This is a genomic window from Leclercia sp. 1548, assembly GCF_050435045.1.
Lineage (GTDB): Bacteria > Pseudomonadota > Gammaproteobacteria > Enterobacterales > Enterobacteriaceae > Enterobacter > Enterobacter adecarboxylatus.
Genome location: NZ_JBNDJP010000008.1, coordinates 169,965 through 227,635, shown reverse-complemented (window position 1 = coordinate 227,635; position 57,671 = coordinate 169,965). Strand labels below are relative to the sequence as shown.

At 56.4% G+C, this 57,671-nt stretch carries 47 protein-coding genes, 1 tRNA gene and 4 other RNA genes (1 of these 52 only partly in view); 20 read left to right on the top strand and 32 right to left on the bottom strand.

The window, feature by feature from the left end; translation table 11 throughout:
- From dppF to ABIE02_RS19985, 13 genes are all read right to left on the bottom strand, one after another.
- Positions 1–661, bottom strand: the 5' portion of a protein-coding gene (gene dppF / locus ABIE02_RS20045) for a dipeptide ABC transporter ATP-binding subunit DppF (protein WP_059308972.1). It extends 353 nt beyond the left edge of the window; only the first 661 of its 1,014 coding nucleotides appear in the window; its start codon is at positions 659–661; its stop codon lies off the left edge, out of view.
- A complete protein-coding gene (dppD, locus tag ABIE02_RS20040) occupies positions 658–1,641 on the bottom strand; it encodes a dipeptide ABC transporter ATP-binding protein (protein ID WP_032615870.1) in 984 nt (327 codons plus the stop codon). The genes dppF and dppD overlap by 4 nt, the downstream gene beginning before the upstream one ends.
- 10 nt (positions 1,642–1,651) lie before the next feature.
- Positions 1,652–2,554, bottom strand: coding sequence for a dipeptide ABC transporter permease DppC (gene dppC, locus ABIE02_RS20035; RefSeq protein WP_032615868.1), 903 nt, complete (start codon positions 2,552–2,554; stop codon positions 1,652–1,654).
- A 9-nt stretch (positions 2,555–2,563) separates the two neighbouring features.
- A complete protein-coding gene (gene dppB / locus ABIE02_RS20030; RefSeq protein WP_032615866.1) occupies positions 2,564–3,583 on the bottom strand; it encodes a dipeptide ABC transporter permease DppB in 1,020 nt (339 codons plus the stop codon).
- A gap of 161 nt (positions 3,584–3,744) precedes the next feature.
- On the bottom strand, positions 3,745–5,352 hold the full coding sequence (gene dppA, locus ABIE02_RS20025; RefSeq protein WP_032615864.1) for a dipeptide ABC transporter periplasmic-binding protein DppA: 1,608 nt from the start codon (positions 5,350–5,352) through the stop codon (positions 3,745–3,747).
- Between the two features lie 644 nt (positions 5,353–5,996).
- Positions 5,997–6,128: non-coding RNA, RtT sRNA (locus ABIE02_RS20020), on the bottom strand.
- Positions 6,129–6,161: 33 nt separating this feature from the next.
- A non-coding RNA gene (locus tag ABIE02_RS20015) (RtT sRNA) lies at positions 6,162–6,293 on the bottom strand.
- Between the two features lie 35 nt (positions 6,294–6,328).
- Positions 6,329–6,460, bottom strand: a non-coding RNA gene (locus tag ABIE02_RS20010) — RtT sRNA.
- Positions 6,461–6,494: 34 nt separating this feature from the next.
- Positions 6,495–6,626: non-coding RNA, RtT sRNA (locus tag ABIE02_RS20005), on the bottom strand.
- Positions 6,627–6,661: 35 nt separating this feature from the next.
- A tRNA-Pro gene (locus tag ABIE02_RS20000) sits at positions 6,662–6,738 on the bottom strand.
- Positions 6,739–6,829: 91 nt separating this feature from the next.
- Positions 6,830–8,521 carry a kdo(2)-lipid A phosphoethanolamine 7''-transferase gene (gene eptB / locus ABIE02_RS19995; protein WP_077226495.1) on the bottom strand — a complete coding sequence of 564 codons (1,692 nt, stop codon included), beginning with the start codon at positions 8,519–8,521 and terminating at the stop codon, positions 6,830–6,832.
- 265 nt (positions 8,522–8,786) lie between these two features.
- Positions 8,787–9,989 (bottom strand): L-lactate MFS transporter, encoded by a 1,203-nt coding sequence (locus ABIE02_RS19990; RefSeq protein WP_336995095.1) that lies wholly within the window; start codon positions 9,987–9,989, stop codon positions 8,787–8,789.
- Positions 9,990–10,183: 194 nt separating this feature from the next.
- Positions 10,184–10,885: an autotransporter domain-containing protein gene (locus ABIE02_RS19985; RefSeq protein WP_032615858.1), complete on the bottom strand. Its 702-nt coding sequence runs from the start codon at positions 10,883–10,885 to the stop codon at positions 10,184–10,186.
- 180 nt (positions 10,886–11,065) lie between these two features.
- Between ABIE02_RS19985 and tag the strand changes: the two genes are divergently transcribed.
- Positions 11,066–11,647 carry a DNA-3-methyladenine glycosylase I gene (gene tag, locus ABIE02_RS19980; RefSeq protein ID WP_059308973.1) on the top strand — a complete coding sequence of 194 codons (582 nt, stop codon included), beginning with the start codon at positions 11,066–11,068 and terminating at the stop codon, positions 11,645–11,647.
- Positions 11,625–12,071 (top strand): N-acetyltransferase, encoded by a 447-nt coding sequence (locus ABIE02_RS19975; RefSeq protein ID WP_059308974.1) that lies wholly within the window; start codon positions 11,625–11,627, stop codon positions 12,069–12,071. The genes tag and ABIE02_RS19975 overlap by 23 nt, the downstream gene beginning before the upstream one ends.
- Here the strand turns inward: ABIE02_RS19975 and ABIE02_RS19970 are convergent.
- Complete coding sequence (locus ABIE02_RS19970; RefSeq protein WP_204231477.1) at positions 12,034–14,361, bottom strand: molybdopterin guanine dinucleotide-containing S/N-oxide reductase; 2,328 nt, start codon at positions 14,359–14,361, stop codon at positions 12,034–12,036. The genes ABIE02_RS19975 and ABIE02_RS19970 overlap by 38 nt on opposite strands.
- A 168-nt stretch (positions 14,362–14,529) precedes the next feature.
- Between ABIE02_RS19970 and ABIE02_RS19965 the strand changes: the two genes are divergently transcribed.
- From ABIE02_RS19965 to ghrB, 6 genes are all read left to right on the top strand, one after another.
- On the top strand, positions 14,530–15,192 hold the full coding sequence (locus ABIE02_RS19965) for an OmpA family lipoprotein (protein ID WP_059308975.1): 663 nt from the start codon (positions 14,530–14,532) through the stop codon (positions 15,190–15,192).
- Positions 15,193–15,687: 495 nt separating this feature from the next.
- Entirely contained in the window at positions 15,688–16,704 is a 1,017-nt protein-coding gene (locus ABIE02_RS19960; protein ID WP_059308976.1) for a LacI family DNA-binding transcriptional regulator, read from the top strand.
- 101 nt (positions 16,705–16,805) lie between these two features.
- Positions 16,806–17,555 carry a sugar phosphate isomerase/epimerase family protein gene (locus ABIE02_RS19955; RefSeq protein ID WP_103793562.1) on the top strand — a complete coding sequence of 250 codons (750 nt, stop codon included), beginning with the start codon at positions 16,806–16,808 and terminating at the stop codon, positions 17,553–17,555.
- A gap of 4 nt (positions 17,556–17,559) precedes the next feature.
- Positions 17,560–18,498, top strand: coding sequence for a sugar kinase (locus tag ABIE02_RS19950; protein ID WP_077226491.1), 939 nt, complete (start codon positions 17,560–17,562; stop codon positions 18,496–18,498).
- 108 nt (positions 18,499–18,606) lie between these two features.
- The gene (locus tag ABIE02_RS19945) at positions 18,607–19,887 is read left to right on the top strand and encodes an MFS transporter (protein ID WP_032615826.1); all 1,281 of its coding nucleotides are present in this window, start codon (positions 18,607–18,609) and stop codon (positions 19,885–19,887) included.
- Positions 19,888–19,914: 27 nt separating this feature from the next.
- The gene (gene ghrB / locus ABIE02_RS19940) at positions 19,915–20,889 is read left to right on the top strand and encodes a glyoxylate/hydroxypyruvate reductase GhrB (protein WP_032615824.1); all 975 of its coding nucleotides are present in this window, start codon (positions 19,915–19,917) and stop codon (positions 20,887–20,889) included.
- Between the two features lie 55 nt (positions 20,890–20,944).
- Here the strand turns inward: ghrB and cspE are convergent, their stop codons facing one another.
- Positions 20,945–21,157 carry a transcription antiterminator/RNA stability regulator CspE gene (gene cspE / locus ABIE02_RS19935; RefSeq protein WP_032615822.1) on the bottom strand — a complete coding sequence of 71 codons (213 nt, stop codon included), beginning with the start codon at positions 21,155–21,157 and terminating at the stop codon, positions 20,945–20,947.
- 337 nt (positions 21,158–21,494) lie between these two features.
- Entirely contained in the window at positions 21,495–22,205 is a 711-nt protein-coding gene (locus ABIE02_RS19930; protein WP_032615819.1) for a DUF3053 domain-containing protein, read from the bottom strand.
- A 332-nt stretch (positions 22,206–22,537) separates the two neighbouring features.
- On the opposite strand from ABIE02_RS19930, the gene ABIE02_RS19925 reads away from it, so the two are divergent.
- Complete coding sequence (locus ABIE02_RS19925) at positions 22,538–22,828, top strand: HTH-type transcriptional regulator (protein ID WP_032615816.1); 291 nt, start codon at positions 22,538–22,540, stop codon at positions 22,826–22,828.
- Between the two features lie 41 nt (positions 22,829–22,869).
- Here ABIE02_RS19925 and ABIE02_RS19920 read toward each other — a convergent pair whose 3' ends face one another.
- The 4 genes from ABIE02_RS19920 to ABIE02_RS19905 all read right to left on the bottom strand — a co-directional run bounded on the left by ABIE02_RS19920 (position 22,870) and on the right by ABIE02_RS19905 (position 28,198).
- Positions 22,870–24,489, bottom strand: a complete 1,620-nt coding sequence (locus tag ABIE02_RS19920) for an ATP-binding cassette domain-containing protein (protein ID WP_336995096.1) — start codon at positions 24,487–24,489, stop codon at positions 22,870–22,872.
- Positions 24,490–24,745: 256 nt separating this feature from the next.
- Positions 24,746–26,815, bottom strand: a complete 2,070-nt coding sequence (gene glyS, locus ABIE02_RS19915; RefSeq protein ID WP_032615812.1) for a glycine--tRNA ligase subunit beta — start codon at positions 26,813–26,815, stop codon at positions 24,746–24,748.
- A 9-nt stretch (positions 26,816–26,824) separates the two neighbouring features.
- Positions 26,825–27,736: a glycine--tRNA ligase subunit alpha gene (glyQ, locus tag ABIE02_RS19910; protein WP_003860141.1), complete on the bottom strand. Its 912-nt coding sequence runs from the start codon at positions 27,734–27,736 to the stop codon at positions 26,825–26,827.
- Between the two features lie 159 nt (positions 27,737–27,895).
- Positions 27,896–28,198 carry a YsaB family lipoprotein gene (locus ABIE02_RS19905; RefSeq protein WP_032615810.1) on the bottom strand — a complete coding sequence of 101 codons (303 nt, stop codon included), beginning with the start codon at positions 28,196–28,198 and terminating at the stop codon, positions 27,896–27,898.
- A gap of 183 nt (positions 28,199–28,381) precedes the next feature.
- Here ABIE02_RS19905 and ABIE02_RS19900 point away from each other — a divergent pair, with 183 nt between their 5' ends.
- A complete protein-coding gene (locus tag ABIE02_RS19900; RefSeq protein WP_336995097.1) occupies positions 28,382–29,377 on the top strand; it encodes an acyltransferase in 996 nt (331 codons plus the stop codon).
- A gap of 68 nt (positions 29,378–29,445) precedes the next feature.
- On the opposite strand, the gene xylB is transcribed toward ABIE02_RS19900, so the two are convergent.
- Together xylB and xylA are read right to left on the bottom strand one after the other, a co-directional pair.
- Positions 29,446–30,900 (bottom strand): xylulokinase, encoded by a 1,455-nt coding sequence (xylB, locus tag ABIE02_RS19895; RefSeq protein ID WP_262658475.1) that lies wholly within the window; start codon positions 30,898–30,900, stop codon positions 29,446–29,448.
- A 59-nt stretch (positions 30,901–30,959) separates the two neighbouring features.
- On the bottom strand, positions 30,960–32,282 hold the full coding sequence (gene xylA / locus ABIE02_RS19890; protein ID WP_156424716.1) for a xylose isomerase: 1,323 nt from the start codon (positions 32,280–32,282) through the stop codon (positions 30,960–30,962).
- Positions 32,283–32,652: 370 nt separating this feature from the next.
- Between xylA and xylF the strand changes: the two genes are divergently transcribed.
- From xylF to xylR, 4 genes are all read left to right on the top strand, one after another.
- Positions 32,653–33,645, top strand: coding sequence for a D-xylose ABC transporter substrate-binding protein (gene xylF, locus ABIE02_RS19885; protein ID WP_032615802.1), 993 nt, complete (start codon positions 32,653–32,655; stop codon positions 33,643–33,645).
- Between the two features lie 71 nt (positions 33,646–33,716).
- Complete coding sequence (locus ABIE02_RS19880; RefSeq protein WP_032615800.1) at positions 33,717–35,258, top strand: xylose ABC transporter ATP-binding protein; 1,542 nt, start codon at positions 33,717–33,719, stop codon at positions 35,256–35,258.
- Positions 35,236–36,417, top strand: a complete 1,182-nt coding sequence (gene xylH, locus ABIE02_RS19875) for a xylose ABC transporter permease XylH (RefSeq protein WP_032615798.1) — start codon at positions 35,236–35,238, stop codon at positions 36,415–36,417. Before ABIE02_RS19880 ends, xylH begins: the two co-directional genes overlap by 23 nt.
- A gap of 42 nt (positions 36,418–36,459) precedes the next feature.
- Entirely contained in the window at positions 36,460–37,638 is a 1,179-nt protein-coding gene (gene xylR / locus ABIE02_RS19870; RefSeq protein ID WP_032615796.1) for a D-xylose utilization transcriptional activator XylR, read from the top strand.
- Between the two features lie 39 nt (positions 37,639–37,677).
- Here xylR and ABIE02_RS19865 read toward each other — a convergent pair whose 3' ends face one another.
- Positions 37,678–38,502: a protein bax gene (locus tag ABIE02_RS19865; protein ID WP_032615794.1), complete on the bottom strand. Its 825-nt coding sequence runs from the start codon at positions 38,500–38,502 to the stop codon at positions 37,678–37,680.
- 313 nt (positions 38,503–38,815) lie between these two features.
- On the opposite strand from ABIE02_RS19865, the gene ABIE02_RS19860 reads away from it, so the two are divergent.
- Together ABIE02_RS19860 and avtA are read left to right on the top strand one after the other, a co-directional pair.
- Positions 38,816–40,846 carry an alpha-amylase gene (locus ABIE02_RS19860; protein WP_336995098.1) on the top strand — a complete coding sequence of 677 codons (2,031 nt, stop codon included), beginning with the start codon at positions 38,816–38,818 and terminating at the stop codon, positions 40,844–40,846.
- A gap of 225 nt (positions 40,847–41,071) precedes the next feature.
- Complete coding sequence (gene avtA, locus ABIE02_RS19855) at positions 41,072–42,328, top strand: valine--pyruvate transaminase (protein ID WP_059308989.1); 1,257 nt, start codon at positions 41,072–41,074, stop codon at positions 42,326–42,328.
- Positions 42,329–42,332: 4 nt separating this feature from the next.
- On the opposite strand, the gene ABIE02_RS19850 is transcribed toward avtA, so the two are convergent.
- Complete coding sequence (locus ABIE02_RS19850; protein WP_144883633.1) at positions 42,333–42,803, bottom strand: 4Fe-4S binding protein; 471 nt, start codon at positions 42,801–42,803, stop codon at positions 42,333–42,335.
- 125 nt (positions 42,804–42,928) lie between these two features.
- Positions 42,929–43,747: an AraC family transcriptional regulator gene (locus ABIE02_RS19845; protein ID WP_032615786.1), complete on the bottom strand. Its 819-nt coding sequence runs from the start codon at positions 43,745–43,747 to the stop codon at positions 42,929–42,931.
- Between the two features lie 225 nt (positions 43,748–43,972).
- Between ABIE02_RS19845 and ABIE02_RS19840 the strand changes: the two genes are divergently transcribed.
- Together ABIE02_RS19840 and ABIE02_RS19835 are read left to right on the top strand one after the other, a co-directional pair.
- Entirely contained in the window at positions 43,973–45,373 is a 1,401-nt protein-coding gene (locus ABIE02_RS19840; protein WP_032615784.1) for an MFS transporter, read from the top strand.
- Positions 45,374–45,383: 10 nt separating this feature from the next.
- Complete coding sequence (locus tag ABIE02_RS19835) at positions 45,384–47,342, top strand: glycoside hydrolase family 127 protein (protein WP_336995099.1); 1,959 nt, start codon at positions 45,384–45,386, stop codon at positions 47,340–47,342.
- 108 nt (positions 47,343–47,450) lie between these two features.
- Here the strand turns inward: ABIE02_RS19835 and ABIE02_RS19830 are convergent, their stop codons facing one another.
- A complete protein-coding gene (locus ABIE02_RS19830; RefSeq protein WP_336995100.1) occupies positions 47,451–48,191 on the bottom strand; it encodes a MipA/OmpV family protein in 741 nt (246 codons plus the stop codon).
- A gap of 119 nt (positions 48,192–48,310) precedes the next feature.
- Here ABIE02_RS19830 and ABIE02_RS19825 point away from each other — a divergent pair, with 119 nt between their 5' ends.
- Complete coding sequence (locus tag ABIE02_RS19825) at positions 48,311–49,273, top strand: LysR family transcriptional regulator (protein ID WP_032615780.1); 963 nt, start codon at positions 48,311–48,313, stop codon at positions 49,271–49,273.
- Here the strand turns inward: ABIE02_RS19825 and aldB are convergent.
- Entirely contained in the window at positions 49,270–50,808 is a 1,539-nt protein-coding gene (gene aldB, locus ABIE02_RS19820) for an aldehyde dehydrogenase AldB (RefSeq protein WP_032615779.1), read from the bottom strand. The two genes, ABIE02_RS19825 and aldB, sit on opposite strands and share 4 nt — an antisense overlap.
- 166 nt (positions 50,809–50,974) lie before the next feature.
- On the opposite strand from aldB, the gene ABIE02_RS19815 reads away from it, so the two are divergent.
- Positions 50,975–51,862, top strand: a complete 888-nt coding sequence (locus ABIE02_RS19815; protein ID WP_059308994.1) for an ROK family protein — start codon at positions 50,975–50,977, stop codon at positions 51,860–51,862.
- On the opposite strand, the gene selB is transcribed toward ABIE02_RS19815, so the two are convergent.
- From selB to ABIE02_RS19790, 5 genes are all read right to left on the bottom strand, one after another.
- Complete coding sequence (selB, locus tag ABIE02_RS19810) at positions 51,859–53,715, bottom strand: selenocysteine-specific translation elongation factor (protein WP_336995101.1); 1,857 nt, start codon at positions 53,713–53,715, stop codon at positions 51,859–51,861. The two genes, ABIE02_RS19815 and selB, sit on opposite strands and share 4 nt — an antisense overlap.
- Entirely contained in the window at positions 53,712–55,097 is a 1,386-nt protein-coding gene (gene selA, locus ABIE02_RS19805; protein WP_144839419.1) for an L-seryl-tRNA(Sec) selenium transferase, read from the bottom strand. The genes selB and selA overlap by 4 nt, the downstream gene beginning before the upstream one ends.
- A 102-nt stretch (positions 55,098–55,199) precedes the next feature.
- On the bottom strand, positions 55,200–55,808 hold the full coding sequence (locus tag ABIE02_RS19800) for a glutathione S-transferase (RefSeq protein ID WP_032615771.1): 609 nt from the start codon (positions 55,806–55,808) through the stop codon (positions 55,200–55,202).
- 92 nt (positions 55,809–55,900) lie between these two features.
- Positions 55,901–57,037 (bottom strand): HlyD family secretion protein, encoded by a 1,137-nt coding sequence (locus ABIE02_RS19795; RefSeq protein WP_130588010.1) that lies wholly within the window; start codon positions 57,035–57,037, stop codon positions 55,901–55,903.
- A 2-nt stretch (positions 57,038–57,039) separates the two neighbouring features.
- Positions 57,040–57,396, bottom strand: a complete 357-nt coding sequence (locus tag ABIE02_RS19790; protein WP_150870048.1) for a DUF3302 domain-containing protein — start codon at positions 57,394–57,396, stop codon at positions 57,040–57,042.
- Positions 57,397–57,671 lie beyond the last annotated feature (275 nt).

The window sequence follows — 57,671 nt, the reverse complement described above, 5'->3', positions numbered from 1 at the left end:
CATGAGAGATGAAGACATACGACAGGCCTAAATCCTGCTGCAGATCCATCATCAGGTTCAGCACCTGCGCACGGACGGACACGTCCAGCGCGGAGACCGGTTCATCGGCAATCACAACATCCGGGTCGAGCATCAGACCACGGGCGATAGCAATACGCTGACGCTGGCCGCCGGAGAACATATGCGGGTAACGATCGTAGTGCTCGGTCTTAAGCCCTACTTTCGCCATCATCGCCAGCGCCTTCTCACGACGCTGCTCTTTGCTCAGCGTAGAGTTGATTTGCAGCGGCTCTTCCAGAATCTGCCCCACTTTCTTGCGCGGGTTCAGCGAGCCATACGGGTTCTGGAAGACAATCTGGATTTTCTGGCGACGCAGTTTCTGCGCGTCGGGATCGTGCTTCAGCAGATCCTGGCCCTGATAATACAGCTCGCCACCGGTCGGGGTTTCAATCATGGTCAGCAGGCGGCCCAATGTGGATTTCCCACACCCGGACTCACCCACCACCGCTAATGTCTTACCGCGCTCAAGGGTAAAGGAGACGCCATCCAGTGCTTTGACCAGACGTTCCGGGGCAAACAGCCCTTTCTTCACCGGGTAGTGTTTTTTCAGATCGATAGCATGCAGCAGTGGCTGTTGCATGGTGGCCTCTTGCGTACTCATAGTGTGGGCCTCCCGGCGTCATCGAGTGGGTAGTGACATTTAGACTGACGGCCGTCGCTGAGGGTATAGAGTTCCGGCTCATCGATGCGGCATTTGTCCGTGGCATACGGGCAACGCGGGTTCAGCAGACAGCCGGTCGGACGGTCATATTTACCCGGCACCACGCCCGGCAGTGACGCCAGACGCGCTTTGTCCTGGGCAAACTCCGGCAGGGCGCGCAGCAGTGCCTGGGTATAGGGGTGACGCGGCGCACGGAAGATATCGTGCGAGTTGCCGGTTTCAACAACCTGTCCGGCGTACATCACGATAATTTTGTGCGCGGCTTCGGCCACTAACGCCAGGTCATGGGTGATCAGGATCAGCGCCATATTCTCTTTCTGCTGCAACTCCAGCAGCAGCTCGATGATCTGCGCCTGAATGGTCACGTCCAGCGCGGTTGTCGGTTCGTCGGCAATCAGCAACTTCGGACGACAGGCAATCGCCATGGCGATCATCACGCGCTGGCTCATCCCGCCGGAGAGCTGGTGCGGATAAACATCCAGACGCGAGGCCGGGTCAGGAATACCGACCTGGTTCAGCAGATCGATTGCCCGCTGACGACGGGTTTGCTTATTCCCACCCTGGTGCACCTTAATCGCTTCCATAATCTGGAAACCGACGGTGTAACACGGGTTGAGGCTGGTCATCGGATCCTGGAAGATCATCGCCACTTCGGCACCGACCAGGTTGCGGCGCTCTTTTTCTGAAATGCGCTTCAGATCCTGACCGTTGAACTCCAGGCTTTCCGCCATTACGCGGCCCGGGTAATCAATCAGACCCATGATCGCCAGTGAGCTGACCGATTTACCGGAACCTGACTCACCCACGATGCCAACGACTTCACCCTGATTTACGCTGTAGCTAACCCGATCTACGGCGCGAAACTCGGAGCCTACGTCACCGAAGTGCACCGATAATTTATCTACATTTAATAACGCCATCTCGTGCCTCTTACTGCTTCAGTTTGGGATCAAGTGCATCACGCAGACCATCACCCATCAGGTTAAATGCCAGCACCGTCAGCAGGATCGCCAGACCCGGGAAGGTCACGACCCACCAGGCGCTCTGCGCGAACTGCAACACGTCGGAGAGCATGGTGCCCCACTCCGGTGTTGGCGGTTGCGCACCCATGCCAAGGAAGCCAAGAGCAGCCATATCGAGAATGGCGTTTGAGAAACCGAGCGACGCCTGAACAATCAGCGGCGCAAGGCAGTTTGGAAGAATGTTGACGAACATCTGACGCATCGCGCCCGCACCCGCCACGCGAGACGCGGTGACATAGTCGCGGTTCACTTCCACCAGCACTGCCGCGCGCGTTAATCGCACATAGTGAGGGAGCGCCACGAACGTCAGGGCCAGGGCGGCGTTGCCGATCGACGGACCGAAGATGGCCACCAGCACCAGCGCCAGCAGCAGGCTCGGCAGGGCAAGCATGATGTCGACAACACGCATAATAATGTTATCAACCAGCCCGCCGAAGTAACCTGCAATCAGGCCGAGGACAACCCCGAGGATCAGCGAAAGCACGACCACCAGACAGCCGACCAGCAGGGACAGACGCGCACCGTACATCAGACGGGACAGCACATCGCGACCGACATCGTCGGTACCCAGCAGGTGAGCGAATGTTCCGCCTTCTTGCCAGGCTGGCGGTGCCAGCAGCATGTCGCGGAACTGATCCGCCGGGTTATGAGGTGCAAGAAAGTTCGCAAACACCGCGATAATGATCATGATGGTAACGTACACCAATCCCACTACCGCGCCTTTATTGCGTTTGAAGTAGTGCCAGAACTCCTGCAGCGGCGTCATTGGCACCGGTGCTGCGACCACTTTATTTTCAGAAACTTGTGACATGATGGCCCCTTACTTCTTATGACGAATACGCGGGTTCACCACGCCGTACAGCAAATCGACCAGCAGGTTGACGAGGATAATCATCGTCGCCACCAGCAGTACACCGCCCTGCACCACCGGGTAATCACGGCGTTGCAGCGCGTCAATCAGCCAGCGGCCCAGTCCCGGCCAGGAGAAGATAGTTTCGGTCAGGATCGCCCCTGCCAGCAGCGTCCCCACCTGCAGACCAATAACGGTCACCACCGGCAGCATGGCGTTACGCAGGGCATGAACGATGATCACCCGCATGCGGGTCAGGCCTTTCGCACGGGCGGTACGGATGTAATCCTCGCCCAGCACTTCAAGCATTGACGAACGGGTCATACGCACGATAACCGCCAGCGGGATCGTACCGAGCACCATGGCAGGCAGGATCATGTGCGCCAGCGCATCAATAAAGTTGCCCTCTTCGCCCCAGATAGCCGTGTCGATCAGCATAAAGCCGGTCAGCGGGTTAGTATCATCGAGGAAGACCATATCGCTGACGCGTCCCGAGACGGGCGTCAGGTTAAGCTGCACCGATACCAGCATGATCAGCATCATGCCCCACCAGAAGATAGGCATGGAGTAGCCGGTCAGCGCCAGGCCAACGGCAGTATGATCAAAGATGGAGCCGCGTTTCACCGCAGCCAGCACGCCCACCGGAATACCCACGGCGACGGCAAAAATCATGGCGCAGACACCAAGCTCAAGCGTTGCCTGGAAGCGCGGCACGAACTCTTCCCACACCGGCAGACGGCTTTTCAGCGAAATACCCAAATCACCGTGCATCACACCCCAGATATAGTGGAGATACTGCTGCCACATAGGCTGATCCAGCCCCAGTTCGGCCAACAGTTGTGCATGACGTTCAGGAGAAATTCCACGCTCGCCCGCCATAATCATTACCGGGTCACCGGGGATCATATGGACAAAGGCAAAGGTGAGAAGGGTGATACCGATAAACGTGGGGATAACTAGTCCCAGACGTCGGAGGATGAACTGCAACATAACCCGGATTCTCTCTAATGACGTACGCGGGAGGGCGCGACGTCTGTATTGCTCACAAATGTAAATTCCCTCTCCGTGACGGAGAGGATTAGGGTGAGGGGGTGCATGCACGCCCCTCACCCCTGCCCTCTCCCAAAAGGAGAGGGAGAACACCCTACTTATTATTCAACAGAAACGTTTTCGAAGTGGTGTTTGCCCAGTGGATCAACCACATAGCCTTTCACTTCTTTGCGTACTGGTTCGTATACGGTTGAGTGAGCGACGATCAGTGCTGGTGCCTGGTCATGCATAACAACCTGAGCCTGCTTGTACAGTTCGATACGCTTGTTGTGATCTTCTGCAGCACGCGCTGGCTGAATCAGGTCTTCAAACGGCTTGTAGCACCAGCGAGAGTAGTTAGAACCGTCTTTCGCCGCTGCGCAGCTGAACAGGGTCGCGAAGAAGTTATCTGGATCCCCATTGTCGCCGGTCCAGCCCATCATAACGGCCTGGTGCTCACCTGCTTTAGCACGTTTCAGGTACTCGCCCCACTCGTAAGTGACGATCTTGGCCTGAACGCCGATTTTCGCCCAGTCAGCCTGAACCATCTCGGCCATACGGCGCGCGTTCGGGTTGTAAGGACGCTGTACTGGCATTGCCCACAGTTCAACGGTAAAGCCTTTATCCTGGCCCGCTTCTTTCAGCAGTGCTTTCGCTTTCTCAACGTCGTAGGTGTAATCCTTAACGTCGTCGTTGTAGCCCCACATTGTTGGTGGGATCAGGTTCTTCGCGGCAACGCCTGCGCCCTGATAAACCGCCTTGATGATCGCTTCTTTGTTCACCGCGTAAGTCAGCGCCTGACGCACTTTCACGTCATCAAACGGTTTCTTCTCGGTATTGAAGGAGAGATAGCCCACGTTCAGGCCCGCCTGCTCCATCAGATTGATGTTTTTGTCCTGCTTCATGCGCGCGATGTCAGCCGGGTTCGGGTACGGCATCACCTGGCATTCGTTCTTCTGCAGCTTAGCGTAACGTACGGAGGCGTCAGGCGTGATGGAGAAGACCAGACGGTCGATCTGCGGCTTGGTGCCCCAGTAACCTTCGAACGCTTTGTACAGAATACGGGAGTCTTTCTGGTACTGCAGCAGCTGGAACGGACCGGTACCGACCGGGTTCAGGTCCACTTTCTCCGGCGTGCCGGCTTTCAGCATGTTGTCGGCATATTCTTTTGACAGAATAGAGGCGAAGTCCATGGCCAGGTCAGCCAGGAACGGTGCTTCTGGACGCGTCAGTACGAACTGAACGGTATTGTCGTCCACTTTTTTGATTTCGCTGATCAGGTCTGGCAGGCCCATCCCTTCGAAGTACTCATAGCTGCCGCCAGAGACTTTATGGTATGGGTTCTGAGCATTCTTCTGACGATCGAAGGAGAACACCACGTCGTCTGCATTCAGATCGCGCGTAGGTTTGAAGTCTTTGCTGTCCTGCCACTTCACGCCCTGGCGCAGGTGGAAGGTATAGGTCTTACCATCTTCGCTGACTTCCCATTTCTCTGCCAGACCCGGAATAACTTCCGTGGTACCGGTTTTGAATTCAACCAGACGGTTATAGATTGGTACAGAGCTTGCGTCGTACGTCGTACCAGAGGTAAAGAGCTGTGGGTTAAAGCCTTCCGGCGAGCCTTCAGAACAGTAGACCAGGGTTTTTGCCTGTACGCCTGCTGCGACGGTCATAGCCACCAGGCTCAGACCAAGCTTCAGCATCCCTGACTTCTTCAAGGAAATACTCATTGTTATTCTGCTCCAATGTGATGTTTTTGTTGTGTTACTCCGCCTGACCTTTAATTTGTTTTTTACCCGGTCCGGTCGGTGTTGCCCTGAGGCGTAATAAGGGATGGAGATTCCTTTCAGAATAGCGACTGAGTTGCAGCGCAGATCCTCCCTGAATTGCCCCTCGTGCCCTACAATCTGTCAACAGAATGTGAAAACGTCAATACAGGTGACGGGGATTTACGCTAAGTGTGAGAATTGGCAAACAAAGATTAAAAAAACTACCGGGGCGTATTTTCAGCAGGGAAATTTATGCTACCCGCCATGATGCAGCACAACTCTCTATGCAATCTGCTACAACCAGTGATTAACATTTATTCAACCAGGGTAAATTTTCTTTCAGAATGGCGATTATCTGCGCACTAAATGCCATGAACGTTAAAACGCACAGGGGAAAATGCTGAGGTTATCCATAAGCAACGCGAAAAAAGATCAATCCAAAGATAAAAAAATACAATGGAATATGTCACAAATACGTTAACAGGCAGGGCTAAACAGAGGTAAGGCGTATTTTGTGGAATTATGCGGAGTAAGTCTTGCGAAGCATTCATTTCTGCGGGCGATAAATGCAAAGAATCCTGCTCAAATGAGCGGGTTTTTGAATGTGGTCGGCGAGAGAGGATTACTCGTCACTTCGTGACTCGCCCTGCGGGCCGTTGCTGAAGCAACGTTCTCTCGCTTCGCTCGAGTCGAACCTCCTTCTCCGGAGGTTCTCATCCTTATAACCTTCAGATGCAAAAAACCCCGCTCAAAGAGCGGGGTTTCGAATGTGGTCGGCGAGAGAGGATTACTCGTCACTTCGTGACTCGCCCTGCGGGCCGTTGCTGAAGCAACGTTCTCTCGCTTTGCTCGAGTCGAATCTCCTTCCCCGGAGGTTCTCATCCTCATAACCTTCAGATGCAAAAAAACCCGCTCAAATGAGCGGGGTTTTCGAATGTGGTCGGCGAGAGAGGACTACTCGTCACTTCGTGACTCGCCCTGCGGGCCGTTGCTGAAGCAACGTTCTCTCGCTTCGCTCGAGTCGAACCTCCTTCCCCGGAGGCTCTCATCCTTATAACCTTCAGATGCAAAAAACCCCGCTCAAAGAGCGGGGTTTTCGAATGTGGTCGGCGAGAGAGGATTACTCGTCACTTCGTGACTCGCCCTGCGGGCCGTTGCTGAAGCAACGTTCTCTCGCTTTGCTCGAGTCGAATCTCCTTCCCCGGAGGTTCTCATCCTCATAACCTTCAGATGCAAAAAACCCCGCTCAAATGAGCGGGGTTTTCGAATGTGGTCGGCGAGAGAGGATTCGAACCTCCGACCCACTGGTCCCAAACCAGTTGCGCTACCAAGCTGCGCTACTCGCCGAATGCGGAGCGCATCTTACTGCTACGCTCTGCCTCCGTCAATCCCTTATTTAGCAAAAGCCTTTCGATCGGCTATAAAGTCGCCAGACCAGTTATTTTGCGGCTTTTGCAGCGCCGTCAGGCACTTTACACCAGTTGTTATTCTCGTTAATCCCGCCGTCTGGCGAGGTATAACCGAGGCAACCGAGAATAGTGTCGTACAGCTCTACATGACGATGCGCCACTTTCATATCCGCCTGCTCTTTAAGATGAGCGAACATTTTGGCTTTATCCGGGTTCTCCAGATACTTGTCGGACATCCACACCATCATTGGCACACGGAACTGCTCCGGTGGTGCCATCTTGCGCGGCGTGCCGTGCAGGTGCTCTTTCTCGTTAATCGACTCACCGTGGTCGGCAGCGTAGAAGACGATGGCTTTTTTATCGCGCACCTGATCAATCACGCTGTCGATAAAGTGATCTACATAGGTCACCGTGTTGTCATAAGAGTTGATCAGCTGCGCTTTGCTGCAGTCTTTATCCACGCCCTTACACTCCGGCGTCCATTTAGCAAAGCTGCGTGGATAACGCTGGGTGTAGTTAAAGTGCGACCCTTTAGTATGCAGGATGATCAGGTGCTTACCGTTCTCATTGTTCTGCAGAGAGCGCTGCATCTCGTCGATCAGCAGCATGTCGTCCACGCTCTTACCGCGGTTACGCGGCTCGGCGCCAATCTGCTCGCGGTAGGCGATATTGTTGGCCATGGTGTTGCTGTAGAACCACATCTCGCTCTGCATCGCGTAGAGGTCAGAGCTAAAGCCAAGCTGACGCAGTACCGAGAAGACGTTCTGCTCTTTCAGGGTCCGCTGTGGGTTATCGCTTGCCCCACCTTCACGCACGAACATGCAGCGCAACGAGAGCTTAGTGGCGGTATCACAGGAAGTACCGCGGAAGGCGACGAGGTTTTTCTCCTGCGCCAGCTTCGGTGTGGTATCCCGCTCATAGCCCAGCATACCCATATGATCCCAGCGCGTGGTTTCACCAATAATGAAGACTACATAGGTATCATCGATGTCAGACGGCGCCTGATAGGTGAATTTCTTCGCCGGGTTCATCAGCGATTTATTATCGGAGGACTCATCCACCTGCGCCCAGGCGTATAACCCCAGCGCAGAGATCCAGTTGGATGGCAGATACGAGTTCGCCACCACGCCGCCGTAGCTCGGCATATCCACGCCGGAGGTACGCTCAACGTTTTTCTGTTGCAGGTCAAGCAGGCGAATTGGCCCCCAGACCATTAATCCTGCCAGCACCACCACCGCGGCGCTTCGGATGCGCTGCCCTGGCGTACGCAGTTGGCGCAATAACGTATAGCGGCAGCGGTTGTTCCAGATAAGCAGCAGCGGCAGAACGCTGACGCAAACCAGCCAGAGAATAAAGTGCAAACCGACCACCTCTTTCGAGAGGTCGATATCCGTGGTCATGACCGAGGCAATAATGCCGTAGCCAATCACCACGTTCATAAATGTCATGTAATAGCTGGCACCCGCCGAGCACAACACCACCAGCGTGGCGAGTACGCGCCAGATACGCCGTCCAAACAACGACAGCAGACGCAGCAAAAAGAAGGTAACCAGTACAGTGGCAACCAGTTCAACGACCGCAGCGATTCCTTTCCAGGCGGTAAAGTCTTGCGCATAACCATCAAACCGACGGAAAAAAACCGCGCCATTCATAAACAGACCGATGTACAACGCGAGCAAAAAGCTGAGCTTTTGTTGCGTCATCGCTTTGATATATTTCATTAATGCAACCTGGAAAAAGGTAAAGTAAAACCGTTTCACTTTTGGTTAAAAAGTAAACAAGATAATTGACTGCTCAGGGACAGTTATCGGAAACGTCTTTAAGCGCGGTAAGTAGACCACAGGGAAAAGGAAAAGTGGCAACAGAGAATGTGATCCCTGCAAATATTTACAAAAAAACAAGTCCGATGACATACTCATGACGTGTTCGTAACGTCTTGCAGAAACAAAAAAGGCCGGAATATCCGGCCCTTAGGGTGAGATTTAATCAGGCATGCGCTTGTTTAAATACTTCGCGCTGCGGCTGGCGAATAGTGGTGGAAAGCGCCAGGGAAAGGATAAGTAAGGCGAATATAACGCAGAAGGTGACATAAAAGCCGCCAAACAGCGAAGCGATAAGCGAACCGCAAATACTGCCGATACCAAAGCCTAAATAAATAACGCCGTAGTTTTTTGCCAGGTTATTCAGGCCGAAGAATTCACTGACCAGTGATGGGAAGACAGTAATAGTCCCGCCGAAGTTAAAGGCAACACAGGCGATGGCGGCGAAGAAGGTCACTTCATTAAGCGGCGCGAATAACAGCGCTGCCATCCCTACCAGCGACACCACCTGGCCGATAGTGATCACGCGGATGCGGGCGATTTTATCAGACAGGATCCCCAGCACCAGGCGGCCAGAGAGGTTGGCGATAGAGATAATGGTCACTGCGTTAGCCGCCGTTGCGGCATCCAGTTTCACCATTCCCTGGGCAATATCTTTCGCCACGCCAATAACATACAGGCCACTCATACAGGCAGTCAGGAACATTACCGCCAGCATCCAGTACTGTGGCTTACGCATTGACTGAGCCAGCGTAAAGTCGTTCTCCACAACACCGTTGACCGTCTGTACCTGCTGCTGCGGCGCATCTTTCATCAGTGTGGCCCCAAACAGGATCATCACCAGCACGATAGCGCCCCAGATCATGAAGGTTTTTTCCAGACCGACGGTGGCCAACAGGTGGCTGTCGATAAATTTAAAGCCCAGGCTGCCGAGACCATAAGAGCCAATGGCAAAGGCGGAGATTAACCCTTTACGTTCCGGGAACCATTTCACGCAGTTCGACAGGGTTAACAGATAGCCCGCGCCATCCGCCAGCCCCACCAGCACCCCGGCGCTTAGCCACAGCATCATCAGGTTGTTGGAGTGTGCAGTCAGGAAGAAGCCGACCCCCAGCAAAATCCCGGAGGCCATAGTGACGCGCTTCACGCCGAAGCGTTCCTGCAATTTACCGGCCACGGAGGAAGAGAGCGCCAGACCCAGGCTCAGCAAACCAAAGGAGAATGCCACCTGGCTGACCGAAGCATTGAGTTTGTCGGAGAGCGCGCTATTAAACAGGCTCCAGGTATAGACTGAACCCAGCGCAAACTGGGTTACGATGGTACCGATAAGGGTCAGCCAACGGGTGCGATTATAAGAGGGTGTATTCATGGCAGTTGTCCTGCAGCAGAAAAAAGGGAAATTCACTGCTGACAACGATAACCAAAACCCTACATGAGCAGGGGTAAAACGGCATGAAGTGCAGAGAGGCGGGAATGAAATGCCTAAAATCAGGAATGAATGACCTGGACGACTGCCTGTACCCGCCCCAGAGAAGAGGAAACCAGGTCATTCATGCGCTGTATTCAGAACCTGGCGCTGACACCAAGCGTATAGAGATAATCTTCCCCGGTGGACATATTCTCGGCCTGCGACATTGACGCATAGGCGGCCATATGGGGGTTAATCAGCATATCGGCCCCAACGGTAACATCCATCCAGTTGCCGTACTGCGTTGACGGCGTCAGTCGCCCCAGCCCGGATTGCGTCTTCCATTGATTATCACCGAACTGCTGGTTATAGCTAATCTGCGCCCAAGGCCGCACATCGCCCAGCCGCGTATCGACGCGCCAGCCCAACGTGCTGACGCTGGCATGCCACAGCGGGTCGGTCAGCGATTGGGTATTCACGCTATCACCAAACTCGTTATACATATTGGGCGTGGAGCCGTCGTAATGCCAGGCGGCAACCGGTCCGGTGGTGACACGGCGGATAATGGGAATACTCCAGCCCACGCTCATCGTGCTGGTGGCGTCCGTCGGTGACGTATCGGGCAACGTCAGCGCCAGTCCGGGCATATTTTGTGAAGAGAGGATCCGCTCTTTTAAAATATCTTCATAACGCGGTGGGTGATCGTCATCCCATGTATAACGCTCAGTGGTATTACTTTTCGTATCTGAAACGATATATTCCTGTTGCCAGGCATTTGCTGTGTTGCCTGTCAGCAGACAGGCCACGAAACTCACCAGGCCTACGGCATGGCGGCCACTTATTTTTTTTATAATCATCAAAGCGACTCCAGAGAAGAGCCGAATTCGGCGATATTTGTGATTGTTTATAGTGAGGCTACGCGGTTACATGAAGAATGTTGCGTATCAGCCTGTATTAACTATTGTCTCTTTAGATGACACGTCAAGCCGGGCCGATTGAAATTTTTGAAATTTCAGGAGCAACAAGGGAGACAACCGATGCAACGTTGTGGCTGGGTTAGCCAGGATCCACTCTACATCGCCTATCACGATACAGAGTGGGGCGTGCCGGAAACTGACGGAAAGAATTTGTTTGAGATGATCTGCCTTGAGGGCCAGCAGGCCGGGTTATCCTGGATCACCGTGCTTAAAAAACGGGAAAACTACCGCCGCGCCTTCCACCAGTTCGATCCGGTCCTTGTCGCCGGGATGACCACCGCCGACGTCGACAGGTTAGTGCTGGATGCGGGGATCATTCGCCATCGCGGCAAAATCGAAGCCATTATTGGCAACGCCCGGGCCTATTTAGCGATGGAGGAGAATGGCGAGCGGTTCTGCGATTTCGTCTGGTCCTTTGTCGATAACACTCCACAGGTGACCCAGGCGGCGACACTCGCCGGGATCCCCACCTCTACGCCCGCGTCAGATGCCCTGTCGAAGGCGCTGAAAAAGCGTGGCTTTAAGTTCGTCGGCACCACCATCTGTTACTCCTTTATGCAGGCCTGCGGGCTGGTTAACGATCACGTCACGTCCTGCCACTGTCATCCAGGAGGTCAAGATGATCCGCAAATGGCTCAATGACGATGTCGAACCACTGCTGGCTCTCTGGCTGGAGAGCACCACCGTGGCCCATCCATTTATTGATGCGCAGTACTGGCAGGAGAGCGAGCCGGTGGTACGGGAGGTCTACCTGCCGTCGGCAGAGACCTGGGTGTGGGAAGAGAAAGGCCAGCTTCGCGGCTTTATCAGCGTGATGCAGTCAGCCTATGTCGGCGCGCTGTTTGTCGACCCGGCTTATGCCGGACAGGGGATCGGGCATGCGCTGATCCACCATGTGCAGCAGCGCTACCCGTCGTTAAGCCTGGAGGTTTACCAGAAGAACAGTCGGGCGGTGAATTTCTACCATGCTCAGGGCTTTCGTATTGAAGACAGCGCCTGGCAGGAAGATACCCAACACCCGACCTGGCTTATGAGCTGGCAGGCGGATCAAACGCCGTCAGCGTAAGCGTCGGCCCTTGATATTTTTCCAGCCACGCCAGCGCGGTATTCCCTGCACAGCCATTCCCCAGCTTCGAGCTGGGGAGATCTTTGGTCAGCACGTTGACCGCCCCGTTCTTACAAATTCCGCCATTCTCAGCATCCAGATCCGGCCATGCCCCCTGATGAATACAGATCACTCCCGGCTTGATGCCGTCGCTCACCACCGCTCCGGCCAGCACCTGGCCGCGATGGTTCCAGACGCGCACCACGTCGCCATCGGCAATGCCGCGCGCTTTCGCATCATCCGGGTGTAATGTCACCGGCTCGCGCCCGGCCACCGCATACTGATCGCGCAGAGAGGAGTAGTTCAGCTGGCTGTGCAGACGGTGCGCCGGATGAGCAGAGAGCACCTGCAGCTGTTCCGGCTCGGCATTACCCTGCCACTCGTCCGGCTCCAGCCACATCGGGTGCGGTGGACAGTCGGCATAGTTGAAGCTGGCGATGCGCTCAGAATGAATGACAATTTTACCGCTCTCGGTTTTCAACGGATGATTCTCGGGATCGCGACGGAAATCGGCGAAACGCACAAACTTCGCGTTCTCGTCGGACGCCGGCATCTCGACGATGGCGTTGGCCTCCCAGAACTCGGCAAAGGGCGCTAACGTCACCCCCTGTGCCGCGCCACGCTGCCCGGCGATCTGATAGAAGGTCTCCAGCCACTCCAGATCGGTTTTGCCTTCGGTAAAGCGCTCGCCCCCGCCCTGCTCCCAGCGCTCGCTCAGCTCGGCAAACACCTCCAGGTCATCACGCGCTTCATCGCGCGGCGGCACGACGCGCTTCATCGGCACCATATGCTGGTTGCTGTAATCGCCGGTCATGGTCATGTCGTTACGTTCAAACGAGGTGGTCGCCGGCAGTACAATATCGGCATGCTTCGCCGCTGCGGTCCAGAAGCACTCGGAGATCACCACCAGCTCCGGCTTTTGCCAGGCGCGGATCAGGCGATTAGTGTCCTGGTGATGGGTAAAGTTAGCTCCGCCCGCCCACCAGACGAAGCGAATATCCGGGAAATGGCGATCCAGACCGTTGTGCTGATAGAAGCCCCCCGGATTTTCCAGCGCCTCGACAATACGGGCGACCGGGATTTTATCCACCGCATCCGTACCGCCTTTGACTGACCCCTGCATGGAGGCCAGCACCGCTGCGCGCCGGGTCGGGTTACCGCCGTTGGCAAAGTGGTATGAAAGACCAAAGCCGCCGCCCGGAGTACCGATCTGGCCAAGCATCGCCGCGAGAGTGACCAGCATCCAGTGCTTCTGCTCGCCAAACTGCTGGCGCTGCATACCCCAGCCGGACATCAGCATGGTGGTGTTGTTATGGAATAATGCCGCCAGTTCGCGGATCTTCTCTGCCGGAACGCCGCAAATCTCAGCAGCCCACTCTGCGGTTTTGGCGATGCCGTCCGTCGCGCCCAGAAGGTAGTCGGCAAATGTCTCGTAGCCGCTGGTGCAACGCGCAAGGAAGGCTTCATCCTGCCAGCCATTCTCCACCAGAGTATGGGCAATACCCAGCATCATCGCCACATCGGTGCCCATATGCGGGGCGATCCACTCGGCACTCTCGCCAAAGAAATCCATGGTTTCGGAGCGCATCGGATCGATACAGATCAGGCGTTTGCCACTTTTACGCAACGCATCAAAATAGGGGATGCCCTGCTCGTCGCTGGCGTTCCAGGCAATTTTCAGGGTGTTGAGCGGGTTAGCGCTCCACAGCACCACCACCTCGCTGTGCTCCAGCACCAGTGGCCAGCTGGTCTGCTGCTGGTACACCTCGTTGCCACCCACCACATAGGGCATGATGGCCTGCGCCGCCCCGGTAGAGTAGTCCCCCAGATGGCCGGTGTAGCCCCCCGCCAGGCTCATATAGCGCTGAAGCAGGGTCGCCGCCTTGTGCAGCACGCCGTTCGAGCGCCAGCCGTACGAACCGGCAAATATCGACGACGGGCCATAACTCTCGCGTATACGTTTATGCTGCGCATCGATGAGATCCAGCGCCTGATCCCAGCTGACGCGCACAAATTCATCCTGCCCACGCACCCCCTGTGGATTTTCGGGTGACGCCAGAAAGCCCTTACGCACCATCGGCCAGCGCACACGAGTTTTACTGTGCACCTGGTCGCGCACCGCGGTTTGCAAGGAGTTAGGGTGTTGCGTCGGCAACGCGCCACGGGATGACAACACCTTGTCGCCGTCGGTTTCGACCAGCATGGGCCCCCAGTGGGCTGCCGTCAGAATGGTTTTTGTAGAAGTGGTCACAGCGTGTGCTCCTGGATTGCCGGTTGCAGGTTTTTTCAGCCTTCATTGAGGCTGTTTATGGTTTGACACAAATTTAAGAGTTATCCCCGGAATTTTCTCCGTAACTGCACGTCATAATCAACCGCCACGCCCGTCGTGGCAAAGAATAAAAAAGCTTAAGGAAAGAAGATGAAAAAAAGCGCACTTATGATTGCCGCCGTAGTCAGCGGCGCACTGGTTGTTTCAGGCTGCACCACCAACCCTTACACCGGCGAACGCGAAGCGGGTAAATCAGGCATTGGCGCTGGTATCGGCTCCCTGGTAGGGGCAGGCGTTGGCGTCCTCTCCTCCTCGAAAAAAGATCGCGGCAAAGGTGCCCTGATTGGTGCCGCAGCAGGCGCAGCGCTGGGTGGCGGTGCCGGTTATTATATGGACGTGCAGGAAGCGAAGCTGCGCGACAAAATGAAAGGGACTGGCGTAAGCGTCACCCGCAGTGGCGATAACATCATTCTGAACATGCCGAACAACGTGACCTTCGACAGCAATAGCGCGACGCTGAAACCTGAGGGTGCCAACACCTTGACCGGCGTGGCGATGGTGCTGAAAGAGTATGAAAAAACCGCGGTGAACGTGCTGGGTTATACCGACAGCACCGGCAGCAAGGACCTGAACATGCGTCTCTCCCAGCAGCGTGCCGACGCGGTAGCCAGCGCGCTGATCACTCAGAGCGTTGCGGCAAATCGCATTCGCACCAGCGGCATGGGTCCGGCCAATCCGATCGCCAGCAACAGCACGGCAGAAGGCAAAGCGCAGAACCGTCGCGTTGAGATCACCTTAAGCCCGGTGCAGTAAGTAAAAGCAAAACGGCAACCTGGTTGCCGTTTTTAGTGTTTGCACCCTCTCCTCGTGGGAGAGGGCCGGGGTGAGGGCATCAGGCCGTAGCGATTTCCCCTCACCCTAACCCTCTCCCCAAAGGGGAGAGGGGACAGACCGTGCGTGGTGTGGTTTTCTCATTCTCCCCAAAGGAGGAGGGAGCAGACCGTGCTCGGGATGGTTTTCTCCCTCTCCCTGTGGGAGAGGGCCGGGGTGAGGGCATCAGGCCGCAGAGATGTCCCCTCACCCTAACCCTCTCCCCAAAAGGGAGAGGGGACAGACCGTGCGCGGTGTGGTTTTCTCATTCTCCCCAAAGGAGGAGGGAGCAGACCGTGCTCGGGATGGTTTTCTCTCTCCCTATGGGAGAGAGCCGAGGTGAGGGCATCAGGCCGCACACTCCCCAGGCCCGGTAAGCGTAGCGCCACCGGGCATTTTCGCGTTAAGGTATGCTCACCCTAAGCAAGGACATCAGCGATGAGCAAATCAACACGGCCCACCATCAGCGACGTGGCGAAAGCCGCAAAAACCGGTAAAACCAGCATTTCCCGTTATCTCAACGGCGAAAAACACCTGCTGTCCGACGCGCTGCTGGCCCGTATTGAACAGGCTATCGCCGAACTCGATTACCGCCCAAGCCTGATGGCCCGGGGCCTGAAGCATGGCCGCACGCGCCTGATCGGCCTGATCATCGCCGATATCACCAATCCCTACTCCGTAAATGTCCTCAGCGGCATCGAAGCCGCCTGCCGGGAAAAAGGCTTTACCCCGCTGGTGTGTAACACCAACAACGAAGTCGACCAGGAGCTGCACTATCTCGATCTGCTGCGCAGTTATCAGGTGGAAGGCATTGTGGTTAACGCCGTCGGGATGCGCGAAGAGGGACTGAACCGCCTGCAACAGTCTGCCCTGCCGATGGTGCTGATTGACCGTAAAATTCCCGATTTTGCCTGCGATGTGGTGGGACTGGATAACACCCAGGCCGCCACCACCGCCACCGAACACCTTATTGAACAAGGGTTTGAAGCGATCCTGTTCCTGAGCGAACCCCTGGGGATGGTCAACACCCGCCGCGAACGCCTGACCGCCTTTCGCACCACCCTCGCCCGCTATACTGGCGTGGTGGCTGAAAACGTCGAAATTCCCCTTCACGAGTCTGAGCAGCTGGACAACGCCCTGCGCCAGTTTCATACCCGCCATCGCGGGATGCGTAAAGCCGTTATTTCCGCTAACGGCGCGTTAACGCTGCAGGTCGCCCGGTCGCTGAAGCGCATTGGTCTGCACTGGGGGAGCGACATCGGCCTGCTGGGCTTTGACGAGCTGGAGTGGGCCGAACTGGCGGGCGTGGGCATTACCACTCTTAAGCAGCCCACCTGGCAGATTGGTTTCGCCGCTGTCGAGCAGGTGGTCCGCCGGATCAATGGCGCCGATGATGCGGTGCGCGAGCAGGTCTTCTCCGGCGAGCTGATCGTCCGCGGTTCCACGGCCCGATAACCCCCTTCGTGATGGCGATCATAAATCCAGCATCCTGAACTTTTCTTTGGAACCGGTTCCATCTAGCGTAAAGAGTATCAGCTACGTGATGGAGTCCACCAATGGGCAGAAAAATTATTGTTGTCACCGCCGCGTATGGCGCTGACAAAGTCCGTGAAGCCGGGGGGCAACGCGCCATCCTGCACGTGATCGCCGGTGCGGGTGCCGACGGGGTCGAGATCCGCCGGGAGTTATTTAACGAAGCCGAACTGGCGTCGTTATCCACTCTGGCTGGCTCCATTGAACTGCTCGGCCTGCTGGCCTGCTACTCCGCACCCGATGCCCTGTTTACCCCGGATGGCATCCTCAACCCCATGCTGCCCCGCTATCTTGAAGAAGCCGCGACGCTCAATGCCCTGTGGCTGAAAGTCTCCCTCGGTCATTTCAGCGATAGGCAGCAGCTCGATGCGCTGCGCGCCCTGCTGGATGAAACCGGCATGACGCTGGTGGTGGAAAATGACCAGACGAACTATGGCCAGCTGGCCCCTATGCAGCGTTTCAAAGCTGCCTGCCGGGTGATGAATCTCCCGGTGACCCTGACCTTTGATATGGGCAACTGGTTGTGGGTGGGAGAATCACCGGAAGAGGCGGCGAAGCATCTGGCACCTGCGGTCAGCTATATTCATGTAAAAGCCGCCGTTCCCCATCAGCAACAGTATCGCGCCGTGCCGCCGGATCATGACAGCACCCGCTGGCAGGCGCTGCTGGATCAGCTACCTGCCGACGCCCCACGCGGAATTGAGTTTCCTCTGGAAGGCCCAGACCTGACGGCTGTCACCCGTCATTACGTCAATTTACTGCGCGAGGAGTAACGCCATGCCGCATGCTCTGGATGTCATCACCATCGGCGAAGCCATGGCCATGTTTGTCGCCACGAAGACCGGCGAACTTAGCGCCGTCGATCAGTTTATGAAGCGCGTCGCCGGTGCAGAACTCAACGTCGCCACCGGCCTGGCGCGTCTCGGCCTGAAGGTGGGCTGGGTGAGCCGCGTCGGCAATGACAGCTTCGGCCAGTTTGTGCTCGACACCCTGAAAAAAGAGGGGATCGAGACCGCAGGCGTGACCCTGGATGGCCGTTATCCAACGGGCTTTCAGCTTAAATCGAAGGTCACCGATGGAACCGATCCCATCGTGGAGTATTTCCGTAAAGGCTCGGCAGCCAGCCACCTGTCGGTAGAGGATTTCAACCCGGTCTGGTTTACCGCAGCAAGGCATCTCCATTTGAGCGGCGTGGCGGCAGCGTTGTCCCACAGCTCTTACGCCCTGCTCGATCACGCTGCCGGCGCAATGAAAGCGGCGGGCAAGACGATCTCTTTCGATCCGAACCTGCGCCCGGTGCTGTGGAAAAGCGAAGCGGAGATGGTGGAGAAGCTGAACCACCTCGCCTTCCAGGCCGACTGGGTATTACCCGGCGTGAAAGAGGGCCAGATCCTGACCGGGGAAAAGACGCCGGAAGGGATCGCTGATTTTTATCTGAACCGGGGCGTGAAAGCCGTGATCCTGAAAACCGGGGCCGACGGCGCCTGGTTTAAAACCGCCGACGGCGAGCAAGGTGCCGTGGCAGCGGTGAAGGTCGAGAACGTTGTCGATACCGTCGGCGCTGGAGACGGTTTTGCCGTGGGCGTGGTCAGTGCTCTGCTGGAAGGTAAAACGCTTCATCAGGCCATCACCCGCGGCAATATCATCGGCTCGCTGGCGATTCAGGTTCAGGGCGACAGCGAAGGATTACCGACGCGAGAACAACTGGAAGCATAAGTCCTCTCGCTCTGGCTCTCTCCCTACAGGGGAGAGGAAATAAACAAACAGACCACCCTGTACCCTACAGACAGCGGCGGTTACCCCCTCCATCACAGAGGCAAGCCTATGAACAGTGCAACAAATGCAGTAAAACGCTGGTGGTACATCATGCCTGTCGTGTTCATCACGTACAGCCTGGCGTATCTCGACCGCGCCAACTTCAGCTTCGCATCCGCCGCAGGCATCACCGAAGATCTGGGGATCACCAAAGGCGTCTCCTCGCTGCTGGGTGCCCTCTTCTTCCTCGGCTACTTCTTCTTCCAGATCCCCGGCGCGATTTATGCTGAACGCCGTAGCGTGCGCAAACTGATCTTTATCTGCCTGATCCTCTGGGGTGCCTGTGCTTCCCTCACCGGGGTGGTGAATAATATCCCGGCGCTGGCGGCCATTCGCTTTATCCTCGGCGTGGTGGAAGCGGCGGTCATGCCCGCGATGCTGATCTACATTAGCAACTGGTTTACCAAATCCGAACGCTCGCGCGCCAATACCTTCCTTATTCTCGGTAATCCGGTGACGGTGCTGTGGATGTCGGTAGTCTCCGGGTATCTGATCCAGTCTTTCGGCTGGCGCGAAATGTTCATTATTGAAGGCGTTCCGGCGGTGATCTGGGCCTTCTGCTGGTGGGTACTGGTAAAAGACAAACCCGCACAGGCCAAATGGCTGTCGGAAGATGAAAAAGCGGCGCTGCAGGCGCAGCTGGATAAAGAGCAGCAGGGGCTGAAAGCGGTACGTAATTACGGTGAAGCCTTCCGTTCACGCAACGTGATCCTGCTGTGCATGCAGTACTTCACCTGGAGCATCGGGGTTTACGGTTTTGTCCTGTGGCTGCCGTCCATCATCCGTAGCGCGGGCGATAACCTCGGTATGGTCGAGGTGGGCTGGCTCTCTTCCGTACCCTATCTGGCGGCGACCATCGCCATGATCGTGGTCTCCTGGGCATCGGATAAGCTGCAAAACCGTAAGCTGTTCGTCTGGCCGCTGCTGTTAATTGCTGCCTGCGCCTTTATCGGCTCGTGGGCGGTGGGGGCAAACCACTTCTGGGTGTCCTACACGCTGCTGGTGATTGCCGGTGCCGCCATGTACGCCCCTTATGGTCCGTTCTTTGCCATTATCCCGGAGATGCTGCCGCGTAACGTAGCAGGCGGCGCGATGGCGCTGATCAACAGCATGGGTGCGCTGGGTTCCTTCTTCGGTTCGTGGTTTGTGGGGTATCTGAACGGTGCAACCGGCAGCCCGTCGGCCTCGTACATCTTTATGGGGGTGGCGCTTTTTGCCTCTGTATGGCTTACTTTGATTGTTAAGCCTGCTAATAATCAAAACATTCCCGTCGGCGCACGCCACGCCTGAACCCTTTAAATATCAACGGAGATTAGCATGAAGCCGTCCGTCATTTTGTATAAAGCCCTGCCTGATGCGTTACAGCAGCGCCTTGAAAATCATTTCACCGTCACCCGGGTCAACAACCTCAGCCCGGAGACGGTACAGCAGCATGCTGACGCCTTCGCGGGTGCCGTCGGGCTGCTCGGCTCCAGCGAAAAAGTGGATGCCGCGCTGCTGGAAAAAATGCCGAAGCTTCGTGCGACCTCCACCATTTCGGTGGGCTATGACAACTTCGACGTCGATGCGCTGAATGCCCGTAACGTCCTGCTGATGCACACGCCAACCGTACTGACCGAAACCGTGGCCGATACGCTGATGGCGCTGGTGCTCAGCAGCGCGCGTCGGGTGGTGGAAGTGGCCGAACGCGTTAAAGCCGGGGAATGGACCAAAAGCATCGGCCCGGACTGGTTTGGCACCGACGTGCACGGCAAAACGCTGGGTATTGTCGGAATGGGCCGTATCGGTCTGGCGCTGGCGCAGCGCGCCCACTTCGGTTTCAACATGCCAATCCTCTACAACGCACGCCGCCAGCATAAAGAAGCAGAGGAGCGTTTCAACGCACGCTACTGCGAGCTGGATACCCTGTTGCAGGAAGCGGACTTTGTCTGCCTGATCCTGCCGCTGACCGATGAAACTCATCATCTGATGGGTAAAGCGCAGTTTGAGAAGATGAAAAAATCCGCCATCTTTATCAATGCGGGACGCGGGCCAGTGGTGGATGAGCAGGCGCTGATTGCGGCGCTGAAAAACGGTGAGATCCACGCGGCGGGGCTGGATGTGTTTGAGCAGGAGCCGCTACCGGCCAGCTCAGAATTGCTGAAGCTGCCCAACGTCGTGGCGCTGCCGCACATTGGCTCTGCAACGCATGAGACGCGCTACAACATGGCGGCCTGTGCAGTGGATAACCTGATCGACGCCCTGCAGGGCAAGGTCGATAAAAACTGCGTTAATCCGCAGGCCAAACCCTGAACGAAAAAAACCCGCCAGAGGCGGGTTTTTAAATTCTTTTAGCTGAGTTGGAAGCTTACAGGCTTACAACGTTACCAGCTGCTGGGCCTTTAGCGCCGCTTTCGATGGTGAAGGAAACTTTCTGACCTTCGTCCAGAGATTTGTAGCCATCGTTCTGGATAGCAGAGAAGTGTACGAACACGTCTTTTGAGCCATCGTCAGGAGTGATGAAGCCGAAACCTTTATCAGCGTTGAACCATTTTACCAGACCAGTCATTTTACCAGACATAGAGATTACCTTTTAAAAATTTGTTTTGCCTTCCGGCGCGATGATGGAATGTGTTACAGATTTTTAAGCGATGAAGGAAGGGTCACTACGAAGGGTATCTAAGATAACGCATCTGGACTGCTTAACTAAACTGCTTTAGGTCTGTGTAACAAACCGACGAGGACTATTAAACATAGTTACGAGATCAAAGACAAGCTTTATTTTCTACCATTATAAAAAACCCGCTTTGCAGCGGGGTTTTTAATCTGCCAACCTGCGCTTCGCTTGCATGGGCCTACGGATTTGCAGGCCGGGTAAGCACGGCGTTACCCGGCAAAGGCGAGCACAACGTCTGACGTTATTCCGTTGCGGCCATCGCTGCGCCCCAGGCCTGGCTAAACGCCTGGTGCTGCGCTGCCAGCGGCCCAATCAGCGTATTGTACTGGCTGGCCTGCTGCGAAGTCGGGAACTGAATGCCGTTAGAGACAAAGCTCACCTGGGTGCCCTGCTGCGAAATATAATCCGCCACTTGTACCAGTTGCTGAGTGAAGATCTGCGCGGCTGGAATGAGCGGCTGCAGCGCATCGGCAGGTTTGGTCACCACTTTTTCATACACTTTGTCGAACACAGGTTTGAGGTCTTCGCCCTGTTTCAACGCAGAGCGCGCGCCATCGGCCTGCATCTTAGCGTTCTGCAGCTGCTGGCCCAGCACACCCAGTGCGCCATTTGCCTGGCTCAGCGGCTCACGCTGGGTCACATAATCCTGGGGGACGCGAATCGCATTCACGCTGTCTACCACCGGACGCAGACCAGCGTCCATCGCCTGATTCACTTGCTGTGAATAACCATACAAAATGGCATAGTCAGAAACGAAGGGACCAAACTGCTTTTTCTGATCCGCAGTCAGCGTTGGCAAACGCTCACCACTGCGCATCGCTGTATTTTGCAGGAAATCGATAAACGCTTTGCGCTGATCGCCTTCCTTATCGAAACACCCACTCAGGCTAACTACCATTAATAACGCCGCAAGCGGCGCAAACCAGCGAGAGCAGAGCTTTCCTGTCGCCATTGTTATTACTCCTTTCACCCAAAAAAGCGCACACCGGCACACGCGTGCCCAACGCTGCCAAGAATAGTCCAGGTCAGGCCTGCAAGATACTCTTTTCATGTAAAACGGCTATTGCCATATAAATTCTTACGATTTACAAAAATATACCTGATGCTAAGGCGCTACTGAATAATCAAGTCATTAGCATAAGCATGCGGCCTCAAATTCCGCGAGCGAAACGTATCTCGCAAAATTAATCACGCACGTTACGATCTCCTCTCAGTTTTAGCGACTATTCTTAAATTGCTCTCTAATGTTCACGATCCCGCAGTGTGATTTATGAGGAGTCCTCAATGGAATTAAAAGATCCTATGTTCGATCTGCTAAGCAGTCTGGAACAGATTGTTTTTAAAGATAAACCGCAAACGGTAACCCGTTCGCAAAAGTCTAATCCCTTTACGGAATTTGAGCGCTTACGCAAAGGGACAGGGATGAAAACCGATGATTTCGCCCGAGCAATGGGTGTCAGCGTAGCAATGGTTCAGGAGTGGGAATCTAAAAGAGTGAAGCCCTCCATGACCGAGCTGAAGCTGATGAGTCTGATTCAGGCTAACCCGGCACTCCGCAAGCAGTTGACTGAGTAGTCTTGTTTCCGCCCCCGCATTTGCGGGGGCTTATGTTTCTGTCACCGTCGTTCAGCCTGCCACTCCCCGCCACGCCATACCAGTTCATGCGTCAGATTAAGCCCATCCAGAAAATGCCCATCATGCGACACCACCAGCAGTGCACCTGCAAAGCCTGCCAGCGCCGCCTCAATGCCCTGCGTGGAGGCCAGATCCAGGTGATTGGTCGGTTCATCAAGCAGCAACAGCTGCGTCGCCTCTTCCCGCCACAGAACGCAGGCCAGCGCCGCTTTTAACCGCTCGCCGCCGCTTAGCTCTGCCAGCGGCAGCATGACTTTATCCGCACCCAACTGTAGCTGTGCCAGACGACTCCGTAGCACGCCCTCCTCCAGCGGTGTGTTATGCAGATTGAGATGGCTGATAACGGACTGCGTCAGATCCAGTTGCGACAAATGCTGGTCAAGATACGCCGTGTTGACAGAGACACGACAGGAGCCAGCGGCAGGCAGGCACTCACCCAGAATCGCTTTCAGCAGCGTGGATTTCCCGCAGCCGTTCGGCCCGCGCAGGGCTACCCGCATCGGCCCATCCATGCGCCAGTTAAGCGCCGGCATTGAGACATACGGCAGCACCAGCTCTTCTAACACCAGCACCTGTTTGCCCTCCGCAATCTGGCTGCCCGGCAGGGTAAACATCACCGGGTTATCCTCTTCGACCCGTTCCCGCGCCTGGTTGACCGCCGCGTTCAATGCATCCTGCTGCTCATGATGCTGTTTGCGCCACGTACCCGGACGCTCCTTTGCTGCGCCTTTGTATTTCACCCGCTCAAACGAGGCGATATTAAGGTTATCCACCGTGCGCAGGGTTTTCGCTGAGCGGCGCAGGCTATCGTCATGCTCTTTCTGCATGCGGCTGCGGGTGCGTTTGCGCTCGGTTGTGGCGTGCTCCAGCGCCGCACGGGCGGCCTGCTGTTCCGCGTCCCGCTGACGCTGATAATCGGCATAATTTCCGCCGTAACTGTGCAAACCGGAAGCGCTGAGTTCCAGTATGCGCGGCACCCGCTCCAGCAACTCACGATCGTGCGAAGCCACCAGCACACCGCCGGAATACCGGGCCAGCTGGGCATAGAACCACTCCCGCCCCTGACGATCGAGGTGGTTGGTGGGTTCATCCAGTAGCAGATAATCCGCATTAGCCACAAACGCACCGCACAGCAGGGCGCGAACCCGCTCGCCGCCGCTCAGTTCGCAGGCCAGCCTGTCAGGGGCAAACGCCGGAAGCTGCGCCTCCCTGAACGCCTCACCCAGCCGTTCGGCGATATCCCAGAAACCGTCCAGGCGCTCCAGATCGTCAGGCTGGTAATCACCGCCGTCGATCCGCGCCCGGGCCGCGAAGATAGCTTCATAACCAAGCAGCTGTGCCAGAGTGGTCTGCGGGGAGATATCGTGCTGTTGCGCAACGTAACTGTGCGTGCCGAAACGTTCGATATGGCCGCTGGCTGGCTTGTCCAGATCGGCCAGCAACCGCAGGAGCCGGGTCTTACCGCTACCGTTGCGGCCAACTAACGCGCAAAGTGAAGGCTCCAGCGAAAGATTCAGCGGACCAAAAAGGGTATCGCCCGTCGCAAACTGACAGGTGACCTGATGCAAAATAAAAGAAGGGGATTGCGCAAAATGAGCCATAAGCACTCCTGAATGAAATCAATAGATCCCCTGCCGACGCGGTGGCGTTTAGCAAGGCTCGAAATTCATCAGTCGTGGTTGTTCATTTTTGGGGGGCGCTCCAGAGGGAGAAAATTAACGGGATTAAGGATAGCGGTAATTTACTGAGCGTTTCAAGGTTAAATTTTCAACTATGCGGTATAAAAAAACCCGCCGAAGCGGGTTTTTAGCACTCACAGTGCCCGTGCAAGCAGAGCGCCGCCGGGCAAAGTGCGCATTACTGCAGCAGAGAAATGTCCGCCACGCGCAGGAACAGCTCGCGCAGTTTTTCAAGCATAGAGAGACGGTTGATACGCAGATCTTTATCTTCTACGTTCACCATCACTTTCTCGAAGAAGGCGTCGATCACTTCGCGCAGTTCAGCCAGTTCTACCAGCGCTTCCTGATAGCGACCTTCTGCGAAGACCGGCTCCAGCTTGTCACGCAGCACCACAACCTGCATCGCCAGGGCGATCTCTTCCGGCTCTTTCAGCGTCGCGGCATTTACACGCTCGTTCAGCTTTTCGTCGGACTTCGCCAGAATGTTGGAGACGCGCTTGTTAGCCGCAGCCAGCGCAGATGCCGCTTCCAGAGTACGGAAGTGGGACACCGCCTTCATACGGGCATCGAAATCGGCCGGACGGGTTGGACGACGCGCCAGCACCGCCTGAATGGTGTCAACAGCGAAGCCTTCGTCCTGATACCAGGCGCGGAAACGACCGAGCATGAAGTCGATCACTTCATCCACCACTTTCGCGTTGGTCAGCTTGTCACCATACAGACGCACCGCTTCTTCGGTGAGCGTTTGCAGGTCAAGGTTCAGGTTCTTCTCAACGATGATGCGCAGCACGCCCAGCGCAGCACGACGCAGCGCAAACGGGTCTTTGTCGCCTTTCGGATGCTGACCGATACCGAAGATACCCGCCAGGGTGTCCATCTTATCGGCGATCGCGACGGCGCAGGCGACCGGGTTAGACGGCAGATCGTCACCGGCAAAGCGCGGCTGATACTGCTCGTTCAGGGCCACGGCCACATCTTCCGCTTCGCCATCGTGGCGCGCGTAGTGCATGCCCATCACACCCTGGGTGTCGGTAAATTCGAACACCATGTTGGTCATCAGGTCGCATTTAGAGAGCAGGCCTGCACGGGTGGCGTGATTCACGTCGGCACCAATTTCACGGGCGATCCAGCCGGACAGCTCCGCGATACGGTCGGTCTTGTCGCGCAGCGTACCCAGCTGTTGCTGGAACAGCACGGTCTGCAGGCGCGGCAGGTGATCTTCCAGACGCTTTTTACGGTCGGTATTAAAGAAGAACTCGGCATCTGCCAGACGTGGACGCACCACTTTCTCGTTACCCGAGATAATCTGGATCGGATCTTTCGATTCGATGTTCGCCACGAAGATGAAGTTTGGCAGCAGTTTGCCGTCGTTGGCATAGACCGGGAAGTACTTCTGGTCGCCCTTCATGGTGTGAACCAGTGCTTCTGCCGGAACGGCCAGGAATTTCTCTTCGAACTTCGCGGTCAGCACGACCGGCCATTCCACCAGCGAGGTGACTTCTTCCAGCAGGCTGTCGCTCAGGTCAGCGTTACCGCCAATCTTACGTGCCGCTTCTTCCGCATCCGCTTTAATACGGGCTTTACGCTGTTCGTAGTCAGCAATGACTTTACCGCGCTCCAGCAGGATCTGCGGATACTGGTCGGCATTGTCGATGGTGAACTCCGGCTCGCCCATAAAGCGGTGGCCACGGATCACGCGATCGGACGCAACACCCAGAATGGTGGCAGGAATAACGGTATCGCCCAGCAGCAGGGTCACGGTGTGAACCGGACGCACAAAGTGCACGTCGCTTGCGCCCCAGCGCATCAGCTTTGGAATAGGCAGTTTAGCCAGCGAGGTGGCAATCATGTTTGGCAGCAGCGCTTCGGCGCTTTCGCCTTTCACATGGGCGCGATAGAGCAGCCACTCGCCTTTGTCGGTGGTCAGGCGTTCGGCCTGGTCAACGGTGATCCCGCAACCACGCGCCCAGCCTTCTGCCGCTTTGCTCGGCTTGCCTTCGGCATCGAATGCCTGCGCAATGGCCGGGCCGCGCTTTTCAACTTCGCGATCGGGCTGGGATGCCGCCAGGCTTGCCACTTTCAGCGCCAGACGGCGCGGAGCAGCAAACCACTCGATTTTACCGTGTGCGAGGCCAGCGTTATCCAGCTCGGCAGTCACGTTCGCAGCAAAGGACTCCGCCAGGCTGCGCAGGGCTTTTGGTGGCAGCTCTTCGGTGCCAATTTCCACCAGGAAAGTTTTCTCAGACATGGCCGCCTCTTATTTGTTTCGGTTGCACATCGGGAAGCCAAGGGCTTCACGGGACGCATAGTAAGCTTCTGCAACGGCTTTGGTCAGGGTACGAATACGCAGAATGTAGCGCTGACGTTCAGTCACGGAGATGGCTTTGCGGGCGTCCAGCAGGTTGAAGCTGTGGGCGGCCTTCAGAATACGCTCGTAGGCTGGCAGCGGCAGCGGAGTCTCCAGCGCCAGCAGCTGCTGGGCTTCTTTCTCGTACTGCTCGAAGCAGGTGAACAGGAAGTCCACATCCGCGTATTCGAAGTTATAGGTGGATTGCTCCACTTCGTTCTGATGGAACACGTCGCCGTAGGTGGTTTTACCCAGCGGGCCGTCGCTCCAGACCAGGTCGTAAACGCTGTCTACGCCCTGAATGTACATAGCCAGACGTTCCAGACCGTAGGTGATCTCACCGGTGATCGGTTTACATTCCAGACCGCCAACCTGCTGGAAGTAGGTGAACTGCGTCACTTCCATGCCGTTCAGCCACACTTCCCAACCCAGACCCCAGGCACCCAGCGTTGGGTTTTCCCAGTTATCTTCCACGAAACGAATGTCGTGAATGGTCGGATCCATACCCAGCTCTTTCAGCGACCCGAGATACAGCTCCTGGATATTGTCCGGGGAAGGCTTAATCACCACCTGGAACTGATAGTAGTGCTGTAAGCGGTTCGGGTTTTCACCGTAGCGACCATCGGTCGGACGGCGGGATGGCTGCACATAGGCAGTCGCCATTGGCTCTGGCCCCAGCGCGCGCAGGCTGGTCATCGGGTGTGAGGTGCCGGCGCCAACTTCCATGTCCAGTGGTTGAACAATGGTGCAGCCCTGGCGAGCCCAGTAATCCTGTAAGGTCAGGATCAGGCCCTGGAAGGTCTTAGTATCAAACTTTTGCATAGTATTTCGTGCTGGATACGTGTGGTTTTGAATGGAGGGGATCAGTATACCCGTCGGATGCAAGATATACAGTACGAAACGGGGTTGTTTAGGGAAAATTGGGAAATAAGCATAGCTGACAACGCACTCAAGGCGCAGCCAGCTCATCACGCGGCGGTCTTAACGCATCGAAAGGTGTAAAAAACGGCCCTCTGCGTCAAAAGAACAGATGAAACTCTCATTGCGGGCAGTGAAACCCTGCAGTTCATAGCTTCCCTGGAACTGTTCGAATGCGGTGACGTCGATTTTTTGCGCACCGGTATTATAGCGCTGAGCCGCCCGATCCTTACACAGCTGCTCCATGTCCAGCGAACGTACCGGACTGACTTTCTTCGTTTGTGCTTGTTGCGTCGGCGCCGTCTCCTGGGCCACGCAGCCAGCCAGTAACGCAGGCAGCAAAACCCACATTGCACGCATCATCATTTTTATTACCGCCCTGCACTGTGGCTGTTATTTTTAAACTCTAAACTTTATAGATTATCGCCCGGCATTCTGCGAATCTCACTGCCCCGGCACAAGCAGGGTGATGCAAACTCAGAATTTTCCAGTGAGCGTCTTTAGCAATACCACAGTCAGACTCTTTTTAATGCGTAAACAGAGGGATAGATGCAGGAAAAAATTAACTGGATTGATAATCTGCGGGGAATTGCCTGTTTAATGGTGGTAATGATCCATACCACGACCTGGTATATCACCAATGCCGCAAGCGTCAGCCTCGTTAACTGGGATATTGCTAACGTTCTCAACTCCGCCTCGCGCGTGAGCGTGCCGCTGTTTTTCATGATCTCCGGCTATCTCTTTTTTGGCGAGCGCAGCGCGCAGCCGCGCCACTTTTTACGCATCGGTCTGTGTTTGCTCTTTTACAGCACCGTGGCGTTCCTCTATATCGTGCTGTTTACCTCGATTAACAGCGAGCTGTCCCTGAAATACCTGCTGCAAAAGCCGGTGTTCTATCACTTGTGGTTTTTCTTCGCCATTATTGTCATTTATCTGCTCTCCCCGCTGCTGCAGGTAAAAAGCGCGAACGGCAAAATGCTGCTGGCGCTGATGATCGTGATTGGCATCGTGGCCAACCCGAACACCGTCTCGCAAAAAATTGATGGTTTTGAATGGCTGCCGATCAACCTGTATATCAACGGCGACACTTTCTATTACATGCTATACGGCATGCTGGGCCGAGCCCTTGGAATGATGGACACCCGCAAACGCTGGCTGAATAGTATTTGCGCCGCGCTGTTTATTGCTGCGGTCGCCATTATCTCCCGCGGGACGCTGCATGAGCTGCAGTGGCGCGGCACCTTCGCCGATACCTGGTATCTCTACTGCGGCCCGATGGTTTTTGTCTGCGCAATGTCACTCTTTACCCTGGTGAAAAACACGCTCAATACGCGCCCCCTGCCGCTGCTGGGGTTAATTTCACGTAACTCGCTGGGGATCTACGGCTTTCATGCGCTGGTGATCCACGCGCTGCGAACGCGAGGCGTGGAGTTAAAGAACTGGCCGTTGCTGGATATCGTCTGGATCTTCTCGGCCACGCTGGTGGTCAGTCTGCTGCTCTCAATGCTGTTGCAGCGGGTTGATACACGCAGGTTTGTCAGTTAGCTGCGGCTGCTTACCCGGCCAGCAAAATGTTCAGGCCGGGTAAGGCGAAGCCGCCACCCGGCGCTGTTTCATGACATCAGCGGCAGAAGCTGCTGATAGATCTTGCGGAACACGTCACGTTGTTCGACATAGCGGGCATGACGCCCGGCATCCGGGGTGTGCTGTTGTTCCAGCGTCAGCTGTGGCAGCAGCGCGGATAAGGGTTTATCCGGGTTCACCGCGATCTGCGCCAGCCGCGCTGCGCCCAGTGCAGGCCCGACGTCGCCGCCGGTACGGTAATCCAGCTGCAGCCCACTGATATCCGCCAGCATCTGACGCCAGTAAGGGCTACGCGCCCCGCCGCCGATCAGCGTAATGCTGGTGGGTTTAAGGCCGCACTCATGCACAACATCCATCCCATCGGCCAGGGCATAACCCACCCCTTCCAGCACCGCGCGCGCCAGTTCGGCCGGGCCATGCTGATGGGTTAAGCCAAAGAACACCCCTTTTGCCTGCGGATTGTTATGCGGCGTGCGCTCACCGGAAAGATAGGGTAAGAACCAGAGGGTGCCTGCGTTTTCATCGGCCTGCTGCGCGGCATCGAGCAGGGCCGGAACGCTGCCTAATCCGGTCAGTTTTGCCGCCCAGTCCAGGCAGGACGCCGCGCTGAGCATCACCGACATCAGGTGCCATTTGCCGGGTAATGCATGGCAGAAGCTGTGCACCGCGCTGTCAGGGTTACTGCGATAACCGTCACTCACGGCGAAGTAGACCCCGGAGGTGCCCAGCGACAGCATCGCCTGCCCGGCATCCGCCATCCCCACGCCAACCGCCCCCGCGGCGTTATCTCCGCCCCCTGCCACGACCGGAACGGCTGGCATGTTCCACTGCTGTGCGACTGATGGCAGCAGTGTGCCTGTTAGCTCACAGCCTTCGAACAGCGCGGGCATATGGTTGCGGGTGAGATGGCAGGCGTCGAGCATCGTCTCGCTCCAGTCGCGTTTTGCCACGTCGAGCCACATGGTGCCTGCCGCATCGGACATATCGCTGGCGAACTCACCTGTCATCCGCAGACGCAGATAATCTTTTGGCAGCAACACCTTCGCCACCTGGCTAAAAATCTCGGGTTCATGACGCTGAACCCACAATAATTTTGGTGCGGTAAAGCCCGGCATCATCAGGTTGCCGGTGATCTCTCGCGAGGTTGGCACGCGCTCTTCCAGCAGAGCGCACTCTTCACCGCAGCGGCCATCGTTCCATAAAATCGCCGGGCGCAACACGCGATTGTCCTTGTCCAGCAGCGTGGCGCCGTGCATCTGCCCGGCAATCCCCAGGGCTTTGACCTCTCCCAGAGAGTGCTGCTCGCCCAGCGCCTTCAGGGCGCGATCCGTTGCTAACCACCAGGCTTCAGGATCCTGTTCAGACCAGAGCGGGTGTGGCCGTGAAACGTGCAGCTTTTCTGTTTGCGTTGCCAGCACCTCGCCCTGTTCATTTAACAGAATGGCTTTCACACCCGATGTGCCAAGATCGATCCCGATATACATATCGTGGGTTCCTTAAAAAGTGTAGGCCGGGCAAGCGTAGCGCCGCCCGGCGATACCCATTACTTATCGAACAGGTAATGATTCACCAGGTTTTCCAGCAGCTCCTGATGGCCACTCTGGTGCTGCGGCGCCAGATTATGCTGTTCAGCGTACTTCGCCAGCTCCATCAACGATAACTGGCCTTTCAAAATTTGCTGGCCCAGCTCACTGTTCCAGCCGCCATAGCGTTTCGCCACGCGCTTATCCAGCTCGCCATCTTCAATCATGCGGGCTGCCACTTTCAGCGACAGCGCCATCGTGTCCATCGCGCCAATATGACCATAGAACAGGTCGTATTTATCGGTACTTTGACGACGCACTTTGGCGTCAAAGTTCAGGCCGCCAGTGGTGAACCCACCCGCTTTGATGATTTCGTACATGATGAGCGCGTTTTCTTCCACGCTGACCGGGAACTGATCGGTGTCCCAGCCCAGCTGCGGATCGCCGCGGTTGGCATCCACGGAGCCGAAAATGCCCAGCGCGATGGCGGAAGCGATCTCGTGGTGGAACGAGTGGCCAGCCAGGGTCGCGTGGTTGGCTTCGATATTCACTTTGATCTCTTTTTCCAGCCCGAACTGCTTCAGGAAACCGTATACCGTGGCCACGTCGTAATCGTACTGATGCTTGGTTGGCTCTTGCGGTTTCGGCTCAATCAGCAATGTGCCCTGGAAACCAATTTTGTGTTTATGTTCCACCACCATCTGCATGAAGCGGCCAATCTGCTCGCGTTCCTGACGTAAATCGGTGTTGAGCAGCGTTTCGTAGCCCTCGCGCCCGCCCCACAGAACGTAGTTTTCACCGCCCAGTTGATGCGTCGCGTTCATCGCCGTCACCACTTGGGTAGCCGCCCAGCTGAACACTTCAGGATCCGGGTTAGTGGCAGCCCCTGCGCCATAACGCGGATGGGTAAAGCAGTTGGCGGTGCCCCACAGCAGCTTCACGCCGCTCTGCTGCTGTTTTTCCGCCAGCACATCGACCATCTGCGCGAAGTTATTCAGGTACTCTTTCAGCGACGCGCCTTCCGGGGAGACGTCCACATCGTGGAAGCAGTAATACGGCACATTCAGCTTATGGAAGAACTCAAAGGCGACGTCCGCTTTGCGCTTCGCCAGCTCCAGCGCATCGCCCGGCTGCTGCCAAGGGCGGTCGAATGAACCTACGCCAAACATATCGGCCCCGCTCCAGCAGAAGGTATGCCAGTAGCAGGCGGCGAAACGCAGGTGATCTTCCATGCGCTTACCCAACACCAGCTCGTCCGGGTTGTAATGACGAAACGCTAAAGGATTAGAGGATTTCGGGCCTTCATAACGAACGCGATCGAGTTGATCGAAATAAGCTTGCATAGTGAGCTCCATAATCAGGGATGCGGCAAAAAGAAGATACTGGAGTAATACTGAATAGTGATCGCAAGTTGCTCAATTACGTTATTTCACTCTGCTATTGAGAGAATGCACAAACGTGCGCTGGCTCGCAAAATTAATTTGCAGTCAAACGAAATCTACAGCGTAAATTCCAGAATCATGTGTAATTAATAAGTTATGTAATTTAAAATCAGATCGCGGTCATAAATTCGCAAATAAACCAAATATCATAACGAGAAGATAAAAATCTGTAATTGCCAGTCTGCCATTCCCCGTTAAGAATTTGCTACGTCTCTTGCAATGATTGTTTCTTTTATCTCAGCAACCTAACCCTACAAAAGGCAATACAATTATGAAGATAAAGAACCTGTGCCTCACTCTTTGTGCATCGCTGCTACTGGCGAGTACGGCGAGTCATGCAAAAGAAGTCAAAATCGGCATGGCGATTGATGACCTCCGTCTGGAGCGCTGGCAAAAAGACCGCGATATTTTTGTCAATAAGGCAGAAGCATTAGGTGCAAAAGTTTTTGTGCAATCTGCCAATGGCAATGAAGAGACCCAAATGTCGCAAATCGAAAATATGATAAACCGCGGCGTCGATGTGCTGGTTATTATTCCGTATAACGGTCAGGTTTTAAGTAACGTGGTGAAAGAAGCCAAACGCGAAGGCATTAAAGTGCTGGCCTATGACCGTATGATTAATAACGCCGACATCGATTATTATATTTCTTTCGACAATGAAAAAGTCGGTGAATTACAGGCGCAAAGCCTGGTGGCGAAAGTGCCGCAGGGCAATTATTTCCTGATGGGCGGCTCACCGGTGGACAACAACGCCAAATTATTCCGCGCCGGACAGATGAAAGTGCTGAAGCCTTATATTGATGAGGGCAAAATCAAGGTCGTGGGCGACCAGTGGGCGGATGGCTGGCTGCCAGAAAATGCGCTGAAAATCATGGAAAACGCCTTAACTGCCAACAATAACAAAATTGACGCCGTTGTCGCGTCCAACGATGCCACCGCAGGCGGCGCTATCCAGGCACTCAGCGCCCAGGGCCTGGCCGGGAAAGTCGCGATCTCCGGGCAGGATGCAGACCTTGCCGGGGTGAAACGGATTGTGGCTGGCACCCAGACCATGACGGTCTATAAACCCATCACCGAGCTGGCCACCAACGCCGCGGAAATCGCCGTTGAACTGGGCAATGGCCAACAGCCTAAAGCCGACGCCAGCTTAAACAACGGCCTGAAAGATGTGCCGTCCCGACTGCTGACCCCTATCGAAGTCAATAAAGAGAACATTGACGCCACCGTAGTTAAAGACGGTTTCCACAAAAAGAGCGAACTGTAATCCATCATCGCCCCTGCCTGGCGGGGGCGTATCGACTTGTTCTGTTTTCCTTCGGGTCATGTGGGGCAGTTATGGCTTATCTCCTTGAAATGAAAAGTATCACTAAGGCGTTTGGCGCGGTGAAGGCCGTGGATAACGTCAGCCTGCGCTTAAATCCCGGCGAGATCGTCTCGCTGTGCGGTGAAAATGGCTCCGGCAAATCGACGTTAATGAAGGTGCTGTGCGGTATTTACCCTCACGGCAGTTATGACGGCGAAATTGTGTTTGCTGGCGAAACCCTGCAGGCCACGCACATCCGCGACACCGAACGCAAAGGCATCGCCATCATTCACCAGGAACTGGCGCTGGTGAAGCACCTGACCGTGCTGGAGAACATTTTTCTCGGTGCCGAGATCACCCGTCACGGGGTGCTGGATTACGACACCATGACCCTGCGCTGCGAAAAGCTGCTGGCGCAGGTGAGCCTGGCGATCTCCCCTGACACCCGGGTGGGCGATCTTGGTTTGGGGCAGCAGCAACTGGTGGAGATTGCCAAAGCGTTGAACAAACAGGTGCGGCTGCTGATCCTCGATGAGCCGACCGCGTCGCTGACGGAACAGGAAACCGCGGTATTGCTGGACATCATTCGTGACCTGCAACACCACGGTATTGCCTGCATTTACATCTCCCATAAGCTCAACGAAGTGAAAGCCATTTCGGACACGGTCTGCGTCATTCGCGACGGGCAGCATATCGGCACCCGCGAAGCGCAGGGGATGAGCGAGGACGACATCATTACCATGATGGTAGGCCGCGAGCTGACCGCGCTCTACCCTGGCGAACAGCATACCCTCGGGGAAGAGATCCTGCGGGTAGAACACCTTACCGCCTGGCATCCGGTTAATCGCCATATCAAGCGGGTGAATGACGTCTCTTTTTCCCTGCATCGGGGTGAAATCCTGGGCGTCGCCGGGTTGGTCGGCGCGGGACGCACTGAGGCGGTACAGTGCCTGTTCGGGGTCTGGCCCGGGCGCTGGGAAGGCAGCATCTTTATTGACGGGAAGCCGGTCGAGATCAAAAACTGTCAGCAGGCCATTGCCCAGGGTATCGCGATGGTGCCGGAAGATCGTAAAAAAGACGGCATCGTGCCGGTGATGGCGGTGGGTAAAAATATCACTCTCGCCGCATTGGATCAGTTCAGCGGTAAGCTGAGCAGTCTGGACGACGCCGCCGAACAGCACTGTATTTTACAGTCCCTGCAACGCCTGAAGGTCAAAACATCCTCCCCGGATCTCGCCATTGGCCGTCTGAGCGGCGGCAATCAGCAGAAGGCGATTCTTGCCCGCTGCCTGTTACTCAACCCGCGCATCCTGATCCTCGATGAACCCACTCGCGGGATCGATATCGGTGCGAAATACGAAATCTACAAGCTGATTAACCAGCTGGTTCAGCAGGGTATCGCGGTGATCGTGATCTCCTCGGAACTGCCTGAAGTACTGGGCCTGAGTGACCGGGTGCTGGTGATGCACGAAGGAAAACTGAAAGCCAACCTGAACAACCAGAACCTGACGCAGGAACAGGTAATGGAAGCCGCATTGAGGAGCGAACGCCATGTCGAAAAGCAATCCATCTGAATTAAAAGCCACGGCGCCTGCACCGGGTCTGTTTTCTGGGTTAAAAGCGCTTAATCTGCAGGTGTTTGTGATGATTGCCGCCATTGTGGTCATCATGATGTTCTTCACCTGGACAACCGATGGCTCGTATCTCAGCGCCCGTAACGTCTCCAACCTGCTGCGTCAGACTGCCATTACCGGCATTCTGGCGGTGGGGATGGTGTTCGTCATTATCTCGGCGGAGATCGATCTCTCAGTAGGCTCAATGATGGGGCTGCTCGGCGGCCTGGCGGCCATTTTCGACGTCTGGCTTGGCTGGCCGCTGCCGCTTACCATCGTGGTGACCCTGATCCTCGGTTTACTGCTCGGCACCTGGAACGGCTGGTGGGTAGCCTATCGCAAAGTGCCGTCGTTTATCGTCACCCTGGCGGGGATGCTGGCTTTCCGCGGCATCCTGATTGGCGTGACCAACGGCACCACCGTCTCCCCCACCAGCGCCTCTATGTCGCAGATTGGCCAAAGCTATCTCTCCAGCGGGGTCGGTTTTAGCCTTGGCGCGATTGGCCTGATGGCCTTTGTTGCCTGGCAGTGGCGCAGCAGAATGCGTCGTCAGACCTTAGGATTAGCCACGGCGCCGTCCACTGCGGTTGTCGGACGCCAGGCGCTGACGGCGGTGATTGTCCTTGGGGCCATCTGGTTGCTGAACGACTATCGCGGTGTGCCGACACCGGTGCTGCTGCTGGTTCTGTTGATGCTGGCCGGTATGTTTATGGCGACCCGCACAGCCTTTGGCCGCCGCATTTATGCTATTGGCGGCAACCTCGAAGCCGCACGCCTGTCCGGGATCAACGTTGAGCGCACCAAGCTTGCCGTCTTTGCCATTAATGGTTTGATGGTCGCTGTGGCGGGCCTGATCTTAAGCTCGCGCCTGGGGGCCGGTTCGCCGTCGGCGGGGAACATTGCCGAACTCGATGCCATCGCCGCTTGCGTCATTGGCGGCACCAGTCTGGCAGGGGGGATCGGCAGCGTGGCCGGGGCGGTGATGGGTGCCTTTATTATGGCGTCGCTGGATAACGGAATGAGTATGATGGACGTCCCGACATTCTGGCAGTATATCGTTAAGGGTGCCATTTTGTTGCTGGCGGTATGGATGGACTCCGCCACTAAAAGGCGCGCCTGAGGATGCTTTATCATTTGTTATTGATTCTGGAAGAAGAGCGCCATGTTTGAGAAGCGTCACCGCATTACGTTGTTATTCAATGCCAATAAAGCCTATGACCGACAGGTCGTAGAAGGTGTGGGTGAATACTTGCAGGCGTCGCAGTCCGAATGGGATATCTTCATTGAAGAAGATTTCCGCACGCGGACTGACAACATCAAAGACTGGCTGGGCGACGGCGTTATCGCAGATTTTGATGATGCCGTTATCCAGCAGTTGCTGGTCGATGTCGACGTTCCCATCGTCGGCGTCGGCGGCTCCTACCACAAGCCGGAAAATTACCCTCCCGTTCACTATATCGCGACCGACAATCACGCTCTGGTGCAGAGCGCGTTTCTCCATCTGAAAGAGAAAGGCGTGCACCGCTTCGCCTTTTATGGCCTGCCCGTTTCCAGCGGCAAAGGCTGGGCGGCGGAACGTGAATATGCCTTCTGCCAGCTGGTGGCAAAGGAGAAATATCGCGGCGTGGTTTACCAGGGCCTGGAAACCGCACCGGAAAACTGGCAGCACGCCCAGAACCGTCTCGCCGACTGGCTGCAAACTCTGCCGCCACAAACCGGCATTATCGCCGTAACCGATGCCCGCGCCCGGCATGTGCTCCAGGTTTGCGAACATCTGCACATTCCGGTGCCGGAAAAGCTGTGCGTTATTGGTATCGATAATGAAGAGCTGACGCGCTACCTGTCACGGGTGGCGCTGTCGTCGGTGGCACAGGGAACCCGTCAGATGGGTTATCAGGCCGCCAAGCTGCTACACCGTCTTTTGGACAACGAAAACTTGCCCCTGCAGCGCCTGCTGGTGCCGCCGGTACGCGTTGTGGAGCGGCGCTCAACCGACTACCGCTCCCTGAACGATCCGGCAGTGATTCAGGCGATGCACTACATTCGTAACCACGCCTGCAAAGGCATTAAAGTGGACCAGGTGTTGGATGCAGTAGGGATTTCGCGTTCAAATCTGGAGAAGCGTTTTAAGGAAGAGGTGGGCGAGACGATCCATGCGGTTATTCACGCTGAAAAGCTGGAGAAAGCCCGCAGCCTGCTGATTTCAACCTCGCTTTCCATTCACGAGATTTCACAGATGTGCGGTTATCCGTCGCTGCAGTATTTCTATTCGGTATTTAAAAAAGAGTATGACACCACGCCGAAAGAGTATCGCGATCGCTACAGTGAAGTATTGGTTTAAATAAAAAAGGCCTTCCGTAAGGAAGGCCTTTTTTTACTATTACATATGGGCGGCGATTAAGCGCTGGTTATCCTGGTACATCGCAAACAGATAATTGTTATAGCGTTGTCCCTGAGTTGAGTAACCTTTCAGCTTATGGATCATGGTGCTTGCCGTCACTTCCTGGTCTGCTTTACGCAATTGCGCGCGCGACTTACGGAAAGATTTATAAGCCGGATGCGTGTTCAGGTTAACAACATACGCATTCACGGAATCTTTTACCGATTCAAACTGTGAGTAGCCTTTCACTTTGCCCGGTGCATTATTACAACGCCCTTTCGCACATTTCATGCCGAAGAGATTGTTATTACTGCGGGCCAGTTTCGAGGTACCCCAGCCACTTTCGGCGGCTGCCATAGTTGCGACCATGCTGCCTGGAATAATATCTACGCGCTCTAACAGAGCGTTCCACGGCACACGGCGCGTGTTTCCGTTCCAGCTCACTTTATAGCGTTTTGAAATTTCTTTCAGACGCGTGCGTTCAGATGGCGACCAGCGGCTATCGTACTGTTTGGAGATCAACCAGTTACGATCCGCAGTAATCGCGGCATTTTGACTTGTAATGTAAGGCATTACCGTCCGGAGAAACGCTTTTTTCCTTGGTGTCCCGGAAGGGTATTTTCGCAAATCAGGAAGTGAACTACTCTTTGCACTATTGCGAGAATACTCTTGTTTACTGCTAACCTTACTACTTGTCGTCTTTATGACGTGGGCCTTCTTACTCGTTGTATCTGTGTGCGTCTTCGCAAGCACCTCACCAGAAATAGCCATGGTGAGTAACATGAGTATCGCGGCCCCATATCGTCGAATGGGAGTCGATATCATTAGGTCTCCTGGTCGGATAGAAACATTCCAACACCTTATTTTTTTCGTAAAATGAGAGGCGAATCTCAGATCCTAGCAAAAATAGACGAGAAGAGCATTCAAAGAAATAGTCTAAATCCGAAACCCTGTCACCTGGAAATCGCTCGCTTAAGCATCATTTTCACCAAAACGTGCTCAATATCGCAGTTAAACAGCCAGATAAGCGTGAGATCACTCACCCTCATCGCTCCTCCCTGCGCGATAGCGCCAGGGGATGAGTTAGCCCTCTACAATAGATGGCAAACTGAACAAAATGCTGTGACAGGAAACCGGTATGAAACGTTCCGCTCTCGCTCTTCTTCTCTTGCCTGCCATGGCCAGCGCCGACTGGTCAGCGCCGGGTTTTCCAGCCTTTACCGCCGAAGGTTCGGGGGTATTCACGGCACAGGCAAAGCTGACGAAGGGTACCCGCCCGCTGACATTGAGTTTTGACAAGGCGTGCTGGCAGCCCACAAAGGCGATAAAACTCAATGAGATGATGTCACTCAAGCCTTGCGAAGGCGATCCGGTGCAGTGGCGCCTGTTTCGCGATGGCGATTATCAGGCGCGGATTGATACCCGCTCCGGCACACCCACACTGATGCTGACCGTCGCCAGCGAGAGCGAAAAGGCGGCGACCCGCGTGGTGCGCCAGTGTCCGAAATGGGACGGCAATCCCTTAACGCTCGACGTCAGCAGCACCTTCCCGGAAGGGAGCGTGGTCCGTGATTTTTACAGCAAACAGACCGCCACGGTGCAACAGGGCAAAATCACCCTGCAACCCGCGCCGAGCAGCAATGGCCTGTTGTTACTGGAGCGTGCAGAGACGGATAAACCCGCCCCGTTCAGCTGGCAAAACGCCACCGTCTATTTTGTCCTGACCGACCGGTTTGTGAATGGCGATCCGGGCAACGACAACAGCTACGGACGCCATAAAGATGGTATGCAGGAGATCGGCACCTTCCACGGCGGCGACCTCAAAGGTCTCACCAGCAAACTGGATTACCTGCAACAGCTCGGCGTCAACGCCCTGTGGATCAGCTCGCCGCTGGAGCAGATCCACGGTTGGGTCGGCGGCGGCACCAAGGGTGACTTCCCCCATTATGCCTATCACGGCTACTACACCCAGGACTGGACCCGGCTGGATGCCAACATGGGCACAGAAGACGATTTACGCCATCTGGTGGACGAAGCCCATCGCCGGGGGATCCGCATCCTGTTTGACGTGGTGATGAATCACACCGGTTACGCGACCCTGGCAGACATGCAGGAGTACCAGTTCGGCGCCCTCTATCTGCAGGGTGATGAGCTGAAGAAAACCCTGGGTGATCGCTGGACCGACTGGAAGCCTGCCGCCGGGCAGAGCTGGCACAGCTTTAACGACTACATTAATTTCAGCGATAAAGCCGCATGGGAAAACTGGTGGGGCAAAAAGTGGATACGCACCGATATTGGCGATTACGACAACCCCGGTTTCGACGATCTGACCATGTCGCTGGCCTTCCTGCCGGATCTGAAAACCGAATCCACCACCCCGTCGGGCCTGCCGAATTTCTATCGCCATAAACCCGACACAGGGGCACAACTCGTCGATGGCTATACGCCCCGGGATTATCTCACCCACTGGCTGAGCCAGTGGGTACGGGATTACGGGATCGACGGTTTCCGCGTTGATACCGCCAAGCACGTTGAGCTGGCCGGCTGGAAACAACTGAAAGACCAGGCCAGCGCCGCGTTAACAGCCTGGAAGCAGGCTAACCCGGAGAAAAAACTCGACGATGCGCCTTTCTGGATGACCGGCGAATCCTGGGGGCACGGGGTAATGCAGAGCGATTACTATCGTCATGGCTTCGATGCGATGATCAATTTTGATTACCAGGAGCAGGCGGCGAAAGCGGTGGAGTGCCTGGCCGACATCGACCTCACCTGGCAGCAGATGGCGGAAAAGCTGCAGGGCTTTAACGTCCTGAGCTATCTCTCCTCCCACGATACCCGCCTGTTCCGCGAGGGCGATCGGCGTGCGGCAGAGCTGCTGTTACTGGCTCCGGGCAGCGTACAGATATTTTATGGCGATGAATCCGCGCGGCCCTTTGGCCCAACCGGCTCCGATCCGCTACAGGGGACGCGCTCCGACATGAACTGGCAGGATATCAGCGGTTCACAGGCGGCGACCGTTGCCCACTGGCAGCGGCTCGGACAGTTCCGCGCCCGCCATCCGGCGGTAGGGGAAGGCACGCAAACCACGCTGACGATGCCTCAGGGCTACGGCTTTGTGCGTGAACATCAGGGGGACAAAGTGATGGTGGTCTGGGCGGGTAATCGCTAGCGTCTACCTGTGCCCCCTCTTCCTCACGGGAGAGGGGGCCGATCGTGCAAAGCGTTTTGTCGGGATGACGCAGCCCGGCGGGCAGTGAAGCACAGAATTATTCGCTGCCTGATGGCAAACTGATAACACAAAACCGCACTTCCCCGTTTCCACGCTGATTTGCACCCACGCAGTTGTAGGGTTATGGTGAGCCACACTTAGAATAGGCTCGACAGAACACCTGCTATGACTTTTTCACTTTTCGGCGACAAATTCACCCGCCATTCAGGCATTACCCGCCTGATGGAGGATCTCAACGACGGGCTGCGCACACCGGGCGCCATCATGCTCGGCGGCGGTAACCCGGCACAAATTCCAGAGATGAACGCCTATTTTCAGACGCTCCTCGCTGACATGCTGGAAAATGGCAAAGCCACTGATGCGCTGTGCAATTATGACGGCCCACAAGGGAAAACCGAGCTGCTTGCCGCACTGGCGGAGATGCTGCGCGACACCCTCGGCTGGGAGATTGAACCACAGAATATTGCACTGACAAACGGCAGCCAGAGCGCGTTTTTCTACTTATTTAACCTCTTCGCGGGCCGACGTGCCGACGGCACCACTAAAAAAGTGCTCTTCCCGCTGACGCCGGAATACATCGGTTATGCCGACTCCGGCCTTGAGGACGACCTTTTCGTCTCCGCGCGCCCTAACATTGAGCTGCTACCGGAAGGCCAGTTCAAATATCACGTCGATTTTGAGCATCTGCATATTGGTGAAGAGACGGGGATGATCTGCGTCTCGCGCCCGACCAACCCAACCGGGAACGTGATCACTGACGAAGAGCTGATGAAGCTGGATGTGCTGGCTAACCAGCACGGCATTCCGCTGGTGATTGATAACGCCTATGGCGTGCCCTTCCCGGGCATCATCTTCAGCGAAGCGCGCCCGCTGTGGAACCCGAACATTGTTCTGTGCATGAGCCTGTCCAAACTGGGGCTGCCGGGCAGTCGCTGCGGGATCATCATCGCCAATGAGAAAATCATCACCGCCATCACCAATATGAACGGCATTATCAGCCTGTCTCCGGGTGGGATTGGCCCGGCAATGATGTGCGAGATGATTAAGCGCAACGATCTGCTGCGCCTGTCCAATGAAGTGATTAAGCCGTTTTACTATCAGCGCGTACAAGAGACGATCGCCACCATCCGCCGCTATTTACCGGAAGATCGCTGCCTGATCCACAAACCTGAAGGGGCGATTTTCCTCTGGCTGTGGTTTAAGGATCTGCCGATCACCACTGAACTGCTGTATCAGCGCCTGAAAAAACGTGGGGTGTTGATGGTGCCAGGAGACTACTTCTTCCCGGGGCTGGATAAACCCTGGCCGCACACTCACCAGTGCATGCGCATGAACTATGTCCCGGACCCGGAAAAAATCGAAGCCGGGGTGAAAATTCTGGCGGAAGAGGTCGAGCTTGCCTGGCAGGAAAACGGTCTCTGACGGTTTACGCCAGAAAACGCAGCCGTTCGGCGCGTAATCTGGCGGGATCGACGCAGCGTAACGCGTAGGTTGGGCAGGCCGCGACACAGGCTGGCCCCTCCTGACGGTGCGCGCAGCGGTCGCATTTCAGTGCCTGGATCTGTTCAGCATGCCCGGTCACCTGCATCGCCCCGAACGGACAGGCCAGCATGCAGCTTTTACAGCCGATACAGCGCGCCTGATCTACCAGCCAGACACCCGCCAGTCGCTGAATAGCCTGGGTCGGGCAGACGTTGGCGCAGGGCGCATCCTCACACTGGTGACAGGTGACCGCCGTGGTAAACGTGCCGCCCTTAACCACCCGGATACGCGAAGTAAAGTTGCCAGGCGTAACCGCCGCACAATTCTGATCTTCCTGATGCGACACTACGCAGGCCACTTCGCAGGTGCGACAGCCAATACATTTCGCCGGGTCCGCCATAATAAAGGGATTCATCGCCTGCTCCATCCTGACTCAAAAAGTCAGGTTGCCAGAGTGCCCGGGACGAGCGCTTTGATCAGACAGGGTAAAAGACCTGATTTGTGCGCTCTGCCGTAAAAACTGGCCATCTGCCCCAGAATTCAGCCGGAATTAATATGCTCCTTACAATAGCGTCGTTTCCAGACGGCGGGCGTTAACCCGGTGTGCTTACGAAAGATCTGCCGGAAGTAACCCACGTCGTTAAAACCGCAACGTGTCGCCACTTCTTTCAACGATACGGCATCGTTGAGTAAGAGCTTTTCGGCGGCCCTGACGCGCTGGCGGTGAATGGCCTCGGTCAGGGTCAAATGGAACACACGGCGAAATACCCGCCCCAGGTAATCCGCGTTGCAGTGCAGCTCTCTGGCCAACGATGAGGTGGAGAGCGGCAGATGAAACTGGGTGCGGATCAGCTGCCGGGCCTTCCACGCCAGGTTCACCCCCGCCTCATCCGGCGGCAGTTCTTGCCCGGCGGCCAGGGAAAGCTGTTGCAGGATCAGCAGCAGAATAAATTCCAGCGCCAGGCTGCGCTGAAGCTTCTCCTGCTCGGTCATAAATTGCCGGAACAGCGCAATCATCGCCTGCGGATCGCCGGTTTTGCCGTGCTGCTGTACCGACAGCAGCGTGCTCCAGGCGGAAGGGGAACTCTGCTCCTCAACCTCAAAATGCAGCCAGTAAAAGCGTAAATCGGCGGGGAAATCCTCCACTCCTTTATGCCGACGATGCGGCCAGAGCAGTAAACTTTCCCCAGCATTGACCTCGAAAACGGTCCCCTCCTCCTGGATCGTTAATGTCCCCTTTTCGACAAAGATGATTTCCCAGGAGTCGAGCTTACGCGCCGGGTGCCGCCCCACGCCCCGGGAGATAAAGAACCCCCCGTTCTGCACTTTAATCGGAAGTGTTATGGATAATTCGAGCATCGCTATTCATTTTCCCGCTATTTATGGACATTTATTGCCGATTTACTCTTGATTATTAACGGTTAATTGTTAATCGCCCGATCTAAATCACATTTTGAGAACAAGGTCGGAATCCTCACCTTTTTATACTTTTCCCTTCCCTTGTTGGCACCAGGGAACAGTGCAAAATTAATCGGGTACCTGACAAAACAACATAAAAAATCCGATAACCCGAGGAGTTACCTCATGACTTCCACTCCGATTACACAGACAGAGATTGCCCAACAGGCCATCAACGATCGCCTCTCGGTGCGAGAAAAAATCGGCTACGGCCTGGGTGATGCGGGCGGGACGGTAATCACCTGTCTGATCATGAATTTTCTTACCTTTTTCTATACCGATGTGTTTGGCTTAACCCCGGCGCTGGTGGGCACGCTCTTTATCGCCCTGCGCATTTTTGACGCCATCTCCGATCCGGTGATGGGGATTATTGCCGACCGTACCCAAAGCCGCTGGGGTCGCTTTCGCCCGTGGCAGCTGTGGGTCGCCGTCCCCATTGGTATTATCGGCGTCCTGACCTTCACCGTGCCGGATGCCGGGATGGGGGTCAAAATCGCCTGGGCATTCGGCACCTACCTGCTGCTCTCGGTGGGGTATACCGCCATCAACGTGCCTTACTGCGCGCTCATCAACACCATGACCACCCGCCACAGCGAGGTGCTCTCCTGTCAGTCCTGGCGCTTTGTACTGTGCGGTGTAGCCGGTTTTCTGGTCTCGGTCGGCCTGCCTTGGCTGGTTTCGGCACTCGGCCAGGGCAATGTGGCGCAGGGGTATCAGCTCGGCGTGGGAGTGCTGTGCGCCATTGCGGTAGTGATGTTCCTGTGCTGCTTCTTCTGGGTGCGCGAGCGTGTGCCGCTGGCGCTGATGGGCAAGTTCACCCTCAAGGAGCACCTTGCCGGTCTGCGCAAAAACGACCAACTGCTGCTGATGCTGGTGATGTCCTTCCTGCTGATTAACGTCTTTAACATCCGTGGCGGCGGCTACATGTATTTCATCACCTACGTGCTGGAAGGCAGCACCGCCTATACCTCGCTGTTCTTCACCATGGTGACCTTTGCCGCCATTCTCGGGGCGGTAATCGTCAACCTGCTGTCGCGCCGCAGCGATACCGTCAAACTCTACTACTACACCAACCTGGTGCTGGCGGTACTGGCAGCGGGAATGTGGTTCCTGCCTGGCGGCCCGGCGCACCAGACCCTGTGGCTGATCGTTATCCTGGCGAACGGGGTGATCCTCGGCTTTACCCTGCCGCTGCACTTCGCGTTAATGGCCTTTGCCGACGACTACGGCGAGTGGAAAACCGGCGTGCGCTCTTCCGGGATGAACTTCGCCTTTAACCTGTTTTTCATCAAGCTGGCCTGGGCCTCAAGCGCCGGGATCATCAGCCTGGTGTTCATTTTTGTCGCCTATCAGCCGGGGGCAGGCAACCAGACAGCCGCCTCGCTGCAGGGCATCACCACCATGGAAACCCTGCTACCTGCCCTTTTCCACCTGCTGCTGGCACTGGCGATCCGCAAGTGCCGACTCAATAACCCGATGATGGCGCGCATTGCCACCGACCTGCGCCAGCGTCACGCTCACGCCTGAGGAGAACATGATGTCCATAATGGAACCCGACCTGCACAAACTGAAAATCAGCGACCCGTTTTTGGGCCAGTATCAACAGCTGGTGCGCGATGTGGTTATTCCCTATCAGTGGGACGCCCTGAACGATCGCATCACCGAGGCCGAACCGAGCCATGCGATCGCCAACTTCCGCATTGCGGCAGGCCAGCAGAGCGGAGAGTTTTACGGAATGGTCTTTCAGGATAGCGACGTAGCCAAATGGCTGGAGGCCGTGGCCTGGTCGCTGTGCCAGAAACCCGACGCCGAACTGGAAAAAACCGCCGACGAGGTGATTGAACTGGTGGCCGCCGCGCAGTGCGACGATGGCTACCTGAACACCTATTTCACGGTAAAAGCCCCCGACGAACGCTGGACGAACCTGGCCGAATGCCATGAGCTGTACTGCGCCGGGCACATGATTGAAGCGGGCGTGGCGTATTTCCAGGGCACCGGCAAACGCCGTCTGCTGGAGGTGGTCTGCAAGCTGGCCGACCATATCGACAGCGTGTTTGGCCCTGGCGAGCAGCAGTTACATGGCTATCCCGGCCATCCCGAGATCGAGCTGGCCCTGATGCGCCTGTTCGATGTCACCCAGGAGCCGCGCTATCTGGCGCTGGTGAAATATTTTGTCGAGGAGCGCGGCACCCAGCCGCACTTCTACGACATCGAATATGAAAAGCGCGGGAAAACCTCGTACTGGAACACCTACGGCCCGGCGTGGATGGTGCAGGACAAAGCCTACAGCCAGGCGCATCAGCCGCTGGCCGAGCAGCCCACGGCGATCGGTCATGCGGTGCGCTTCGTCTATCTGATGACCGGTGTGGCGCATCTGGCGCGCCTGAGCCAGGACGAAGGCAAACGTCAGGACTGCCTGCGCCTGTGGAACAATATGGCGCAGCGCCAGCTGTACATTACCGGCGGGATCGGCTCCCAGAGCAGCGGCGAAGCCTTCAGCAGCGATTATGATCTGCCCAACGACACCGTCTATGCCGAAAGCTGTGCCTCCATCGGCCTGATGATGTTTGCCCGGCGGATGCTGGAGATGGAGGCCAACAGCCAGTACGCCGACGTGATGGAGCGGGCGCTGTACAACACCGTTCTGGGCGGTATGGCGCTGGACGGGAAGCACTTCTTCTACGTTAACCCGCTGGAGGTGCATCCGAAATCGCTGGCGTTTAACCATATCTACGATCACGTGAAGCCGGTTCGCCAGCGCTGGTTCGGCTGCGCCTGCTGCCCGCCGAATATCGCCCGCGTGCTGACCTCCATCGGTCACTACCTCTATACCGTCCGTGAAGATGCGCTGTTTATTAACCTCTACATCGGCAACAGCATGGCCTTCCCGGTAGGCGACAAAGAATTGCAGGTGCGGATCAGCGGCAACTACCCGTGGCAGGAGCAGGTCACTATCGACATCACATCGCCGGTGGCGATCGACCACACCCTGGCCCTGCGTCTGCCGGACTGGTGCAATAATCCGCAGCTGACGCTGAATGGCGAAGTCGTTACCGGGGAGGTGCGCGCGGGGTATCTCTACCTGACCCGCCGCTGGCAGGAGGGCGACAGGCTGCAGTTAACCCTGCCGATGCCGGTACGCCGGGTATACGGCAATCCGCAGGTGCGCCAGCAGGCCGGGAAAGTGGCGATTCAGCGCGGGCCACTGGTCTACTGTCTCGAAGAGGCCGATAACGGTGCCGGGCTGCATAACCTGATCCTGCCCGCCGACAGCGAATTTAAGCTCCTGGAAGGCAAAGGGATTTTTGCCCACAAGGTGCTGCTCCAGACCCAGGGTTACACCCGCCATACCGCGAACGCGGAGCACCAGCCGCTGTGGCAGTACGATCGCGCGCCAACCACGCAGCAGGCCCAGACCCTGACCTTTATTCCGTGGTTTAGCTGGGCGAACCGCGGCGAAGGGGAAATGCGCATCTGGATAGATGAGGCAAATTAAAGCCGGACGACGCTGCACATACCCAGCCCGGGAAACGGGTCAGGTATGGGTAGCGCCACCCGGCAGAATTGAGGCTGCCCTCGTCCCTGAGGGCAGATTTTTGGCGAGTTAAAATTTCCAGGAGAGACCGGTCATCAGCATAAAGCTGTCGTCACGGTCGATCATCGGGCTGTTTTTCACGTCGTCAGGCAGTACGGTATAGACTGCGCTGGCGTTCAAATAGAGGTTCTGCGTCAGCCGGTATTTCGCCGCCAGGCCGATATACGGGGTAACCGTGTCGCCCGCGGTATAAGACTGCAGAGCGCTGCGGCGGGACTCTTTTTCTGAGACGCCGTAGTAGTAATCATTGAAGCTTTCGTCGTGGAAGAAGATGCCCACCGACGGCGTCAGGGTCAGGCGTTCCATGCGGATCGGACGGAAGTAAGTTATCTCGCCCATCGCCCCACCGCTTTCGTCCATCGCATCGGCGGCCAGGGCAAACTTCAGGCTCCCCCAGCTTTCGTGGCGGTAGTAGGCTCCGCCCAGCATCACAGAGGCTTTACGCTCATCCAGCTGCTTCATCCCATGGTCGTCGTTATCGTCCGGGTCGAAGTGCAGCGGCATCCAGGAGGCAGTCAGGCTCAGTTCGTTTTTAGCATCTTTCCAGACGATCCAGCCGCCGGTGGTCTGGCGCACGTAGACGTACTGGCCTTCGTAGCTCATGAACGGGACTGCGGAGACGTTCTCGTTATAGCCTTTATAGGGTGATTCATTAAAAAATGCGCCAGCGCCAATTGAAAAGTCATCGGCCATTGCGGACGTTGCCGTAAATAAAGCGGCCGCGATGAGGAAATTCTTTTTAAACTTCATTGTTTGCAATCCATTAAATGTCATACGACGCGGCGCATAATAATGGTTACAAAAATGGCGATGCAATGCCGTTATTTGTATAATATTATATATAAATTCATATAGATGGGCGTCAGGCAATGAACAAAATGCAAATCAAGCCACGAGAATTAAAAATCATTTCCGTTATTGCCGCGACCCACAGTATTGGTGATGCTGCCGCGTTATTAGGGATGGCCCAGGCCAACGTCAGTAAATATCTCGCTGATTTCGAAACCCGCGTCGGGCTGAAGGTTTTTGAGCGTACCACCCGCCACCTGGCGCTGACCCAGTTCGGTGAATCATTACTGCCTTTCATCGAGGCATCGCTGAAAAAGAATGAGCAACTGATTAATTTCATTGCTGATTATAAGCATGAAAAACGCGGCAAGGTCACTATCTATGGGCCATCGGGGATCATGTCTTACCTTGCCCGCCAGGTGATTCATGAGATCAAGGATATTGGCGATATCCGTATTAGCCTGAAAACTTATAACCTCGACAGGAATGAATTTTTCGAAGGGGTGACCTTTCCCGACGATTGCGACATTTTAATTACCTATGCCCAACCCAAAGATGAAAACCTGGTCGCCACCACCTTAACAAAATATTCTCTTACCGCTTTCGCCACCCCGGAATATATAAAAAAACACCCCATTAGCAAACCCGACGACCTTATTAATCACTCCTGCATTCTTATCGACTCAATGATAATTGATGACGCTAATATCTGGCGTTTTCGCGTGAATAATAGCGAGCAAGTTCTCGATTATAAAGTTTCGGGCAATTATATTTGCGACAACACCCAGACGGCGCTGGAGTTGGCCCGCAACCATCTGGGGATCGTCTTTGCGCCAAAAGAGAGCCTGGCACGGGAGATAGAAGAGGGGTCAATGGTGCCCTGTTTCATTCAGCAGGAGGAGTGGTGGCTGGATCTGGTGGCTATCTTCCGCAAACGTGACTATCAGCCGTGGCGGGTGCAGTTTGTTCTGGATGGGGTATTGAATACGCTGCGTAAACAGATTGAGCAGACCCCCCGGGGGCGGTCTGCTCTTAAAGGTTAGAACAGGCCCAATGGCTTATCGGAGTAGCTGACCAGCAGGCATTTGGTCTGCTGGTAATGTTCCAGCATCATCTTGTGGGTTTCACGGCCAATGCCCGACTGCTTATATCCACCAAACGCGGCATGGGCCGGGTAAGCGTGATAACAGTTGGTCCACACGCGTCCGGCCTGGATCCCGCGTCCCATCTGATACGCCAGATTGCCGTTACGGCTCCAGACCCCCGCCCCCAGGCCATACTGCGAGTCGTTGGCCAGCTCCAGCGCCTCCTCCATGGTTTTGAAGGTGGTCACCGCCAGCACCGGGCCGAAGATCTCCTCCTGGAAGACGCGCATGTTGTTTTTGCCGGACAGAATGGTTGGCTCAAGGTAGTACCCCTCTTTCAGCTCGCCATCCAGCTGCTTACGCCGCCCGCCGGTTAAGATCTCAGCGCCTTCATTCTTACCGATATCAATGTAGTTGAGGATGGTCTCAAGCTGCCCGTGCGATACCTGGGCACCCATCTGGGTGACGCTGTCCAGCGGGTTGCCGCTGCGGATCGCCTCCACGCGGCGGATGGCGCGCTCCATAAAGCGCTCGTAGATCGACTCCTGCACCAGCGCCCGGCTTGGGCAGGTGCAGACTTCGCCCTGGTTGAAGGCGAAAAGCGCAAACCCTTCCAGCGCCTTATCAAAAAAGGCATCCTCTTCATCCATTACGTCGGCGAAGAAGATGTTCGGGGATTTCCCGCCCAGCTCCAGCGTCACCGGAATGATGTTCTGGGTGGCGTACTGCATGATCTGCTGGCCCACTTCGGTGGAGCCGGTAAAGGCCACTTTAGCGATCTTTTTGGAGGTCGCCAGATACTCACCGATTTCGCCTCCGGCGCCGTTGACCACGTTCACTACCCCCGGCGGGAGCAGGTCGCCCACCACTTCCATCAGCAGCAGTATCGACAGTGGTGTTAAGCGCGCCGGTTTCAGTACCACGCAGTTCCCGGCGGCGAGCGCGGGGGCCATTTTCCAGGCCGCCATCAGCAGGGGGAAGTTCCACGGAATGATCTGCCCGACCACGCCCAGCGGCTCATGGAAGTGATAGGCGACAGTGTCTTTATCCACCTCGCTGATACCGCCCTCCTGGGCACGAATACAGGAGGCGAAATAGCGGAAGTGGTCAATCGCCAGCGGCACGTCGGCGGCCATGGTTTCACGGATCGGTTTGCCGTTGTCCCAGGTCTCAGCCGTGGCCAGCAGCTCCAGATTCTGCTCCATGCGATCGGCAATCTTGAACAGGATCGCGGCGCGATCCTGCACCGAGGTGTGCGCCCATTTCTCTTTTATCTTGTGGGCAGCATCCAGCGCCAGATCGATATCGCGCTTGCCAGAGCTGGCGATTTCGCACAGCGGCTGGCCGGTGACCGGGGTAAGGTTCTGGTAATAATCGCCGTCGACCGGAGGAACCCAGTCGCCGCCGATAAAGTTGTCATAACGGGCTTTCAGTTTAAGGGGGAAACCATATTCGCCGGGCAGGATACGTGCTGAGGGAGGGTTATTCGTCATGACTGTCTCCTTGCGTGAAGTGTCCTTCAAAGGTAGACCGCGGCGGTGTTTTTTTCGCCAGCCATCGCTTGCTTTGCGAGCCTCTTCACGCATTACCTTACTTTACGTTTGGTTTCCGGGCCTGAGCCATACTTAAAGCGCACAACACTGGCAGAGGGAAGGTTAAATGCGGCTTTTTATCGGCTTCGACGTGGGCGGAACCCACATTAAACACGGCGTGATCGACGAGGACGGAAACGAACTCACCACCGATCAGTTTGATACGCCGGAGGATGAAGAGAGCTTTAAGCAGCAATGGCGCGAGGTGGTCGAGGCCTACCAGAACGAACACGAGATTGCCGCGATCGGGGTGAGCATCCCCGGGCACATCAATACCCATACCGGCGAAGCGGCGAAGGCTGGCGCGCTGGAGTATCTGGATAACGTCAACCTGTACGACCTCTTCGCAGAGCTGACCGACCTGCCGCTGGTGGCCGATAATGACGCCAGCTGCGCTGCCCTCGGCGAACGCTGGTGCGGCGCAGGACGAGAGTATGAGAATTTTGTCTGCATGACGCTTGGCACCGGCATTGGCGGCGGGATCGTACTCGGTGGCGATCTCTATCGCGGCTCACACTATCGCGCCGGGGAGTTCGGGGTGATGCCGGTCGGTAAACATGGCGAAGGAATGCATGAGGTCGCCTCGGCCAAAGGGCTGATGGAGACCTGCCGCCGGGCGCTGGGGGTCTCCGGGGATGATATGCCGAAAGGCGAAGAGCTGTTCGAGCTGATGGAGAATGATCTGCACCTGCGCGAGGCGGTGGAAGAGTGGGCGTTGTTCCTCGCCCGCGGGGTCTACAGCGTCATCTCGATGTTCGATCCGCAGGTGGTCCTGATCGGCGGCGGTATCAGCGAGCAGGAGAAAATTTATCGGCTACTCGATAAACACCTGCAAACCTTTGAAGAGTGGGAAGCGTTGCAGGTGCCCATCCTGCCCTGCCAGTTAGGGAACCAAGCGGGCAGGCTGGGCGCCGTATGGCTGGCGAAACAGAAGCTCGCCAGCAAAAAGGATTAACGCTGCTGCGTCTCGTCGGCAAAGAGTAGCGCATCCCGCAGGAGGTGATCGTTACCGCGGCGGCGGGTAAAGCCAATGCGGTTGAAGTACTCGAGGATCTGGATCGCCAGCTTACGCCCGACGTTCAGCCGGTCGCGGAAATCCGCCGCGCAAGTGGAGCCGCGCTCCTGATCCAACTCGCGGATCAGGTTGGCGAAGGTGACGATGCGATGGTGACGGTAATAACGGTCTTTGACGATGGCGGTAATCAGCCCCTGCTGCGCCGCATGTTTTAGCACCTGACGCATGGTTTGCTCGTCAGTGGCGGTTTCGCGGGCGAGGTCGCGCACCCACCAGGGTTCATCACCAAACAGGGCGTCTGCTTTTTCCCACACGGCCTGCTGCGCCGGGGTAAAGCCCGCCTTATGATCCGGCAGGTGCAGCCAGCCGTGGTAGCTGTGCAGCTCGCCGCTCTCGCGCATCCGCTCGATCAGCAGCAGAACCAGGGCCTCATCCTCCATCGGCAGCGCCATACGACGCAGGCGTTCCCGTCCGGGGCCGGGTTCATCCTGATGCTGCTGATGGTAGGTCGCCAGCACTTCCAGAATTTTACGCTGCCAGCGCGCCGCAACCGCGGTGTTTAACAGGCTGGAACCGGCTTGGATAAACTCCGGCTGTTGGGTCAACTGACGCAGCCCCTCGCCGCTGAGCTGGCGTGCCCAGCCGAACGCATCCAGATTGACCGCCCCGCGTTCCAGATGCACCCGCAGTGCGGCGTGGCCATCTTCTGCCGGGGCCAGCGTCGCCAGCCAGTGCAGATACTCGGGTTTACGCTTCCCGCGACGCGGCGGATTGAGGGTCACCACCCGCGCCCCGGCCAGGGTCGCACGGGCAGAAATATCGCGCAGCACCAGCCGATCGTTGTCGGCCAGCCACAGCGGAGAATCGAAGACCAGCTCCGCCAGCGTCCCCTCCAGCAGCGAAACGCGGCCGGTAACATGGCTGGCGGCATGGTGAATATGCAGCGGCTGCCACTGCGCCAGCGGCACATCGCCTTGCAGGGTGACGATCACCCGCGTGGTCGGCTCCGGCGGCGCGTCGGCCAGCAGCCAGTCCCCGCGGTTCAGCGCCGCTTTTTCCGTGTCGCCCACCAGGTTGAGGGCAATACGTTGCCCGGCATGGGCCTGCTCAACAGGCTGGTTTTGCGCATGCAGCCCACGAATACGCACCGGTTTGTTAACCCCGGTCAGCCACAGGTTATCGCCCACCCGCACTTCGCCCGACAGCGCCGTACCGGTGACCACCAGACCGGCCCCTTTTACGGTAAAGGCGCGGTCGATGGCCAGACGGAAGCGATGGTGTTCCGCGTGGGCGCGGGCCGGGAGCTGTTGCAGATGGGCGCGCAGGGCATCTATTCCCCGCCCCTCGGTGGCAACGGTGACAAACAGCGTCGCATCGGCAAAGCCATACTCCTGCAGGGTGGCAAGCACCTCTTCGCGCACCGCCTCTACCCGGTCGTCGTCAACGCGATCGGCTTTGGTCAGGGCTACCGTCAGCTGCGGGTTGCCGGTCAGCTGGAGGATTTGCAGGTGCTCGCGCGTCTGCGCCATCACCCCGTCATCACAGGCCACCACCAGCAGGGCATGGTCGATCCCGCCGACACCCGCCAGCATGTTGGACAAAAACTTTTCGTGTCCGGGGACGTCGATAAATCCCAGTACCCGGCCATCCGGCTGCGGCCAGTAGGCATAACCCAGATCGATGGTCATGCCGCGCTTTTTCTCTTCCGGCAGACGGTCGGCATTGACGCCGGTGATCGCCTGCAGCAGGGTGGTTTTGCCGTGGTCAACATGACCGGCGGTGGCAATAATCATTTCAGCAACATCTCCAGAAACTGTGCTTCATTTTCCAGACAGCGTAAATCCAGCCACAAACGTCCGTCCTTTATCCGACCCAGTACCGGCACGGGCAGGGCTCGCCAGCGTAACGCCAGCGCCTCCAGCTGCGCGCCGCGCCCGTCGCGTGGGGCGAAGGTCAGGGCGGCTCCCGGAAGGCGGTCCACCGGCAGCGAACCGCTGCCAGGCTGTGACAGGCACTCTTCCACGCGAACCTCAAAATCAGGGTAGTGCGGCGCAACCTGCGCCAGCAGGCGCTCCCCCTGACGATGGATCGCGGCGGCGTCGCGGCTCAACAGGCGCAACGTCGGTAAGCGTTCGGCCAGCGTCTCCGGGTGGAGATAGAGGCGTAAAGTGGCCTCCAGCGCGGCGAGGGTCATTTTATCCGCGCGCAGGGCGCGTTTCAGTGGGTGCCGTTGCAATCTGGCAATCAGGTCGCGTTTACCGACGATGATCCCGGCCTGCGGGCCACCCAACAGTTTGTCGCCCGAGAAGCTTACCAGACTGACACCGGCGGCAATTAACGCCTGCGGCATCGGCTCTTTCGGCAGGCCATAGCGGCTGAGATCCACCAGCGAACCGCTGCCCAGATCGACGACGACCGGCACGCCCCTCTCCTGCCCGATGCGTACCAGTCCGGCCTCGTCAACGGCATGGGTAAAGCCTTCGATCTGGTAATTACTGGTGTGGACCTTCATCAGCAGGGCGGTATTGTCATTGATCGCCGCCGCGTAATCCCGGTCGTGGGTGCGGTTGGTGGTGCCTACTTCCCGCAGCTGGCACCCGGCCTGCGCCATCACGTCGGGAATGCGAAACGCCCCGCCGATCTCCACCAGTTCGCCGCGGGAGACCACCACTTCTTTACCGCTGGCGGTCGCGGCCAGCATCAGCAGTACCGCTGCGGCATTGTTATTCACAATGCAGGCATCTTCCGCACCGGTGAGCTGGCACAGCAGCGCCGCCAGCGGCCGATCGCGATGGCCGCGCCCGGCGCCGTCAAGATCGTACTCCAGGGTAACCGGCGTCTGCATCGCCTGGGTTACCGCCTCTACCGCCTCCTGAGCCAGCAGCGCGCGGCCCAGATTGGTATGCAGTACCGTGCCCGTCAGGTTTATGACCGGCCGCAGACCCGGGGCGTCAGCCATTGCCAGCCGTTTTTCGGTCTCCTGCGCCCAGTCATCACACCAGGCCGGCAGACGGTTGTCTGCGCGGATCCCGGCGCGGGCTTCATCCTGCAACAGGCGTAAGGTATCCACCGTTCGGCTGTGGCCAAACCGGGCAATAACAGCGGTAAGACGGGCGTCGCGAAGCAGACGATCGGTCGCGGGAAGTTGGCTATAAAGAGCGTGCTGAGTAGTCATGAAAGCGCCTGACGGTTGGGTATCTTCCCCCCTCCCGACGGGAGAGGGAGTCAATGTCAGGGCGATTGTACCGCGTCCGTCAAGGAAGTGTTATCGACGACATCAAGCCTTTGGCGGTTCGGTGCGGGCGAAGCTTTCACGCTGGAACAGGGTTTCCGCCAGTTTGACCAGCAACGGGCGATCAACGCACCAGCCCGGCGAGACGCGACGGAAATTGAGATAGCCGATAGCGCAGGCAATGGCGATGGTCGCCAGGTTAACGCTGTCGGTGGCAATTTTTCCTTCACGGATCAGCGCCTCACAGTGATCCAGACTGCGGGTGATTTTCTCGCGCTGACGCAGCAGCTCGGTCTCAGACTGCTGTGCCGCCGGGCGCGCCTGCTCGCGCACTGAAGCCAGCGCGGCATCCATGATCCCGTCCGCCAGCGCCTCGATTTGCCGGATAACCAGCGCGGCTTTTGGCTCATGGGGGATCATCGCCGGGGCAATATCCAGCAACTCGATATAGCTGGCAATGATGGGCGAGTCGAACCAGTGCTCCCCGTCATCGGTCACCAGCGCCGGGACTTTGCCCAGCGGATTGTAGTGCGCGACACCGTTTTCAGCCTGATAGGGTTGTTCATTCACAAATTCAAAAGTGATGCCTTTCTCCAGCAGGAGAATGGAGATTTTACGCACGAAAGGACTGGTATAACTGCCGATGAGTTTCATTGCCTGCTCCTTGTTCGCCAACAAAAGGATAAGTATGGCCCAGGCAAAGAAAAAAGGCAGGCTCTGCGTATCCCATGCCTGCCTTTAAGGGATTAATGGTCGAGATAGAGGTAGTGCATCCAGCTGGTCATCCGCAGCAGGACTTTACGCATTACCGACACGTGCGAGAAGTGGTCAGAATAAACCGCAACCTGGGCGTAAATGCCGTCAGGCAACGCGTCCACGTCGGCGTTTGGATCCAGCTCGATGGTGCCCAGTACGCCATCGGTGCCCGGGATCACCGTCAGAGATTGCAGAACGCCCTGCGCCTGGTAGGAGCCGCCCGGCACGACCGGCAGAATGCTGGTGAGCTTACCGGAGAAGACCTGCCCTGGCAGGGCATTGAACACCACTTCGGCCTCGTCACCAGGCTTCAGACGCAGTAATGAGTTCTGGCGGAACTGCGCCACGATCTGGCGTTTCTGTTCAGGGATAAACACCATCACCGGGCGCAGCGGCAGAGAGGCCGCGTAGGTTCCCGGGCGAATCAGCACCTGGGTAACATAGCCGTTGCTGGGTGCACGGATAACGGTTTGATCCAGGTTATAGGTGGCTTCGGTCAACTGGGCGCGCAGCGAGGCAATCTGCGACTGCTCACCGTTAGACATGCTGTCTAACTGGCTCTGAATCTGGGTTTGTTCCGCGACAGAGCCTTTCACCATGGCGTCCTGCGCCAGGTAGTTTTGTCGCGCATTATCGATATCGCTCTCAGAGAAGGGATTCACCTTCGCCTGGCTGCCTTTCAAATAACGCTGATAGTCTTTGTACAGACGATCGCGCTCAGCAGAGACGCGGGTAGTATTCGATTGTGCTTCCGAAAGTTGCGCTTTCAGCACCTTAATATTGTGCGTCGCGGTGACCAGGTCAGCCTTCAGACGATCGACTCGTGCCTGATATCGGGTCGGATCGATTTTAAATAATACTTCGCCCTTTTTAATGAGCTGGTTATTTTTATTCGTCACTTCACTCACCACCCCTGTGACCTGCGGGGTAATGGGAATAGAAATAACCGCTTTCTGCGCCGTAAAGGTATACGGGTGGTTATAGTTCATTAATAAAATAAGCCCGGCCACAATAAACACACCGCCTAGCGTCGCGGTCGCTAAGGTCCATTGGTTTACCGGAATACGAAATATTTTAAAAATGGTCCATGCAAAGGCGACATAGGTCAAAATGATCAACAGATCCATGATTAGTGCTCCAGCGTGTTCTTATCAGCAGTGGGAGGCACTGCAGCCAGTTTTTGTTCCAGCTCGGCGACGCGCTTTGCAAGCGCATCAACGTCGGGATGGCGTTCTGGCGGCTGAATATGGTTCTGCATTCCCCAGCCACGCTCTGGCTGGTAGAGGGTGGCCCAAATCCACAGAAACGGCCAGATAGCATGGAGCGTAAACAGGCTTATCCATCCCGCCGTATGGATCGCATCGGCATGCGGATGGTTGCGCTTTTTGGCAATATTGTAAGGAATATCATGGATGGCGATGATTCCATAAAAAAGAACCAGGAAGACAAAAATCAACACACCCAGCGCAAAATAGTTGAGAAACATATTTGCCTCACTCAGTAAATCGCAAACGCATAAAAATAATTAAATGGTAAGCAGCCAAATTAATTTATGATTAAGCACACGAAGATGTACTAACTATTTCAGAGCCGGGGAGTATGATTTTTCCTTATATCTCCATGCAAGTTTATAAGCGTGTCAAAATATAGCCTGAAGAATAATAGCGTTCTGTTTACAAAATGAGCTTAAACTAGCCTGGCATTTTTTGCCATAACACATATTGATGCTCTTTTTTGGACAATACGTGTTGCTGACTTACA

Coding starts and splice junctions, on each gene's coding strand:
- dppD (WP_032615870.1), bottom strand. CDS start 1,641: ATGGCGTTATTAAATGTAGATAAATTATCGGTGCACTTCGGTGACGTA.
- dppC (WP_032615868.1), bottom strand. CDS start 2,554: ATGTCACAAGTTTCTGAAAATAAAGTGGTCGCAGCACCGGTGCCAATG.
- dppB (WP_032615866.1), bottom strand. CDS start 3,583: ATGTTGCAGTTCATCCTCCGACGTCTGGGACTAGTTATCCCCACGTTT.
- dppA (WP_032615864.1), bottom strand. CDS start 5,352: ATGAGTATTTCCTTGAAGAAGTCAGGGATGCTGAAGCTTGGTCTGAGC.
- eptB (WP_077226495.1), bottom strand. CDS start 8,521: ATGAAATATATCAAAGCGATGACGCAACAAAAGCTCAGCTTTTTGCTC.
- ABIE02_RS19990 (WP_336995095.1), bottom strand. CDS start 9,989: ATGAATACACCCTCTTATAATCGCACCCGTTGGCTGACCCTTATCGGT.
- ABIE02_RS19985 (WP_032615858.1), bottom strand. CDS start 10,885: ATGATTATAAAAAAAATAAGTGGCCGCCATGCCGTAGGCCTGGTGAGT.
- tag (WP_059308973.1), top strand. CDS start 11,066: ATGCAACGTTGTGGCTGGGTTAGCCAGGATCCACTCTACATCGCCTAT.
- ABIE02_RS19975 (WP_059308974.1), top strand. CDS start 11,625: ATGATCCGCAAATGGCTCAATGACGATGTCGAACCACTGCTGGCTCTC.
- ABIE02_RS19965 (WP_059308975.1), top strand. CDS start 14,530: ATGAAAAAAAGCGCACTTATGATTGCCGCCGTAGTCAGCGGCGCACTG.
- ABIE02_RS19960 (WP_059308976.1), top strand. CDS start 15,688: ATGAGCAAATCAACACGGCCCACCATCAGCGACGTGGCGAAAGCCGCA.
- ABIE02_RS19955 (WP_103793562.1), top strand. CDS start 16,806: ATGGGCAGAAAAATTATTGTTGTCACCGCCGCGTATGGCGCTGACAAA.
- ABIE02_RS19950 (WP_077226491.1), top strand. CDS start 17,560: ATGCCGCATGCTCTGGATGTCATCACCATCGGCGAAGCCATGGCCATG.
- ABIE02_RS19945 (WP_032615826.1), top strand. CDS start 18,607: ATGAACAGTGCAACAAATGCAGTAAAACGCTGGTGGTACATCATGCCT.
- ghrB (WP_032615824.1), top strand. CDS start 19,915: ATGAAGCCGTCCGTCATTTTGTATAAAGCCCTGCCTGATGCGTTACAG.
- cspE (WP_032615822.1), bottom strand. CDS start 21,157: ATGTCTGGTAAAATGACTGGTCTGGTAAAATGGTTCAACGCTGATAAA.
- ABIE02_RS19930 (WP_032615819.1), bottom strand. CDS start 22,205: ATGGCGACAGGAAAGCTCTGCTCTCGCTGGTTTGCGCCGCTTGCGGCG.
- ABIE02_RS19925 (WP_032615816.1), top strand. CDS start 22,538: ATGGAATTAAAAGATCCTATGTTCGATCTGCTAAGCAGTCTGGAACAG.
- ABIE02_RS19920 (WP_336995096.1), bottom strand. CDS start 24,489: ATGGCTCATTTTGCGCAATCCCCTTCTTTTATTTTGCATCAGGTCACC.
- glyS (WP_032615812.1), bottom strand. CDS start 26,815: ATGTCTGAGAAAACTTTCCTGGTGGAAATTGGCACCGAAGAGCTGCCA.
- glyQ (WP_003860141.1), bottom strand. CDS start 27,736: ATGCAAAAGTTTGATACTAAGACCTTCCAGGGCCTGATCCTGACCTTA.
- ABIE02_RS19905 (WP_032615810.1), bottom strand. CDS start 28,198: ATGATGATGCGTGCAATGTGGGTTTTGCTGCCTGCGTTACTGGCTGGC.
- ABIE02_RS19900 (WP_336995097.1), top strand. CDS start 28,382: ATGCAGGAAAAAATTAACTGGATTGATAATCTGCGGGGAATTGCCTGT.
- xylB (WP_262658475.1), bottom strand. CDS start 30,900: ATGTATATCGGGATCGATCTTGGCACATCGGGTGTGAAAGCCATTCTG.
- xylA (WP_156424716.1), bottom strand. CDS start 32,282: ATGCAAGCTTATTTCGATCAACTCGATCGCGTTCGTTATGAAGGCCCG.
- xylF (WP_032615802.1), top strand. CDS start 32,653: ATGAAGATAAAGAACCTGTGCCTCACTCTTTGTGCATCGCTGCTACTG.
- ABIE02_RS19880 (WP_032615800.1), top strand. CDS start 33,717: ATGGCTTATCTCCTTGAAATGAAAAGTATCACTAAGGCGTTTGGCGCG.
- xylH (WP_032615798.1), top strand. CDS start 35,236: ATGTCGAAAAGCAATCCATCTGAATTAAAAGCCACGGCGCCTGCACCG.
- xylR (WP_032615796.1), top strand. CDS start 36,460: ATGTTTGAGAAGCGTCACCGCATTACGTTGTTATTCAATGCCAATAAA.
- ABIE02_RS19865 (WP_032615794.1), bottom strand. CDS start 38,502: ATGATATCGACTCCCATTCGACGATATGGGGCCGCGATACTCATGTTA.
- ABIE02_RS19860 (WP_336995098.1), top strand. CDS start 38,816: ATGAAACGTTCCGCTCTCGCTCTTCTTCTCTTGCCTGCCATGGCCAGC.
- avtA (WP_059308989.1), top strand. CDS start 41,072: ATGACTTTTTCACTTTTCGGCGACAAATTCACCCGCCATTCAGGCATT.
- ABIE02_RS19850 (WP_144883633.1), bottom strand. CDS start 42,803: ATGAATCCCTTTATTATGGCGGACCCGGCGAAATGTATTGGCTGTCGC.
- ABIE02_RS19845 (WP_032615786.1), bottom strand. CDS start 43,747: ATGCTCGAATTATCCATAACACTTCCGATTAAAGTGCAGAACGGGGGG.
- ABIE02_RS19840 (WP_032615784.1), top strand. CDS start 43,973: ATGACTTCCACTCCGATTACACAGACAGAGATTGCCCAACAGGCCATC.
- ABIE02_RS19835 (WP_336995099.1), top strand. CDS start 45,384: ATGTCCATAATGGAACCCGACCTGCACAAACTGAAAATCAGCGACCCG.
- ABIE02_RS19830 (WP_336995100.1), bottom strand. CDS start 48,191: ATGAAGTTTAAAAAGAATTTCCTCATCGCGGCCGCTTTATTTACGGCA.
- ABIE02_RS19825 (WP_032615780.1), top strand. CDS start 48,311: ATGAACAAAATGCAAATCAAGCCACGAGAATTAAAAATCATTTCCGTT.
- aldB (WP_032615779.1), bottom strand. CDS start 50,808: ATGACGAATAACCCTCCCTCAGCACGTATCCTGCCCGGCGAATATGGT.
- ABIE02_RS19815 (WP_059308994.1), top strand. CDS start 50,975: ATGCGGCTTTTTATCGGCTTCGACGTGGGCGGAACCCACATTAAACAC.
- selB (WP_336995101.1), bottom strand. CDS start 53,715: ATGATTATTGCCACCGCCGGTCATGTTGACCACGGCAAAACCACCCTG.
- selA (WP_144839419.1), bottom strand. CDS start 55,097: ATGACTACTCAGCACGCTCTTTATAGCCAACTTCCCGCGACCGATCGT.
- ABIE02_RS19800 (WP_032615771.1), bottom strand. CDS start 55,808: ATGAAACTCATCGGCAGTTATACCAGTCCTTTCGTGCGTAAAATCTCC.
- ABIE02_RS19795 (WP_130588010.1), bottom strand. CDS start 57,037: ATGGATCTGTTGATCATTTTGACCTATGTCGCCTTTGCATGGACCATT.
- ABIE02_RS19790 (WP_150870048.1), bottom strand. CDS start 57,396: ATGTTTCTCAACTATTTTGCGCTGGGTGTGTTGATTTTTGTCTTCCTG.